The organism is Citrobacter sp. W9 (genome assembly GCF_026719375.1).
GTDB lineage: Bacteria > Pseudomonadota > Gammaproteobacteria > Enterobacterales > Enterobacteriaceae > Citrobacter > Citrobacter werkmanii.
Genome location: NZ_JAPPTE010000022.1, coordinates 1 through 54,355, shown reverse-complemented (window position 1 = coordinate 54,355; position 54,355 = coordinate 1). Strand labels below are relative to the sequence as shown.

The window sequence follows — 54,355 nt, the reverse complement described above, 5'->3', positions numbered from 1 at the left end:
TTGCTTGCACTGATGGGCCTTCGTAGCTTCGGTGAAGAAGCTGCTGAGTTAATGGTTCGCAATGCGTCAATGGTTTTTGCGAGTGGACAGGCTAATGCAAAGAACCTGATTCGCATGGAAGTCACTAAATCACACCTTACTTCTGATAAGCAGGTCATTGTCAGTACTGAAACCCTTGAGCGGCGTATGTACGTCATGAACAGCAACGGTATCTGCTTCGTCGTTGAGCCTGAGATCTGCCTTGATGCCGAGAAACTGCCGGGCGCGGATTTCTTTATCACTGAAGACGAAATGGATGCTGCGGGCGTGAGCCGCTGGGGTGAAAACGGCAGTCAGCACTGGCGATGCATGGTTACCTGGTTCAATGGCAGTAGCACCATCATGAACGAAATGGGACACATGTACGAGCTCGGTGATGAACCTGAAATTCGGCTCAATAGCTTCGGTGGATAAAGCCCACCAGCGAGGAAATACGATGAGACACGATAACGTCAAGCCCTGCCCTTTCTGCGGTTGTTCATCTATCCGGGTTCGGGAGATTTCGAATAATTTTCGCGCCTGCTGCAATTCCTGTGAGGCCACGGTGGCGTTTCAGGACTCCGAACAAGCCGCTGTGACGCGCTGGAATACCCGCGCTGAAGAGAAACAATCTGGCGGACTCCAGTCAGCATAAATTAAGCCCCGGGCTGCTCTGGGCCTGAATACCGATAAGAGGAAACACCGACATGAAATTTTACATCAGCGACGTTTTATGGAAATCCGGGCAGGCATTCATTTTCTCGTTTGTCACTGCTCCGGCAGTTGCGTTACTGCTCATTCTGTTCTGCACAGTTCTTACCAGTTCACCATCCAAGGTCTTCCTCGATCAGGCCCGTAGTCTGGTTGGAAATGCCACCAGCACCTCGGTCATGGTTTGCCCTGAAGAGAAAGCAGTGTTTGCCGCGTTCCGCTCCTCAGAATGCCAGCGACACGTGGTGAATGCCGATGATGCCATTAAACAATGGGACTCGCTGTTGCTCAAAGGCTACCTGATAGTGGCGGGTATCGCTCTTATCTGCTGGATGGTAAGCGAGGCAGTTAACTACCGCAGAAAGCCGTGGCGCTATGGGATCCGTCCCTCTGATATGACATTTAGCTATACAAAACTCGTGCCGAAAGAATCCGATGATGACGCGGATAAATAACCACTCATTTAGCACGGCAGACAGCCGGTCAATGCCAGCAGCACAGGGGGCAGTATGGGTAGACCTACAGGCAATATCGTCAGACTCACAAAATCAACAGGCCGCAGCAGCGACTTTTTCGGGCCATGTGAGTTGTGTGGAAAACATATGTCAGAAGCATTCCGTACCCGAAAAGCGCGTGAGTGGCAGCGTGAAAATGGCGAACTCTATTACGGCCATGATTCCGCCGTCATGTATGCACATGAAAAATGCATTCTGAATCTGGAAAGCAAATTTACCTCAAATTAACGACTGGTGAGATTTATGAAAATACCTCTGGGTAAGACGTTCCCAATTTTTTTTATCTTATTGGTGGTGGTGCTGGGGGGCGCTATCGCCGAGAAACTGCTATGGGAGGGACACCTCTATCCCGATTTTCTTATCAGTGATGCCTATGTGGCGAAAGATACTCAATTGCAGGCCAGTAACGACACAACACTGTTGAAGCAGTGCTACGCTCAGCACTTAACTGGATGTGAAAAGTATTATAGAAGCTTCAGCCAACTGGAGGTCAGGGGTAACGATCTCAAGTCGCTGTGTAAAGTCCTGACAAATAACACTGATCTGGACGTCTTTCAGAGTGATGCTCAATTGCTGGTTCGTTGCTCACGATGGAATGTTTTCCGTGTAATTCCATTTAAACCTACAGATAACGCAACTGATAAATTTAAGCCAATGGTCGATATGGTTGGGAGCTGGATGGCCTACAACCGGCTCTCAAAAGAGCTACTTCATGAAGATCCGGTCGATATCTTTTTTGTTGGACTGGATGAGGGAAAAAAGCAACTATCCCTGAAATATTGCTTTACCGGGGTTGATCAAATTCCTCCTCAAGTAGCTTTCCAGCGATGTGACACCGAGTCGGATACGACTAAAACCCAGAGTGACAAATCATGATGACATTTCTCGCTAATTTGCATCGCCATACTACGGCCTGCCGCAGCTTCGCATTCTTCACTCTGGTCTCCGGCCCGGCGATTGCTTTATTTATCACGTTCATCTGCATGAACTATTCAGGTTCACCTTCAGCGCATCTGGTTAGTGCAGCCAGGGCTGTCATTGATGGTGCTCCGGTCGGCAAACTAATGGTATGTACCGAAGAGCCACAATCCACGACTCCCCCGACACTTATCGAATCTCCCTGCGTTCGCGAGGCGGTCGATGAATCAATAGTAACCGCGAAGTGGGATTCAAACTTCCGAATGGTTTACGCAATGCTTGCTCTGCTTTCTTCTGTTATCTGGTGTCTAGTGAGCGCCACACGAGCGAACATATTCAAGGACGCTAAACCCCCTACTCGATAAGCCTGTCAATTCTCAAATAAAATGATGAAAAGTTGTGAAATTAAGGAGTGATGATGAACATAAATTACAGTATTAATAACAGTGTGCTCATGATGATGAGTGAGTTTATGATTACAGCTTTTGTAATCGTAATACTTTTTGTGATTGTATTAGTATATAACAAAGCGTTTAAGTCTGAATTAAGCATAAAAATATTTTGTTTTAGTCAGTTAACAGCCATTTTCATTTCCGTATTAGAAATAACAACAAAAAGAACAAATGCTGGAAGTATCAGTATTACATGGAGTGACGGCATCCATCAGTTTTATACTCACGTTTTTCTGGGGTTTGCTTTTTCTTTCTTACTTTTTTTGCTTGGTCTTTATGACTACAAAATGAAAGGCAACAAAGATGGTTTAAAGGATTGCAAAAAACATGTTTTACCGTGTTTCATAGGGAGTTGGTTCGTATTAATAATATTCTTTTTCTCCGCTTCGCCTTTGCGCTATGAGGAGAATTTGATTACGGATGCTCGCGTCGTAGCTTCGGATCCCAATCGAACCACAATTATCTATGCTGATGGGTTCTACTGGCTATTTGATATGGATAGAAATGAATTTGATAAGTCTATATCCAGAGAGATAGTCAGAGGCAACTACAAGATGTTATGTACTTCAGATACACCAGCTACCTGCTGGGCGGGCAGAAAATTCCCCAAAAACACATCACTGGATAAAGTTTTATGAAAGATTGTAACGCTGAGAAATATAGCTATTCATGTCTTTTCGCAGCGGTATTTAGACCAGGTGAAATGCCTGTCATTTCCGCGTTCCGGGCGCGGTATTGGGCTCTAATCATTCGATGGGCATTGCGTTTCGGTTACACCGTTTGCCTGATTGGCAGCACTGGAACCGGAAAAAGTTACCTCATCGAAAGAACGCTACCAGGACGGATCATTGATGCCCGACTGTTACTGGTAAAGAATGATTGGCATGGCCCTGTGCCATTCAGTTTGCGCGGTGCAAAGCCCGGCCCAGTTGGCATTGATGAGTCGTCCAGCTTTTCAGAGGAAACGCTGCGTCAGAACGCGGAGAACCTGAAAGAAAGAGGGGTAGTGTATACAGCACAAAGCATTGATAAAGCAGCTAAAGTTGCAGCCAACCTGCCAAACAGGCGTGTGTTGCTTATCATGATTGGAAAAACGTAGCCTCTGCGGTCTAGGCCATCTGACCTGCTGAACTGACGCAGTAGACTCTCTCGGAGGCAAACAAATTTGCTGGTGGGATAAAATGGGCGCATACTTAAAGCACGTGTAATCGACACGTGCTTTTTTATTGGAGGACACATGCAGGCTACAGCTGCTCGCCAGAAAAAAACCGTCAGTGTCACCCTTGAGCCAATGCTCGTACAGCAGGCAAAAGACGCTGGGATTAACTTGTCCGCCACGCTGGCAGAAGCGCTTCAGAGCAAACTGAAGGCCAGTGCAGCGGAAGAATGGAAACGACAGAATCGTGCTGGTATTCAGGAGTTGAACCGCATCACTGAAGAGCATGGGTTACTGTCTGACGAATACAGGACGTTCTGATAATGCAATATACCGTTTACCGCAATCCCGGCAACAGCCAGGCATACCCTTACCTGCTGGATATACAGAGCGACATCATTGGCGAGTTAAATACCCGCCTGGTGATCCCCCTTCATCGGCTTAAAAAAGGAGCCTCGGCCCCGGTTGCGCGATTAACTCCGGTCATACAGGTGGAAGGGAATGACGTTATCCTGATGACGCATGAAATGGCTTCAGTCCGCGTGAAGCAGCTCGGTCAGGCGGTCATGGACGCATCTCCGTTCCGGCACACTATCAAAAGTGCGGTGGACTTCCTGCTGGATGGTTTCTGACAGAGATAATGAGCGAGAAAATGATGAAGCAAAATGAACTGCTGGAAGTGGCAAAAGCCATGCGCGATTATATTGATGCCCTCCCTACCGATGTCGTTGCAGCATTACCGGTGATGCCGGGATTTGATCGAGACTGGGCCGACGAAGTCATTTACGAAGCCGAATCCGCCAGCAAATAACCCCCCGTCTGCGCCCGTTTCATCTGAATTCGGGCCGTCACAATCTTTCTGATTTTATTGAGAAAACAGCCTCTTTTTGTCCCCTTTTTTCCTTCGTCAGCAGACTCAGTCGTTCGATAATAAAAACAGACCAACACAACCACTGAGGTGTTTCATGTTAGCGATTATCCCGGCAGCAGGCACTGACAAGGTTTTTAAAACCTCCCTCAAACACGTGCTCGATGAGGACTTCCTGTTTGCAATGGCTTCAAAAGCAAGCGCGACGTACATTTCATCCCATATCAGCGATGACGGTGAGGGCACAGTGTTTTTCAGTCTGAGCGACTGGGATAACCTCAAGCCTTCCTTATCGGCTGATGGCTGGGATGGCGATACGATGCCCGGCTTCATTGATTTGCTGGATGCAATCGCAGCGCAGGGCTATAACACCGTCGAATTCCACATTTCTCACCCACTGGTGGTTGGCGCGGTCTGGTTCACCGATGAGTATTACTTCACGGTTACCCCGCTGGCGTATGACCTTGCCACGCTGGATGGTCAGTTTGTTCTGCCGGATGGCTCTTCCTACCGGCTGGATGACCTTGATGAAGTCAGCTATGACGAAATGACCGACTACTTTGACGGCATTATCGAAGTCGATGGCGATACCATGCTGGGTGTAAAGCGTAACGACGATGACACCGTAAACGTCAGCAAAATCGAAAGCTAACCCCTCCTCCCCGGTGTCGGTATCCGCCGCGCCGGGCTATTTTCCTGCCATCATCCTCTGGAGTGTTTCATGAAAGACCGTTTTTATCTGGTCAGCTTGCGTGACACCGTTGGTAGCAATACCGCTTTTCATAGCCATCACGGCAGAGGTTACAGCACCGATCAGCGTAATGCCCGGGTTTACACCCGCGAGGAAGCACAACGCGCATGGAATACGGGACGGGAGTTTGACCTGCCGGTTGATGCCGATGCAGTCGACCGCCATCTCGTGTTTCATGTTGATCATCAGTTTGTACCGGGAAAAACCATTCTCTCCGAAAGCGCCACCAAATATGTCGGCTTCGTTAATGGCCAATGGGACGGAAACGATCTGTTCTGGCTGGCTGATGCGGGTACTACCACGGATTTTTCCCTTGCCAGAGTTTTTGACTCACCACAGGCAGATAGACCTGATGTCGTCTGGTTACCCCATCACATCCCTGACGCTGCAAAGCGCCCTACCTTCAGTGTTGAGCGGATAGACCGCCGTAAAATGACGCAGGGGGCCGGTCTGCTGATGCCTGCCTGGCTGAAACGCCAAAATCGCCGACAGTCAAAGGGGCTGACTCGCTGGAATTGCCCCGGGTGTGGCCGTATTTCATGGCAACAGAATCCGTATGATTTTGATGGTTGCCGGTTCTGCATATAGTCAACTACCGCGAGAGGCCTCTATGTTCCGATTATTACAGAAGTGGTTAGTCAGGTTTACCTGTCAGGACGATATAGATTGTATGTCGACCCGGCGCTCTGCGGGCGAGTTCTGGCTGGAAATAGATGCCCGTCGTCACTGGATTTTCCTGGACATCGACGGTGTACTCCACCGGGCGGAAAACGGGTCACTGGAGTTTATGCCTGTGCTGGATCACGTGCTGACGCAATGCCCGCAGACGGGAATTATCCTTTCCACAAACTGGCGTACCGGCGTACCCCGGGAGATGGTGCTGAGTCATTTCCCTGCGGGTATACGCGATCGGATTGCTGGACTCAATCCCGATCTGGATGGGCTGGTGAATAACCACGTGCGTTATCACGAATGCATGGCGGTCGTTAAACGGTTCGGCCTACAGCATTACACCTTCGTGGACGATACCGCTCGACTCTTTCCAACTGACTGCCCTGCCCTGTTCCTGACTCACCGGCACGAGGGGCTGAATGCAACGCAGGGTAGCGCTTTGATAGACCGGATTCGGTTAATGAAATGACCGGTTTAAGGCTGAATACAAATTATTAATGAGGATGCGTTATGAATGAAATCCCACAATACGTCTATGACCTGATCGGTATTTGCCTCTTTGTTGGAATGTGGGTCGGAGGCGTTCTGCTTATTTGGTTTATTTTCTCTAATGGAGAGAGCGACGAATAGCCAGGCAACTGGCGCAACTGATGTTGCAGGATGGCCCCAACAATATCTTACCTGCTTACGCTCTGATTACCCGCGCAACGCTTCGTCAGAAGCGGAAAGCTGGGATAATGAATATATCCCGTATACACCAGGCTATCCCAATGAAAATTACTGTGTTTACTGCCCCTGATTGTCCGAAATGTCGCATGACGCTTACCCGCTTTTCTCTGGCTGGGGTGGACGTGAATGAGATCCCGCTGGTGGACAACGCAGATCTCGTTCGCCTGACACAAAATACCGGTGCGCCGCTGGTGGTGGTGGTCAACGATTCGGGCCGTGTGACGGGTTGGGGTGGGTTCCGGCCAGATCTTATTGCGACAACTGCCAATGGCTGGAGTGTCGGGTCACTCGATATCCCCCCGTCGCTGGTTAATCACGTCCTTCACTGAGGTAAACGCCATGCACAATATCTCTGTCGAAATCCCTGCGGCCCTCGGCGTACATCCTCCTTCAGGAGCGGATGTCGTGCTTATAGACGATCTGAATAACGCCCTCGCCGGTGCTGGCTTACCGCAACTGAAGATAGAGCCGATAACGTGGACACCGCCATCAGGCCGACCGGTGATCTACCGGTCTGAGGTTCCCGATATCCTGCGCATTGCAGGTATAAACCCTGACACCTCTGACATGGTGAAAACCTTCTGTTCCGGGCCACTGCCGATTGACGATAACGAGCTGGATGCCCTTCTGGAGATGCGCGAACGGGACGGTCATAGCGAAAGCTTCAGGATCGCGCTCTGTGGGGCGCTGGACGCGATTCTCATTCGACTCTACTCAGCAGAGCGTCAGCTTCGTTGAAACGCCAGTAAAGACGCTGGTGGCCTCATATGAGGTATCAATCGGCTCGGTTCCGTCTCAATAATTTAAAGAGAGCACGGTATATGAGTCCTGAAGAAGAAAAAGTGCTGCATCAGCGGCTGATACAGCTTGGCGATATGATGGGGGATGGCCTGCACTATGAGCGCGACGGTCAATGGATCACCCGGGAGTACAAAGCCACGTTGCGGGCGCTGGGGCTTTTGAAGGCTCCCAAGCGTAAGCATAACCCGACCAAAACACTCGCTGTGGATGAGCGAATGGCACAACGTGTGAAGGACGTAGCCTGTACCCAGTGCGCCGGGAAACTGAAACAGGTGCGCTCCGGGTCTCTGAAAGCGCAATGCACCCGGTGCAAAACCAAGTTCACCCTCCTGAAAACCATTAAGTAACTATACCCGCAGCTGGTGGTCACCCCACCAGCATAAAATATACCCGAAACTGTGACACCTGCGCTTGCCTGCCTCAATGTCGTGATAGCTGACAACCCCCACGAAGAAAACAAACCTCACACCTGCGATCGTCGTGATGCAACGATTTTGTCGAGCCAATTATATGAAGAGACTGTTATGAAAGACTTCCATTTCCTGTATGTCGAACTCCTGGTCGAATTGCTTCGACTGGTCAATTTTCTTCTGCCGTTGTGGTTTGGTAGTTGAAAATAGCAGGTAATACCCGGGCAAGACCTTCCCGTTTTTTTAAAATAAAAGGGCGCACATAGCGCCCTGTCAGAAAGGTATTTTGAAGCAGCAGACTACTTACGAAACTCCCATTGTTTAATCAGCTTTTTGACAAACGTCTCGCCATAGATCTCATGTGACTCCATGTATGCACAAAGCTGTATCAGGGTCATCATGCCATCGCGAAGGGTATCGCATGACTCGTTACGGCAATAGGCCGTGAGTTTGTACATATTCGCCCCGCAAACGTCCGGGTTGTAGAGATTAACAATCAGGCTTGCCGCGAATTTCTTTCTCTCTGCGATAGCGCCCAGATAAGCCAGCTCCCTTTTCAGGTCTTCCGGGATAGGTGTGACAGCACACGCTCGCGGGTTCAGGTTTATCTGGATATGGTCAAAGTCGAGTTCCTGCATTGTCCTGGTTCCTTCTGCTGATATTCGGTATCCGTCTGCCGGGCCACACGATTCTGCATGTAATGCCCTTCATATCACCATTGTACCGGATACCTGCAATTTGCCCCGTAACTACCGGTGCTGATGATAAAAAATATCTTTATTTTGCGAACGATATACACCAGTCCGTCCTGATTTCGTCAGCTGAATTGTGCCGGGTAAGCTGGTTGCCATGTGAGTGACCTAATGGAGAACACCATGCAGCACACTGCAACCACACACCCGCAACCGGCTAACACCGTGAGTATCGTCAGTACGACCTACGGTCAGACGCTGGTGGTACTGAACGGGAAATGTCTCTACTGCGCACCACCAGAGCGAGGAGACGAAGCCCGGCAGCTGGCATCAACCACTGCCGGGGCACTCAACGTGCCGGTCGATGTCGTCCACCTCGATACATTTGCTACCGATACAACCGAAAGCCAGCTGATGGCCCGCTTTGAAAACCAGAATGCCGGGCCGTGGTATAGCCATGCGTTTACCATCGCGTTCAGTGTTGAATACCCGGCGAAGAGTAGCGATGACATTCCACCAGCGGAATTACACCGTGCATTGATGAAGCGGGCCAGAGAGTTTACCGGTGATCTGGATGCGCTGGTGGAAGCCTGCGGGGCATCTTATGACAGTTATCAGATGGGGTAACTCCTGCTGGAAATGACCGCATTCTGCTGGCGTTTTCAATGAGATATCGCCAGCCGCTTTGGTAGAGTTTTCCAGATAGCAAGCGAACATCATAGCCAGTGGCAAGAGGTAAACCTATATGAATTCTGTCTGTCTTGATTACGAGAAAGTGGATTTTCTGGCGAATCTCCTGATCCCCACCCTCGCCAGACACCCCATCAGTAACAGTTTCCCGGAGCGCGGCCTCGCACTTAAGGAAAAGCACCCTGAGCTGGTGGGCTGGCCCGAGCGCAAACTGGGTGAAGTGGAAAATTACCAGAATGCACTGTCCAGACAGCTACCGAGCCTGAACAGCATGTCCTTGCCGGAGTTTATCGACTTCATTCTCACCCCGCATGTCGCGGAGTATGTTCTTGAGCAGGTTGGCACTCCGCTTGCTGAAGAAACCATGCAGCTGTTTATGGCGAAAGTGAAGGCATAACGCGGTTTTCAGCCCCATATACTCCAGATCATAACCGGCCTTAATGGTCGGTTTTTTTTGTGAATTTTCTGCCCCGAAAGCCTTCGTCACCTGCGGGGAGCGTGGTTAACTGGTTATGTAAACAAAACGAACAACACACATAACTACAGGGGTCTACCATGTTAAATCCAGCTATCTGCGCCATGTTCATGTTTCAGGGCTTCCAGCATGAAGTCTCCCGTCTGACCGCATTATCAGTGGCTAATCCTATCCCCCTCACCTTCAACTGTGACAGCGTACAGACAATGATCTGTGAAACGCTGGCTGGTGGCGAAATTGAATGTGCTCACTGGATGTTGGATGCCGCAGAGCAGATCTGTAAAGCCTGCGAACCTGCGTATCAGGCATCTGAAGAACCGGGAGTCTGGTACTACGACATTGCTGAACGTCTGGGCGCTGAAGTGGCCTGCCGTTGCGTAAAAGGTGATATCAGCACTGACCAATTGGTCGCTGTTGCAGTTAACCTCACTGAGTCATGGAACACGCTGAGCGAAGACAGCAATCAGGAGCCTGATTGCGGATCATATGAAAATACCGTCAGGACGTTGGTAGAACGTGCTGATACAGCAGAAGCGGCTTGCGTAGAAGCAGTCAGAATCCTTGATGGTGGTGAGCGGCAGGCGTTATCAAAGGCGATAGCAATTCTTCGCCCTGTGGCCGCAACGTTGCAGTAGATAGTGGCAGAACACCAATACACACAACACTCACTACAGGAAAATGACCATGAAACTCACCGTATCGACTCGCCCGGTAAGAATTGAAGGGAATTATGTCTCTGTCGTCTTTAATCGTTCCCATAACTCCATGCCGGAAACAGCAGAGGTTAAAAATGCCGATCAGGCGCGGGCATTCATCAACGATTACATCGCCCGTAATATCAACGAAACGCCGATGCATCTGGTGCTGACAAAAGAGGGCCGGGCATTTGGCGGGTTCGACGCGCTGAATAGTAGCCTTCCGCCCGCGATTGAATCATCAACCCGTTTGTAATGACTGACTGGTGGCGCTCAGTGAGGAGCGTCACCCGGCATCACGGAGGGAGTTGCAAGAGTTCTGATTAGCCTTTCCTGACCCACGCCCAAAGCATCGCACCCGCCAACACCGTCAGCATCAGAGCAAACACGGAACCAACCAGACTCGCATCGCCATTCTTGCCGGAGTAACCGCAGGTTTGAGATGCGTCACCAACTGCCTGACAAATTGAATCGGGATCAAGTCCCCAGTAGACAAAGGCGAACAAGGCAATTACAGAGATAAACGCTTTAGCGACTTTCGCTTTCTGAATCATCAGAGACACCTCAGTTCGTCAATGCCGGGGAGTTGCCTGTGTGTTATTTCAGGCGGGAATCAAACCGGAACGGAATTTTCTTAACCGTAGCCATCAGGTCAAAGAGTTCAGGGTGTGCCGGATTCAGCAAGTAGTTAAATTCAACCGGAGACAACGCACTTGGAATACGCAGCGCGATAGAAGAACCGCTTTCAGCCCAGTTATCACCGTAGAGCGCCAGCTCAGCAGGAGCATCCTCACTCGCCCAGTTATCAGGGAGACGGCTCATGTCGAAGGTCTGGATCTGATCATCCGGTACATCAAGACTCAGCAGTGTAAAGTCGTCCAGTAACTGCGGCGCGTGAATGTGTACCAGCGTTTCAAGCATGGTAAGGCTGGCCGTTTCAGACAGGTAGACCATTGCAGTGCCTACGCTGTTCCAGCGGCCCCCCGTTTCTTTCGCACCCAGACCAGACCACGCAGTCATCAGATAACGGGTCTTGGTCAGTCGGTAAAGGATCACGAGTATACCCCGTGCTCAATACGCGTAATCAGGCGCATCACTTCAAGCGCACCTGTCTCAGAAGAAACAAGCTCTGCCGGTGATTTCCAGCTCAGACCACGGTTCGCTTCGTTCAGCCATTTGTGCGCCGCTTCTTTGTCACCTTCAAACAGCTCTACAGCGCGTTCAATTACGCGGATAATGCGCACCAGACGTTCGCTCTGATCGGCAGTGAAACGGTCTTTGATGCTACGATTAAACGTCGTATTAGGTATACCCGACATTTTGCGCAGCTCAGACGGCGTGATGTTAGCCCATTCAGAAATGTGCTTAGCTACTGTGCCATCGAGACCGTGATTGATTTTATCCATCAGCGCGATACCGTCATTATCCAGCCCAGCAACCTGCCATAAGCAGTGCTGATTCGTTTTGGTAACGTCTGGAGAAAAAACTTTCATCGTCATAACTAGCCCTCCCATTTGGTAATTCAATTATACCATATGGAACACTAACGGCAATCTTTTAACCATCAGACAACCTCAGCGCCCTTCGTCACCAGCCCCACCTGCCAGATAATAGGTCAATAACGACAAAACTATGACAGGGGGCATCATGCCGAATCTCTTACGTTATGACCAACTGGACTCCTCACGTCAGCCAGCAGCGCGGGCATCAGCCGCTAGTGGCGAATTATGGTGTGCCCGCAACAACGTAAAAAAGCAGGCGGCAGCGTCAAAGGCCGCAATTCACCAGGCAATCAATGATCAGCACCGCATTACCCGGCTGCGAAACACCTTTTCGCTCGCGAAGGATATGCGTGAAAAGCCGGTCGTCTGGATTGAAAAGCGCATCCTCGAAAATCTGTGCATGTTCAATGAGCAGGACGATATGTACCTGTTCACGCAGCAGAACTTTGTCAGCAAACTCTGAACCTCCGGCCCGGCTCGTCGGGCCATTAAAAGGAAACCGATATGACAGACTTCATTGATAAACTGGCAGCGAATGGTGTGGCCTTTACCCTTCAGGACGGACGAATCATCGTTGAAGGCGATCTTCGTGTCGGGTTTACGCTTGAGCCAGAAGATCCGGCAATTCCCTGCGACTATATTCCCGCGAATCTGACCGTGACGAACACCCTGACCATTCTGTCGGGCATTCATAGCATCCCTGCCGGGCTGGTGGCCCGCAATCTGTTTATCAGCTACTCTGAGCTGGAATCTCTCCCTGACAACCTGACCATTACCGGTACGCTCATGGCGAATTCTTCACGTCTTAAGTATCTGCCGGAAAATCTGACGGTGGGCCGCGTTCTGGACATCATGTGTACTGATATCGCCTATCTGCCGGATACGCTGAAAGTAGCTGGCAGTATGATGCTGTCAAACACCCGTATTACCACTTTGCCGGATAACCTGCATCTTGAAGAAAATCTGGCCCTCGAAGCCATGCCGTTGCAAGCGTTGCCAAAAAACCTGAAAGTGGGCCACAGCCTGTATCTGGATGCTGTGGCTCTGAAGCGGATCCCTGAGTGTATATCGTGCCCCGTGATTAACCTGGTTAACCCTGGTAATTTTGAAAATGTCGCGTCAGTCACCGGTATCGGCGGAAAGCCTAACCGCCATGTCTATGCGCTACGTACAGCGCTTGGCGTTCGCGTATGCATGTACGATTTGTCTGTAGACCCGGAAATATTTGGTCTGCTGGTACGTGGCATCTATGATGAACCCACGGCTGAACTACTTGATAAGGCCGCACAACAATGTATTCAGCGTCTGGAGGATATGTATGCTTCTGAAAACGCAGTTCGGCACTGACTCGGGTATGATTTATACCCGGAAGGTGTATCTGCATTACACCGACACTGACGGGCATTCACGCAGCAAGCTGATAAAAGGTTACTACTACCCGGGCGAAGTCCCGGTTGAGTCGTTTTCAGAGCGGGCACTTGCTCCTGGTATGCGCCAGCTGTTGAGTTGCCGCTGCGGCGCAATAAACTGGGTCGCAACTGGTGGTATCAACGAATACCAATGCGACTGCTGCGCAAAGGAAATAACCGTTTACTGACGGTCTGCACGGGGATACCGTTCGACCGGCATACCCATGACAATAAGAGCAGGTGCTAAATGACAAAAGAAGAATCACAATTTTATGCTGGTGCAATCTGGGCCGCATCGACCATTTACCGGATGCATTCTGACTCGGTGGTAGCGAAAGATTTTCTCCGTGAAATTAACGATCTGGATGTGGCAGCAAAATGTGGTGCTGAGTACGACGTTCTCCCATTACGCCTGTTTGTTTTGCGCGATTTACCATTGGGCCACGATGCGGATTATGAAGCCATCAGCTTCGGGCCGGTAGACCGTCACGGCAATATCATCTGCGATCACTCTCAGACTTCGGTCACCGATATCTCCGGCCAGCGAGCGTATGGGGTTTATGCCCGCCGTGCGGGTGAGTCGAATCTGACGCTCATCGACAATCTTGATGATGAAGAAGAAGCCGAACCACTGGCGAAGGTGCTGGCTGAACAGCTCCAGCAAATCAAAGAAGGTCGCTACGATATTTAAGCGTTAGACCACGTACTGCTGGTGGCAATACACTGGCGATTAAGGGGGTTAAGTGACTTAAATGATCCACTGACCTGTCTGTGTAAAGCCTGTTTATCCCAAAGCCGTCTGGTTCACCAGGCGGTTTTTTTATGCCCGGAATAGCAAGCACAACACAAAACGAAACCGATATTATCTTTCTGAAAATACAGGGCTTTTTATGCCCTGGTTTTCTTCGTCACCTGAGTCACTCACCAGATACTGGATACAGAAGCCACAACATGTAACCCGTTATCAGGAGCGACCCATGAAAGCACAAGCTGTTCGTAATCACTCTTTTGGCTCACTGAAGCTCAGCGCAAGCAATGCGGCAGCAGCCGCGCTGGCGCACCCGGTAACCCATTTCTTCATGCTGTTCGCCATCGTGATGTACCTGGTCTATGGCGGTGTAGTACTCGGCATTAAGCCGTAGCATTCCCTGTGGCCGGTCGCCCAACCGGCTTTGCCTCCAACCCTTCTGGAGGTAGTTGTTAACTTCCCCGGTAAACCGGGGATTTTTTTACCCGTAGTTCCAGCGTTCGCCACTGGAGCTAAAACCCACCAGAGCGAATTCCGTAACATAAGCGCTTCTTCTACGTCCGATCAGTACCTTACCCTATGAGCAACCCGTCACACTCTGCTAGCCTTCCTCCCGGAATGAACGACACTCTGATGTCCCTATATATCGAACCGGATATGCCTGGTATCGATGATCTCGTTATAACAATTATTCGGCTTCGGCGTGAGGGCTGGACAGCATCTGAACTGACTTTCCGTATACTTTCGTCAGTTGCATATCAGGTGATTCCTCCAGAGGCGTTTACCGACCCTAAGCATCACCTCCTGAAAGAGTATGTCAGTTTGTCCCGTGAGTTCGGCCTAGTAAGCGGGGCAAGACATAATGCTCACCTCCGTGGTGTCATTCGCAGAGGGATAATGTCGGGAATAGATAGAGCAGAGGTAATACGCCGCGTTCTTTTCTCCCCGCACTATTCAGAACATGAGGAAGATAACCAATCTGATTCGTTCCCTCGTTCGTCGTAACAACCGGGTGGCATTAACGCTTTTTCCCCGAATGTTCCGGTACAAAGCCTTTGGCGTGGTTGAAACAGGATCTGGTTATCCGCGACGGCCTGAACATCAGGAATCCAAAGTTTGTCTACTGGCAGGATATCTCAGAGTCCAGGAAGAAATTCGTGCTTCTCAGGCCCGTCTGGCTTTACTAAATACTGAAATCGAAAAGGAGAATGCTCAGGAGTACGCACGTAACAAAATTCCGGCATCACGGTTGGCTCACTTCAGGCTCTGGTTCACTCGCCGATTTGGTAATGACACATCCCGTTTGATTGAGTCCGTGGACACCTACTGCGAGGAGCAGAATCCAGTAATGGATGAGCAACCGGCTGTATTGCCATTACCACGCGGTCACCTCCCCCATGCAGATATCCGTATGCGCTCCCCGAGCTTCCGCCGAGAGGTTAGCGTTCGCGATGTGCATGTCCAGTCTCAGTTCCGTGAGTTGGTGGATAAGAATTTCGGAAGCCTGTGCGCGGTATCGGGCAAACACCTCAACGGTGTGCTGGAGGCAGCACATATTGAACCAACATCCGTAGCAGGCTGCTATAACGCCAGTAACGGCATTTTGCTATCACCAACATTCCACAGGCTGTTTGACACAAACATGATGGGTATTGATCCTGATACACTACAGATTCACTTCGCCAGCGGTATAGAGTTCCCTGAGTATGAAGGGGTCTGTATAAAACCGTTGTTCTACAATCTGGATAAAAACAGGCTCGGGGCAAGATGGCTTGAATTTAAAGTGAAATCACCTGCGGAGTAAGCCCTCTCCCCTCTTCCATCTCCCTGCCCTATCCAATCTATTTATTGGAAAGGCATAGCAGCATGGAGATAAGTAGCACACAAGTAACTCACCGATAATTCACATAAAAACCATATCAAAACAAATCAATCAGTTTATCGCATTTCCTAGCGCACTTTTAATTCACATTTTATGGACTTTTAATCCAATCCTCTCCTGTTCACTTTGAATTTAAGTGATATCAGTGAATGATAAGGTACGAATAATTCACTAAATAACAACTATGTAAATTCAACAGCATAAAAACCAGAGCGCTATCTTCGGACTGGTTCCAGTAATTGATGGTTTGAGTCCGGCCCGCATGTCATACTGATTTATATCTTTCGTGTAGCCCTGCGGTAGGCACGATTTCATCCCAATACATCCAGTGGCATGTGACTATATGATCGACCAAGCAGAGTTAATGAAGAGTGTTTTAGCGGTTCTGCAAGCCAGAAACGTGTCATTATCAGAGAGCCCTACGCGAATTCTGATGATGCTTCCAACACGGTTACGCGTGAATGTCACTGTAATCGATGCTCAAAATGAACCGTTAACCGCGACACTGATGCTGGATCAGGAAGGTCAAGTGACCTGTAAGCTGGCAACAGACCCCGCTGATACCGTCGTTGATATCAGTCGATATAGAGTATGATTTAAATCTTCGCGTTCCAGCCAGCCGTTCCCAGCTTCGTTGTAGAATATTGCAATAAGCCAATCCCCAGCCAGCCCTGTAATGTAACCGAAGAAAATCGTGCGCAATGCGCACGTAAAAATGTCTGCCCGCCACGCGGGCAATCGCCGTCCAAAAGCTTCGCTCTCAAGCGAAGCAGGCACGGCATGTAAATTCGAATAGAGCCCTCACGGGGCGATTAGGCGAATTCGCGGCCCGCTAGGGCAAAGTCTCAAAGCGTATGGGGGTTAACACCCCCAAAACGCTGTGGAGACTGTTGTGGCTTTTCGGAACTACGATCCCGAAGTACTGACTAAGGGTTGCGGCTGCCACCAGCCCGGCTATCAGGCGACCCAACAATTATTTCTCCGTATCACTTCGTCACCTGCTCAAGGTGATTGAAAATAGAATCACAATTAGAAAGCGGGGAACACACAATGAACACTCAGACAAGAATCAAATTGAAAGGCCTCAAAATCTATACTGGCATGAGCCAGGAAACAGTCTGCTTTAACGCTACTGTCCTCTTCGACGGGCTGAGCATAGGTACAGCTGATAATGATGGGCATGGTGGCGAAACTCGCGTACTGTTCGAACCAGGAAAAAAAGAGCTGTTCCGCCAGGCCGAATCATATGCGAAGGGTCTTCTGCCAATCTGCCTTGGCGAACACAATGGCAAGCCATTTCTCATAGACTCAAACCTGATTGAAGTAATCGACCAGCTTGTCAGTGACGAGGAGCGTAACCGGAAAACTAAATCAAGTTTCAAGAAGGTTTACCGCAAGAAAATCTGCGTCTTACGCGAAGGTAGACTTTGGACAGTGGGCTACAAAAGCCAGGCTCAATACGCTTCATACATCGCACAAATCAAAAAAGAACATGGCCCTGATATCGTTATCCTGGACGATTTGGAACATGATGAAGCTTTCGAGCTGTACAGTAAGCACTTATACGCCTGACCATCAAGCGTGGTAGAATTGGATAATTCTAGCGCAGAGGATCACTATGAAAGTTAAAGAGCTTATCGCCCAGCTTCAGCTACACGACCCTGATGCTGTTGTCGTAATTGCCGGATTTGAAACCCAGAGTACTGGACTGGTTGCCGAGGCCGATACTATTAAAGAATGCGTGACAGTTCCTGTCCAAGCGGACAGCATGACGGGTGACCGTTCGTTGGCAAAGGAGGGTTCACCTTCTGTCTGGTTGGGATGGGGGAATGATTACCGCACGGAGTTCTTCGTTAGTGCCATCAACGACCCGGACGAATTAGCCTAACTATATCGAATACCCAAGAGCCTCTACTTCAGAGGCTTTTTTATTTGATGGGTCTTACGGGAAACCTTGTCATTCATTTACCAATAGTTGCAGGGCGTATCCTCCAGCGCTAAGTCACTTAACCCCCTTAATCGCCAGCCAGCATCTCCGGGTTCTGCCCGACCCGTGGATTACTTAACACCCTTAATCGCCAGTCAGCCTCTCCGGGTTCTGCCCGTACCGTGGGTCACTTAACCCCCTTAATCGCCAGCCAGCCTCTCCGGTTTCTGCCCGTACAGTGGGTCACTTAACCCCCTTAATCGCCAGCCAGCCTCTCCGGTTTCTGCCCGTACCGTGGGTCACTTAACCCCCTTAATCGCCAGCCAGCATCTCCGGGTTCTGCCCGACCCGTGGGTTACTTAACCCCCTTAATCGCCAGTCAGTCTCTCCGGGTTCTGCCCGCCCCGTGGATTACTTAACCCCCTTAATCGCCAGAAGAGAAAGATGATGTGTCATTGAACTGCATTTCGAGATCGCAAAATGAAGAAAAAACAAAATAGAATGTTAGCGTCTCAATCTGATTGCCGTTACAATTATACGCATAGAGCGTCATTTTACGCATTATACGTAAAGTATACGCATATGCGTTTAAATTCATAATTCAGGTTTGAGGGTATGACGAGAATGAATCTAATAGATAAAATTGCCCTTGTCGGGCAACGCATGAAGTCCGAACAAATTTCATTGAAAGAATCGTTACTGGCTTCTTCCCGGGTATCTGTATCAGATGACAGTGTGGAGGGGGTAGATCGCCTTATCTATAACCACTGCCTGAATAAAAAAAATCTCTCCGACTTCTTTGGAAAATCTCGAGTTACCTTCAATAAAATTCTCGCTGATCTCGAAGAAAAAAGGCTGGTGGGTCAACCTATTTATCAGAACAAAAACCACCTTTATACCCGCTGGGATGTCCAGAATATTATGGATGCCCTGGGTTATCCGCGCTATAGAGATTACTACCAGAGCCGAACAATCATTGTTCAGAATCATAAAGGTGGGACAGGAAAAAGCACGACCTCAGTGGCTCTGGCTGTAGCAGCAGCACTTGATCTCCAGTTGAATGCCAGAGTTTTAGTAATTGAATGGGATCCGCAAGGCTCTATTGGTAGCGGTATGATTCAAAGCGTATCTGAAGACGACGTATTCCTGACTGCAATCGACGCAATCCTGGGCGTGTATGAAGAAGGTTCTGAATATAAAAAATACCTCGACATGGGTTACTCTGAGGCTGAAATCATTGAGAATATGCCGTTCTCAACCCATCTGCCAAATCTTGATGTAATTACTGCGTTCCCAACCGATGCGAGATTCAAAGATAAATACTGGCAGTGCAGTAAAGAAGAGCGCACTCAGTTGTTGCTACGATTCAAAGAAGTGATAATGCCAGTCCTGAAAGCTAAGTATGACCTTATTATCTTCGATACCCCTCCAGAAGACTCGCCAATTATCTGGGCCGCTGATGAGGCCGCTGACGGTATTCTTGTCGCAGTTTCTCCGCGAGAATACGACTATGCATCCACAACTGATTTTATGCTGACGATCAGTGAGCGATTCCGTCAGTCTCCCAATAAAGGTGAAAATATTAAATGGTTTAAAGTACTGGCCGTTAACGTCGATGATAAAAGCCCATACGAAAAAATAGTCCTCGATAAGTTAATTCGAACCGTTCAAGACCTGTTTATGGCAACCAATATCAAAAACTCTGAAGCATTCAAAGCAGCTGCGTCACGGGGTAGGTCGGTTCTCGATATTAAGAAATCTGAAGAGTTATGTTCACCAAAGCAGCTGGATATTGCCGAAGAATCCGTAATGTCCGTATATCAACAGTTTATTAATGAGATAAAGAGTTTTTCAGCGAAGGAAGGAGTTAACGCATGAGTGATGAACAGCATATCGGAAACGATAAATCGCGTTATCTAAATACGCCAAAGCGAACCGATGTAGGCCACCGTTCCGGGTTAGCTAACCTTAAGAGTCCCCCTCGCATTAAGAAACTCTTTACCCTTCATAACGGGCGAAAACTTGAAGCTGAGCACGTCACTGTAGCAGCTGAAAATGTCGCTACTGAGACCGCCGTTCACCCAATGAACCCGCGAAATCAGGAAGCGCTTACCACAAACGCAGTACGAGATATCCTGCAACAAATTGAGTCAAGGGGTGTTGATACTGAAGGTGTTGCCGTTAAACGTGATGGCGTGTACCTGCTTATTGAAGGTAGCCGCAGACGTTTTTGCTGTATTGCGGCTCAAAAAGATCTGCCTTTATGGGTGCTACCAGATGATCTATCAGCTGAGGACATCAAGGCGATTATTACCGCTGCACAAACATCACGCCGATTCTCATACCGAGAGGTTGGGCTTCAGTATCTGGAACTAATGCAGGAAAAAGGATTCACCAAAAATGAAGAGCTTGCCCTCTTTCTTGGCATAAGCCATGTGTCAGTCTTTAAACGTATTCAGGCGGCGCGTATTGACGGTTCGTTGATAGCTCTGTTCCCGGATTATGAAGGTATACCAAACTCCTTCTACAGCCGGTTGTCCAAACTTCAGAAATACGTAGAGAGCAACCTTTTCATTCTTGCAGATGTAGTTGATAGGGTGAAAGAAGAAATTGCTAATCTGGACATCAGTGACATCCCGGAAGCGCAGAAAATTGTCATGGCGCAGATCACAAAGGCGGTTGAATTACTCGATCAAAAGCCACCTGCAAAAAGTTGGGAAACCCGTGATCTGGCTAATTTTGCTAATAAGGACAAATACGCCCGTATCAGCAAAAATGCATCGGGCCGTAAAGTTCGCTTTGAATTTAACCGAATGAGTACCGAGCTCATGGCAGAAATTGAAGCATTTATTACGGATAAACTGAGTAGCGAAAAATAACAATTCGCCATTGCTTGATTATCGAAACTGCACCTCCTGGTGCAGTTTTTTTTTGGCCGCAAACCTATTCGTCAGGAGGAGACACCGGTTGATAATAGGAAAAAAACAGCTCATGAGGTGGCTATGCTTTCGGAAAAAATTGTAACCCTGTTTTCAAATGACGCATTAAAGCGTTTCACGATTCTTGAGGCTTACGCCGAGCTAAAACGTCAGGGTACTTTTAGCGTTTTCCTTTCGTTCATCGATCCTCGTACTGATTGTCTCGTAGAGGGTAACTTTCAATTCTACCCGAACCCCGTTAAGACCTACTCAAACATGGGAGTATGCTATCTCACTGAACATCTTGGGCTAACGTTAAAAATCCCAAGCTCTATGGAATGGTGGGCTACACATGAAAAGTCAACATTTCATAACCAAGACATCACCTATCTGAAGGAGGGTGAATACGTAAAGGCAACCATTAAACTGGAAATAGGCTCGCGGATCAGAGTTCCTAATGCGTTCGAAGTTGCCCCTTCCATGTGAACTTAAGGCATATCAAAGTAAATTACTGACGAGGACGGCTATGGCACTCACGATAAAAACAGAAACACTAAAAGCTACCACAAGCCCAACATTTGAGGCTTTACGTAATCGTTATAGCCACCGTAGTTCTGACGATGAGATTGCCGTCGATCCGCTATGTTTATCTCGGGATGATCTGAATGAACTTTTACAGGCATGTCGTGGTGATGGAGAGTCAAAAAATCGACGAGCTCTTGAATCGATCATCACTGCACTGGAAGGTGATTTCGATAAGCCTGTGAGCAGTTTTCCGGCATTCGGTCGTGTGTTACTACAGTATCTGAAGTCAAATCGAATTGATGGCTGGATATACCGACGCGGTCATGACGGCAACCTGTACCCCGGTCTTGTTACAGCAATAAAAGAAGTAAAATCAGAAAAAAACTCTGACCGTCCCCCATCACTATTGTTACAAATCAGCTGGTATGGGTTCGGCGAATATTCGCACTCCAAAAAGGTTTACGGAACCCAGCTTACCGCCCTGAATTTCGAGCCTAATGAGGTGGCGCGGCGCAGTGTCGCTAAGACACTGGCCGACCGTGATATCTACCATGAAACGCATGAGCTGAAACAAGAGTACCTGGAACAACTAACGCGGTTTAAGGAAGTGGTCGACGGGCAATTTGGCAATCAGTTTAAAGCAACCGGCAGGGCTGTCAGAATGGAATCGTATAGCTACAGCGACCGGAATCTGGAAATAGCAGGGCATAAACTGATACACGATTTGCCTGATAGTGAGTGCGATGCCTACGGTGCAGAAGTGGAGTCGCCTCTTTTTGAAGATGACCAGTTTGGCCTTTTACCCGAAATTCCTGTGCAGCGTTATTTTGATCTCTCGCTGCAAGACTTTATCTGGATACATGCCAATAACGTAGAACCATACAAGTATGATAAAGAACTGCCAAAAAAGATGGTTTTGCCGGAAGACCACCGTGATTTACTCGATATACTGACCACGGATATCAGCGCTTTCACCAGCGATATTGTTGAAGGGAAAAGCGCGGGTAACATCATCATGTGCGTGGGCTCACCCGGACTTGGGAAGACATTAACTGCTGAAGTGTATGCAGAGGTCATTGAACGGCCCCTGTACTCAATTCATGCTGGCGCACTGGGAACCAACGCCGATGACATTGAGAAAAATCTGCGGACGATTCTGACCCGGGCTAAACGCTGGAACTGTGTCCTGCTTCTGGACGAAGCCGATGTGTTTGTCATGCAGCGTGGAGCATCACTGACTCAAAATGCCATCGTTGCGGAGTTCCTCCGTACACTGGAGTATTTCGATGGGTTGATGTTCATGACAAGCAACCGGGGTAGTGACATCGATGAGGCTATCATACCAAGATGCGCTGCAATCATTCACTATGATGTGCCGGAGAAATCAGATGCCCAAAAGATCTGGAAGATTATGGGTGAGAACTTTGGCGTGAACATTCCTGATGAACTGGTCAGATCACTTGTAAACACTTACCCAGAACTTCCACCACGTGACATCAAGATGTTGCTACGGCTCACGTTGCGAATGAGCGTGAAAGAGCAGGGGAGTGGTAGCATCCCGACACTGGATATTGTGCGGAAATGCGCGATGTTTCGTGGGATAGAACGAAAGAGAAAAGAAAAAGCCCTGTGATAACGATGCCGGGTTCGCCCGGCATACAACCTGCTGGCCCAGCCCAAAGCAATCCGAGTTCTTCAGCAAAAGCAGCAGCGTGTCGGAAATAACTGTGTTATAACAATTCAGGTGATCATGATGAGAAGTTGATAACAATGTTTAAGCTAAGTCCCATAAGAAAAAAAACAAACAAGCTGCATAAACTCCTTAATAACGGCTATCGTTTCGTAATCATGCATGAAGATGAAATTATTGAACCCTTCCGCTACGAAATAGAAGCCAGACGAAAACTATTCTTTGGCAGAAAACTCCTTTCTATTTCCGACCTCATCGACTCAATAAACGATAGTGTAAAAACCCAAGCAAAACGCGCCCCTTAACTATTCGTCACCTGAATAACTCCAGCTATGATAAACATTATTATCAAGCTTAAAGGTGATACTTATGAAACCGTTTGGGATTTTCTATTCAGTAGAAGGCTGCACTTGTTCACTGTGCCGCTCGCGTGGCTATCGTAAAAACAATGCATACGATAGATCTCTTCGTGTAAGCAAACACCGCGCCCGTCAGCAGGCCAAGCGTGAAATCCGCTCCGCCGTATTCAGCATCGACAATTAAGAAAGGTTGATGATAAATAAGAAGAATAACGAGGATAACAAATGACTGATGAAAACCAAATAAAGGTGCTGTTTTGCATTCTGCGTCGTCGATTCGTGGATTATGTCCCTGAGTTTGAAAACTGTGTAGAAGAACGGGAAGTCATCAATGAAACGCCGAAGGGTTACCGTATGTCCGTCTCCTACGGCACATCAGTTTACCTGCACGCGGATTATGAGTTTTTCGAATCACGTCAGGCAGCGTATCAATGGTGCGCCCGCCGTGTGACCGCTAGCATTGAGAAGATGAAACAAAAAATGCAGGCGGCAGAAGCAACAAAAATAAAACTGATAGAAGCATCCGGGAACTGTGGCGAATAAGATGACACCACGTCAAATTATCCTCTCACATATTACAGCTGAGAAAGCACTCCCACGAGGAACGCTGATCTGGTTATTCTACGAGAATGCCGATGATTTAATCAGCCTGAATGAAGTGGACGATAATCTTGAAAGGTGGCATCAACGAGTTGGGTCGCCTGAAGAAATTCAGGTGATACTGGATATGCCTGATGACGATTCAGAAGTCTGGCTATTCAGCCCAACAAAATTATTCTCCCCACGGGTAAAAACCCCCGTTCTGACAGCCAGAGATAGGGCAGTTGCTCGCTATGGCGTTTCTCGCGTTATGACGGCGGAGAAAGTTGTTTTTCTGTATTCAGGGTATCTTCTGCACCTCTATAGACAGGCATATGGTTTCACCGGCCCTGCGCCTGAAGTTCGGGTCAACTGGAGTGCCAAACATTCATGGGGCGGCAGGAGCTCAATCACTATTTCACCATCGTCCATTTATCCTGACAGTGATACACCGCGCTATCGCTACCATGAGTACGCACATATAGAGCAGCGTAAGGACATCGGAGCATTTTATTCAATCAATCAACTGGATCATATCAAAGGCGTAGTGGCACATGAGCTTGCGCACTTTTGCCAGCGCCACACTGGAAAAGATAATTTTAAATTTGGTTTTCCGGTACTCCCTGAAAAAGATTTCAGAACGGCTCATGGTGATGGGTGGCAGTTCTTGTATGCATTTTTCAGAACAGAATTAAATAAAAGAATTCAGCGATAACCCAAAAAAAGGCATAACCAATGTACCTTCTTTCCATTTTATTATTTACATTTGTTTATCTGTTATCCTTTAATTCTGTTATAGAGGAAAATAGAGACCGCTATTCCATACAGACTTTTGCAATAGTGATGATCACGATATTCCTGATATCAATGCCAGTAACAACAACTTTTGTGTCGTTGATGCTTGAAGAAAACCAGAGAGAGCATCGTGATTTGATTTCCTTCCTGCAAATCAATTCCGTTTGGTTCGCAGGAGCCGGGGGGCTGGTGGCTATCTTCTTGTCAGCCCTGACAATGGTTCGCCTGAAGCAAAAACGTATCCGTCACAAAACATCGAACCTTAACCTCATCGTTGTGGGCCTTTTCGCGGGCGTAGTCTCTTTTGCCAGCGCGTATAAGCATCTAGCTTTCTTCAGTGGGGATGATGCGGGAGTGTTTTTATATGAGGCTATACCAGCCATCGATGACATCGACTGTAACGCGCCAATACTCCTGGTGAAATGGGAACCTGACTCAAAGAAGCCAACTGCATGGCGATGCCCTACGGGCGTTGCATTCAATATCAATAGTCCTACTCCATTCCTACCTTGGGGTTCATATGAGGAAGGGGAGAGTTCAAAACTAAATGAAGTGATGACAATTTTGATGAAAAATGCGGTCAAAATCGAAAAACGTCGCCATCTTGATGTCATCATTACGAGCTAAGGCCTTGTAATCACTGGATTACAGGGCTTTTTTATGTACCCGAAAAAAAAGAGACATTTTGTCCCCAAATACGCTTCGTCACCTGTTTGGTGTGTGTTTAACTGGATTTACAGCAAGCAACGAACCTCGCGACACAATAACTAAAGCGGAGAAACACCATGAACACCGACGTTAAAGCTATCTTCGAACAAAGCCGTACCCTGGAAAATCTGGAAGGCGCTGCGGTACTGATGCGCAGCTTAGACAAAGCGCCATCATCACTCCGAGCACTGAGCGATTTCGTAACCAAAGCGCGTAAAAGCGGCAATACGGAACAGTTCGAAGAAGCCGATATCGGGCGTAACAACGTCTTTGCGGTGAGCCCGTACTGGTTGTTTGTGGAAGAGGGACTGAACCTCCGCGACGTAAATTATGACCGTGCGGTAATGTTCAAACACGCTTATCTGGAACGTCCTCAGTCAGTGCCTGTCATCCGCGTTAAACCAGTAGTAGTGGAAGGCGTAACCCGCCTGAAAATCATTGATGGCCACCACCGTTTTGCTGGCCTGATGATGGCGATTGCTGAGGGCGCGAGCTTCCAGAAAATCACCGTCGAGGAATTTGAAGGCGGCAAGGACGAAGAAGTCTACAACATGATCGAGAGCGCCAACTCCCTTCAGTTGAAGATGGTGGAACGCGCTGAAGGCTTCAAGCGCCTGATTGGCTGGGGTCACACCATTGAGTCGATTGCTCAGCGTCTGGGTGTCTCTCTGGTCACCGTTCGCCGCAGTATCGTGCTGGCAAACGCTGACTTCAGCATCAAGATGCTGGTGAAAGAAGATAAGGTATCTGGTGACGTTGCCGTTGACGTTATTAACGAATGTCAGGGTACTGACCGCGACCCGTATGAAGTCCTGATGGAATCCCTGAAAAAGGCAGAAGGAGCTGGGAAAACCCGCGTCACTGCCAAATTCGTGAGTTCCAAGAAAAAGACTGGCCTGAAACCGAAAGTTATCCGTAAAACCTTCGACAGCCTGTTGCCAACCCTGAGCCAGCTGCGCGACCAGATCCCGCCGCAGCCGGAAGGTGAGCATGAAAATCAGATCGAAATTACGGAAACCGTGCCGGAAGAAGTCGTCTTACGCCTGACTCCTGAAATGGCCCGTACTCTGATGGCTACCCTGGCTGAACTGGAATCAGCAAAACAGGCAGAAGATGCTGAAGCTAATGGTGACAACGACGGTGATAGTGCTGAAAACAACGGCGGTGCTGACGATGCGACTGATGCCGATACCGATGGCGCTAACCAGCAGAATGGTGAAACTGAAGAGACTCAGCTGCACCCGGTGTACTAACCTCCCAGCAGGTCTTTAACAGACCTGCATAAAATTCCTTTTCATTCTGATGGGCCGGATAAACCGGCTCATATTTTTGCACATATAAATGGCCGCATTTTGCTGCCTTAAATTTTTCGATGATAGACAGGAGCGCATTAAAATATCAGGGTTATAGACTTTTTTGGATAGCAATGGGGGTCGCGTTGAATATTCAGACTAATTATATCGAGCTGCAAAATTGGCTCGAAAAGGCAAAAAGTATTTATTCCTCCGCAGGATGCCCGCACGAAAGAGTTGATGATGGCATTTTAAAAATTGCAATGCAGGTAGCGGCTATTAGAAAAACAAAACCAGATATGCTGCATGTATTCCTTCAGGAGTTAATTACTGAGTTCAAGGGTTATAAACTCATTCAGTGCCGATTCAATAAATCCAATTATGAGCATTTTGTTATGACCCCGGAAATTCAGATTCTGATCGGTGGTCTTATGGATAAAGCGTCAGAGGGAATAATGCTGGCTTCTATCTGCCACATGCTACAGGTAGATACGTTATCCGAACTTCTAAGCCTAATCCCAACGGGAATGCCAGACACCGATGTACTGGATGCGCTATGGCGTGATCAGAAGACGCCCGCAGGACTGAACCTGCTTGATGACTTCGTACTTCTGGATACCGTTGCGCTGGCTAATAAGCGGGGGATTGCTGCATGAATGTATCGGCGTTGATTAGTAGCCTCTATGTGACCGTTATCGCCGGGCAGGAGCTGGAAGCAAAAGCTCTGGAGCATCACGAACGCCGTACAGCTGGTCGATTTTGCCGAAAAACACTTTCTGTCCACGCGGTGAAGCGCAAGCCCGGGGTGGAATTTCTGGCGCGGCTGAAAGTCAATTACGCCCGCGCCAACCTGACAAACTGCGACCCCGGTACAGTAGCCGAGCTGAGGCTGGTGGGCCGCTCTGATGAAGCGAATGAGCTCTCTGAAGCAATTCTAAAGGCAATAGCATCCAGTTACCCGGAGTTGGTATCGGAATGCGCACGACAATTACAAAAACAAAAGCTATTCCAGAACCTCTGAGGCCACTTATGACTATGGCGGACATCTCGTTTACCGAAACAGGTGAGACAAAGCAAACAGCTGAATACAGCTTAAAAACCCCTCCGCAATCGATAGAAGCGGAACAGTCCGTGCTGGGCGGGTTAATGCTTGAAAACCAGAGATGGGATGATGTGGCAGAAATCGTTAGTGAGCAGGATTTTAGTTCTCGACCGCATCGCTCAATTTTCTCTGCAATGAGATCGCTCGTTGCGAATCAATTCCCGATTGATTTGATAACCCTCGCTGAGCACATCGAAAACGAGGGAGAAGGTAAGCTGGATAGTCTCGGCGGTTTCGCCTATCTGGCAGAACTGTCAAAAAATACGCCCAGTGCGGCAAATATAATTGCCTACGCGCAGATCGTCAGGGAACGTGCCGTAATCAGGGAAATGATAAAAGTTGCCAACGAAATAACCGAGGCCGGTTACAACCCGGAAGGTAGGACAAGTGACGAATTGCTTGATCTTGCAGAAAGCCGGATTTTCCAGATTGCAGAGCAAAGGGGAAATAAAAGCGGTGGGCCGGAAAATATCAGCAGCATTCTGGACAGAACCGTTACCAAGATTGAAGCCTTGTTCCAGCGTCCCCATGACGGGGTCACTGGAGTTGATACCGGCTACGTGGACGTGAACAAGAAGACAGCCGGTCTACAGCCCTCGGATTTGATTATTATCGCTGCCAGACCCTCAATGGGGAAAACTACGTTTGCAATGAACATCTGCGAGAATGTATCGCTGACAAACGATAAGCCCGTCATGATTTTCAGCCTGGAAATGCCTACGGAACAGCTCATGATGCGCTCACTGGCATCGCTATCACGCGTCAACCAGACCAGCATCCGAACCGGACAGCTCGATGACGAGGACTGGGCCCGGTTATCCGGCACAATGGGACTGCTGCTGGAAAAAAAGAACATTTACATTGATGACAGCTCTGGCCTAACACCTATGGACGTTCGCTCCCGGGCGCGTCGATTGTCCCGCGAACACGGTGGGCTTAGCCTCATTATGATCGACTACCTTCAGTTGATGCGTGTACCGTCGTTATCTGACAACAGAACTCTGGAAATTGCTGAAATCTCCCGATCTCTGAAAGCACTGGCAAAAGAGCTGAATGTACCGGTAATCGCTTTATCGCAACTAAACCGCTCGCTTGAACAACGTGCCGATAAACGTCCGGTAAACTCAGATTTGCGAGAGTCAGGCTCCATTGAGCAGGATGCTGACCTGATCATGTTTATTTACCGTGATGAGGTCTATCACGAAAATAGCGATATGAAAGGTATAGCCGAAATTATCATAGGTAAACAGCGCAACGGGCCTATAGGGACAGTACGTCTCACATTTAATGGTCAATGGTCTCGATTTGATAATTATGGTGGCCCTGAGTATCATGATGACGACTGACCATAAAAGCTACTGACCTTATCCTGATATTTAATTAAAGGTTTTCGACTGTTTAATTTCGCCAGCTGATTGGCCCGATAGATAATGGTTCTACGGACAGCAATCTTTTATATAGGTGTAAAATGAAAACGATACTCTCAGCTTTATTATTCGTTGTTTCATGGAATGCACTGGCACAGGATGAGGGAAATAGTGGTGATAAAAAGCAACAGGCAACGGCAACTATTCAAATTTCGATTACAATTTTACCCGAACCGGTAAAACCAAAGATCACCAAAGAACAGGTGAGTGATACGCTAACCGTCATTTCTTATGAATGGTAGCATCCAGACAACCAACGGTTAAGCCTGCTCCAGCAAAGAAAAGTATCTTTCTGAACATCACTTCGTCACCCGAATGCCTCGTGATTTAATAAGTAAACAAACCGGACAATATTCACGAGGTGTTTTATGACAAATGAAACTCAGAACAACGCATCCGCACCTGAAGAGTTAATCACGCGTATATCGCAGGTCATTAAACGCAAGGATGGATCTGAAGTGAAAATTACTGCTCAGGCTGCGTTCGGTGCAGGGTTAACTCGCTCTATCGATGTATATGTTCTTCGTCGGGATAATGCTGATTCAAACTGGCAAGGTTGCAGTAATCGACCAAAAGCAGGATGGCGGAATATGTCTGTAGATGAATATATCCGTGAAGGGCGCTCTGAAATGCTTAAGGCAGTTACGCCGGGAGAAATTCTAAAGCTCACAAATGCCATTGGCAAACCAATGAGTTGTCTTGATCAATTATTTCCATCCCCGATTACTAAATAAATCATTAAATAATACCGCTGGCCTTATTCGTCAGCTGGTACGCCCGTGTTTAAATAAATATACAAAACGAATAAATAAACAGGTGAACCATGCAACAGGTAATCGACTTTGGCACATCAGAACCGACCCTTGCCCCAATCCTTACCGGGGATAAATGGGATACGGTTTGGCAAACACTGGCTAATGACGAAGACCTGAATTATGTCGATGCCAGCACTGGCACGAGCATGGCCAATCTTATCACCACCGGCACAAACGCCATTTATAAAGCGCTTACTGACGGCTGGACTATGAGCCTGGCGTATTCATCAGGAAAGGACTCTGAGTGCGTTCTGCACCTCTTCCTGATGGCGCTGGTAAGGGCTACCCGCAATGGCACAAACATCAGCCAGCATCACTATGTGATCCACACCGACACGGGCATCGAGAATCCAGCCGTCCGCTGGCTGGCAGACACAAAACTCGCCGAACTTGAGGCATTCGTTGAAAAGCACCAGTTACCGCTGAGCATTGTAATTGGTAAGCCTGGACTGACATCTGGGTGGACTGGCCGCATCCTTTCAGGGCGAGGATTGCCAACATTTTCAAATAGTTCCGCCAGACAGTGCTCGATCGACTTGAAGGTCGATCCTGCACGTCGGGCCCGTGCCGAGTACATGCGAGGACTGCCTAAAGCCGTTCGTCAGCGCGTTTGTCTGCTGCTGGGTTCCCGTGATGCAGAGAGCACAACCCGTGCCATGAACATCGAAAAAAAAGGCGGGAGCGCTGAAGACGTTAAACAGACAAAAGAGGGCGGTGAGCTCTATCCGATCCGTCACTGGCATCAGGGGAACGTATGGGAATTCCTGCTATCGTCCGGGGATGAGGCTCGTTTTGCGTTACCCAGTTACCTGCCTAACAATAATGAAACTGCTGAGCTCTACAAAGAGGCTACGGGCGAATGTGTCTGGACGGGTTCTGAAAAAGCAAAAAGCGCCTGTGGTTCACGATTTGGCTGTTACCTTTGCCAGGCTGTAGGGCTCGACCGCTCTATGGAAAACCTGCTGAATGCCGACCCGGAGAAATATGGCTATATGGCTATCCTGAACCGGCTTCAGCGTTTCATTGCCAAACGCCGTTATGCCTGGGAAGACCGCCATCCAGTGGGCCGCACGGTATACGAAGGTGGGTATATTAAGATCCAGCCAGATGTATACTCGCCGAAATTCCTGGAACGTCTGTTACACATCTGCTGTAGCGCCGACTACGTAGAGCAGCAACGCGCCGATGACGTTGCCGAGAAACTCGCTTACGGCTTGCTGGAAGACAATGCGCATAACCGTCGCATGTCCCGGCCTCAGTTCCGCATCGTCAGCGAAGAAGCCGTTGTGCATGTCGATTTCATGTGGGCTTTCCATCATTTCAATGACAAGCCTTTTAGGGCACTGGAGATCTACCACCGCGTCTGGGCCCACGGCGAGCTGGATCTGTTGACTGATGAACCGACGATGCCTGTAGTCCCTCAGTCCCCAATCCCTAAAGCAGTCTGGCTGAAGGTGGGGAAATTTGGCGATGACTCACTATTTGATGGGCTGGCTGATCCTGTTGCGGAAATGACCTATTTCGACGGCGGAGATGACGAACGCGCCGCACGTGTCATCAAGACAAGAGACGGCCACCGTCGTGTTGTCAGTTTCAGCGAAGATAACGAAGTTACCGTAGATGAAGAGTCTGCAAGCTTTGTGTTATGGGTGGAATACCCACGCCTTAAATCTGCTATTGAGAGCGGGGCGTACACCGCTGGGAGCGCGGCGCAGTTCTACCTGCGTTTCGGCACGGTATCTCTGTGCAAAGGTAAGTCAGCCTTGTATCACAAAATGATGCAGCGTGGTCAAACCTACCATCGACTCGGCCTGACCGGATTCCAGTCGATGGAAGGGATCACAGCTCGAAAAGACCTTCGCATCCTCTCGACCGAGAAATACCAGCATGTTCTGAAAAGAACGCTGGAGGCCCGGATCATTCGTTTTAAATGGTGGGCTAACCTCGCTTTCACCATCCAGTACCACATGACCCGCATGACAGAATTTGGGTTCTGGCTGCATCGCGTCTTACGCCAGGAAAGCCATAACGAGCTTATGGACGAGAAAACGCTGTGCAAAAACAGCCTGGAAACTGTCCTGATCAACCAGACCAATGCCTGGTGTCTTGTGATGAGTGACGTGGGCAACAAACCTGATACATCAAATGCGCTGCGCCGCTACTGGAGACAGGAGCGGGCCCGAGCTTTCGCGCACTGTGCTTCAGTACCGGAAGTCCTTAAATCGCTGGTGGCTCGTGAGATGTTCAATATTTATCGACGTGCGCTTTATGAACTCAATAGCCATAAAGAGTTGAGCCTTGGCCTGATACACATACAGGAACTGGCAACTCAGAACGCGGACGCGTTACGGATCCATATCAAAATAATGATGCGGTTAATCAGGCTGTGGCAATTGTCAGGTTTAACAAGCATTGGTCAGAGTGAATTTTGTGAGGCGGCTTAACTGCCTGGAATAAAGGGAAAATAATGAAAATCATGCTTTCACTAGGCTCTGTTGCTATTACGACAGTAGCATCTATGTTGTTGCTGTGCAGCCAGGCTAATGGCAGCAACGGGAACAGGCCTTTACGGATCAACGAACCTGTTCAGATTACTATCGAACAAGTGATGTATCGCATTGCAAATGGTAACCAGAATATCGGCATGAAAATGCGTGAAAACCCAGTGCTGTTTTCGGGTCATGCCGGAATCAGTGTAGAGCTAAGTGATTTTCCGCCCGGGTCAAAATCCGCGCCCGTACCCGGAACTACCGTAATGCTGCGTACCGCTTTGTCTGGTCAGACAGAGGCCTGTTATCAGCAGCACTGCTACTCAGCCGAAGTGACCACGTACAACGAATAGAGGTCTTGCTATGGCAGACAGAACTGATGGAATGAAAGGAAGAGCACTGATTAGGCAGTTGTCCGGTATGCCACCCGGCGTTAACCCATTAAACGTTCCTCAGCCGCTTAAGCGAACCGTGTGCCTGGCAAAAGGCATAGTGGATACATGGGATAGTTTTCCATCCGAAAACAACCTTGCAATCGCCCTGGAAAACGCCGCTGCAATATCACGGCTGGCGATAAGCCTCCTGCAAGAACGGGAAGTACTGTACCGGCAGCTGGCATCTCTTGGAGTAGAACCAGAGAAAATGAAACAATCCGTCGAAGCCATCCCGATGGAAACGCTTTTAAAAAGCCTTCCAATGAGGAAAAAGTAACTTTCTAGCGTTTTTTGTTTCCGCTGTAAGAAGACACCTTTTTTGGTGCTCAATAGCAGTATTTTTTTAACAGATAAACTAAACGAATTCAATATTTCTTAAATTCAAGCACATTTTGTCTTCTTTTAAATTTCGTCGTAGGTTTAATGCAGTTAATAATGTTACTCACGGATTAATTTTTAAAAAATACAGAGCCTAATCAGGCTATACGGGTTTTGTAATTGCTATCATTAAAGTCACGAGGAAAACCATGAGTGCATACGTCGAGCAGGTATTTAATGATGTTGAAAAAATGCGTGGCAAAGTTCTGGCCGACCGATTCCGCATGGTATTCAAAAAAATCCAGCTTGTGAAGAACGACGACTCAGACGAGGCCTACAACCTGAAGCAACAGGAAAACCTAGCCGCTGTCACTGAACTTCAGAATGCTGGTGGTTTCATTGATTGGGACATCAAGGTCACTAAGTATAGCAACACATCCACTCAGGTTGAGTTGCGGCATAAGGTAGATGGTGTGCTGGTATGGCGCGATTTTACCTTCGTAAGCGATTTTGTATTCGAACTCGCTAAAAACGTTGTCTATTCAAAAGAGACGGTCTGAATTCAATTTTTGCATTAATAACCGGTGGAAAAATGGAGCAACTGACACCTGCAAAACTCGACTCGATGATTACTGAGACTACAACTGAACTGCTATATGCGCAGAGGGCACTTATCAGCCCAAGCCGAGCTGATGCGATGGAAAAGAAAGCGTCTCAATTACTCAGCATATTATTGGAGTTAAAGGAACTAAGAAATAAAAGCCCACAAAAAATCATACTGCCACCCCCTGCATGTTGCTTTGCAGATCATAGTTATCCTGCATATTCCAGAGACCAAGTTATTGCAATACTTGATTCTCTTGGACATAAAATTATTGAAAAGGAAAATTAATGCGCCAGACAAAAATCGTAAATATATTCTATGCCAGTGCTGAAGAGCTTCAGCTAGGCATTAACGAGATAGATACTGAGATTACGACCGCTTTGCAGAACGGCAATATGGAAGCCGTCAAAAAAGCAACGTTACTTAAAAACACCATGATTAGTCTGCTGGACAACAAACAGAAGGGCGAGCTGGTTCAAGAAACGTGTACGTCAGGCGAAAAGGCTGATTCATCGGTAGAAATAACGGACGCAATGGCCTACGCGTTCCACGCGGCATCTGGTGAGGGTGCAATTGGTTCCGATGATGTTGAAGAGATAAAGCGTGGTCTGCGGGTAGTTATCAATGAGTGTGGCCTCACAAATCACCTCGTAAAGATCCCTGCTGGTTTACACGATGCAACAGCTCAGCTTGTAGTTAACTTCGCCTCTGAGATGGCGGGTAAGCTTTACCGGGCCCAGGAGAAGTATGGTCGTGGGGCTGAATGGGCAAAATCTGACTGGAAGGATGAATGCCTCAAAGAGCTCCACCGACACCTTTCAAAAGGTGATCCACGTGATGTAGCAGCCTACTGCATGTTTTCGTGGCATCACGGTTGGCTGACCCACAGCGAACAACCTGCTATAGCGGGGCTCAGCGAAAGAGTTCTGTTCGATAGCTTTATGAAAGATGATTACTCACCTGATTCAAGTGGTTCAGTATCAGAGGAAGAAGAAAGGGTCTTTCTTGAGGTGCTCTTTCACATATGGCAAGGCCGGGCCGCAGTTCAGAATGGATTAACTCAACAGGAAATGGATATCGTAATGAAGTACCGGGAACAAAATCAGAAATAACATTACTGCGTTCTGACAACCAGTAAATTAACTCGATGCGGTATTTCAGAAAGGAAAAATTATGATCGTTCTCAAATACCCTCCTTACCCATCGCCCTTCTGGTTCCGGGGGGAAAAAGATAAAACGGGTGTGGTTACCGAGGTTGGAACAGTTTATGTGGAAGCAACAAAGGATAACCTGCTGCTGGTGGAGGGCACACTCCCTCCGGTAGGTGCGACTTTGTTTCTTACACCTGACCGGTTCGATATTAAAGCTGAAACTGAGATTGATAGCCGGGCCCGACGAGAGGAACAGGCCAGACAACGTCTGACACGGCAAGAAGAAGAACGACAGCAAAAGGCCGCTCTCGATATGAAGCTGATGCAACAGGCGCAAGAGCGAAACGCTCGTTTGTATCTTCCGGTACGATGGACAAGCGGATTCAAATCGGTGATTTCCGGGCTGACGGAAAACAGTAGCGGTAACGGTATAAACCGGCGAACTGTGATTCACGTGCTTTTACTTGAGGACATACGTGATGGGCGCCTGGTCAGAAATGAAGGGGATTTTCTTTGCACCGCCGCAGGTGGAAGTAACGGCAAGCTTTGGGTTAACCCAGCCACCCATAGTGATGGTGAGTACGGGCCTTACGTATGTGAAATAACGTGTAAGCAGTGTATTAAGGCTGCTCTACGTTGGCAGGATAAAAATAAGGCCGTCCCACCGGAATGTGTTCCGTAGGTATCAGGCGAACCGATCACCACGCTATAGAGAGAGGGGACAGTGAACATGCAAGTTGCTAAAAACAAGTACGCCGTTCTGGACAGTGCGATCATGAAAATACTCGGCAAAGAGCCGGTTCCATTTTCACTGATTATGCTTCCAGACGTAGCTGGTGAGTGTTCCCGACTCGCTGATGAGGAGAGGAATAAGCCGATGCCATTCCGCATTCTTGACCGGCGGTTACAGGCGCTAAGAAAGGCTGGCAAAATTCAGTTCGTGACCGGAAAAGGCTGGGTAAACCCTCTTTCCTGACCACCCGCAATTCGTACTGCATCTTCCTTTTCGTAAAAGGCAACTCTTCGTTGCCTTTCATCCCCCAGAGCTATTCGTCACCTGCCCCCCCAACGATAAAATCAAAGTATCACAAACAATATGTCCCCCATTTAAGCCATTAGAAACACCATGTCCTAGTACAATAGCGGCAACATGGCTAAAGCCGGGGGAAGGAGATCATAATGACGGGTATCGTGCGCATTGAACAACCGGTAGAGCGAATTGAACGTTTCCATTCTCTTCAAGGCGGTCAGTACTGGCGGGCAAATGAAGCCATTGCTGAAGAGAACATTGCCGCTTCCGAAGTACTGCTGATTGAATCGCTGCGTTGGGTCGACAACAAACTGCATACGGTCATTCTGCGCACCCACCCATCAAAACATGGCCAACACATTCGGTTTGAATATACCGATGAATCTGGCCGCACTTGTGGCACTACCCGTAGCTTCACTCAGCACCGCTTTTTGTTTGATGACTTCGTTAACAAATTCACCTTTGCTGCTGACTCGAAAGAAGTCCGCGAAAGTGAAGTGCAGGCCTGCCAGCAGTTGGCTCAGAAGCTGACCGTTGAACTTTCCGAGGCGATGACAAACCCTGAACGCATGAAAGAGATCATTGCGGAACGCCTTGAAAAAGAGCAGACAGAAAAAAGCGAGAACAAACTCAATACTCTACCCGCGACGATTGACCAGTACACAAACCTCGCCACCGGCCCGTTAGAAAATGCGCTGACATCCGGTGTCAATGAGGAAAGCATTAAGGGAATGATGGAAGCGGCTCGGCATGGACATAAACTGGCCGTCATACAATCTGAATGGCTACAAGGTAAGAATAACGAAATTACCAGGGCCGTTCAGGCCGTCGTACCCTATTACCAGGAAATGGCTGCGGCGCAGCTGGCCGCATTCGAAGAGAGCAGGGAGAACGTTGAATCGCTGATGAAAGGGATTGCGTCTCTGGATCTTTTCATCGGCAAAGATGTTGTCGTCAACACGATAATCAAAGGCAATTCAGCCCCGAGCGACATTCCTCTGACATTTGTCCAGAAAAAGCTACTGATGGATGAGGAGCTCGCTGTCTATCTGGATCTGGGAGACTGGTTCGATTTCACCAAAGCAGATTTATTCGACCAGGCACTGCAAAAACACCCGGGCCTAATCGAGCAGATTTTCCCGACCCAACGTTGCGTACTGGTTATGGCCGTCACCAGACGGCACGTCAATTATCAGGATCCGTGGGAGGCTGCGGCCAAAGACTTTCAAAACAGATGTGTCTTCCTGCTGGTACGAGACGGCGAAAATATTTACCAGGTATGCAGCCCGGTTGAATCTCATCTGGGCGCTCATACGCTGTTCCCTGAACGTGACGAGCAGGACGCGCTTTTTCGCGGTTTTGACGGTTCTCGCATCACCTTCCGCGATGTAGCTTACACTGACCGGCTGCGGGCGCATGAAAAGATGGCGCTGCACTATAAACGTTTCCTGATCCTTTGCTGCGGGCTCGACCAGCGTGAGCGCCTGTTTGGCGAATTCTATGATCGCAGTAGTAACATTAATTTCATCTCGATGGACTTCCAGGAGAAATATTGCCGCTTTATTCATGACGCAGATGGAACCGGTCTGTTGAGTGACCCGGAGGCCGATACCAGACCATCGCTGGAGTCCTACATTAAGCAGGCGAACCAGCACCTGCGTTCTGGTTCACGCGTCTTTTGTGAGTGGAGACAGGTCGTTAATCCGGTTACCGCACCCGGGGCAGCTAAGGATGATTCAGGTAACGGCTACCGGGGACATTCATTCACGGTTGATTTCGTTAAAAGCCGTAGTACCAGCGTGGCATACCAGAAGAATGAAGAGATCTACGTTGATGTGCCAGTCGTTCAGCACACCTACAGCCGTAATGCGAAGTCAGACAAACGAGAATTCAATGCCAAGGTATGCCTCTCAAAATTCAGAACCTCTGATAGCCTTGGCTATCTTTGCCTGGACACGGTGAAATCCGCCGATCTCGAATATTACATTCACAACCGGCGTATCCGGGCTAACCATCTTTATTACATCCGGCTCTTCAAAGAACTTGCGGCACTGCTGAAGCTGGAAGAAACGCATGAAGAACAATACCGAAGCAAAATGCTGGCGGCTTTAAACGCCGGGAACATCGGTGACGAAAATGACCGGGTTGCGGCTGTAGATAAAACGATTCAGACGTGGCGCTGCGCAAACCGAGGTGCATCCCTCCAAAGTGGTCTGGAAGATGAGAAGCAATGGAAAGCGCTCCTTGCCATGATGGATTTAATTGCATGGCGAGGTCATGCAAGCATCCCGCAAATTGAATGCTACTGTGAGCAACTTGGAAACTCTCCTCTACGGCTTGTGGTAATGCCAAACGGCAAACTGGGCCTGTATGTAGCCCCACGAGCTGAAGAACGAAACGATGCAGCTGAGAAACACAAATGGGCTATACGTGTGGTATTGAGTCTGACGCGTACCGGTGTGAAAGAGGTATCTCGCTCATGGGCTCTGGTTAACGAACTGAGCGTATCTGAATGCACCCTCAAAGAATGGCCGCTGGTGGATGAGTGGAAAGGGTTAAAGTCTGTATTTGAAAGCTACGACCGGAAACTTAAAGCTCTGGCAGACATTGAACTGGGCCGTGAGACTCTCAAGCGTCTGAATCCCAGCAACCAGGAAGGTCTGAGCGAGCTGGCAGAATTGTGGATTAATGCTTTTGAAGAAATGAACTTCTACCGACCGACTGGCGGGATCGTTCAAAAGCCAGTAATGATGATCCCGATTGGTCTTATTGTCGACCGTGAGGAGTGGTCATACTTATATCTTGGTACACGCGGCTCTGCGGTCGAGTATATCTATCAGAATCTGAATGATAAGGCACTCAAGGCCCGGGTAGCCCACCGTCTGATTTCAAATTACGAGGTCAAAGAGGGTAAGCTCGATAATCTTGCCAATAAGAAAACAAGTCTGGGTCTCTTTTGCACAAAACAGCGCCCGGACATGGCCCCTTTTAGCGCAGACCGAAACATAGAGACATATGGGCCTGATTTCGGCGTTAACCATGCTGTGCTTACGCATATGGTATCGTTTAAATCGCAGATAGCGCTGATTCAGCAAGAGGCAGATCGCGGCTTACACCGTCTCTTCACGATAGCCAGCAACCTGGTCAGTTCAGCCGGGGAGTTGCTTATCGATCAACTGCTCGGCGATGCGGCGCGAGATGCAGATGAGCCGGTAGATATTCTTGAGGTGGTTATTAACCCAGCGCCAACCGGTGAACCAGGGGCGAAGCTGAAGAAGAATGGTGAGACATTCTGGCATAAGCACTGGTGTGATTTGTGTAAGCCAGGAACCGAAGAAAGCCTGGCACTCTCCCACATTCACGCGCCGGATCACGTCATTACGCGGACTTCGTTCAGTTCCAAGGAGGATGCCATCCTCTTCGTACTCAAGACGATGCCGCAGGCCAGAAAATACGAAAAGGATTTCTTCCGCGACAATGATTTCGATGTACCTGATGGGATTATTGAACGGTGGATAGACCGTTAATCATATGCAGTATGAATAAAAAAAAGCCCGCTTTAGTCGTTGCAAGCGGGCTTTTTATTTCTTCGCGTTACAGCTGTGGCATCAATTACAAAACGGAACGGCTTGGTGCCGGGGCGAAGAACGGAGAAAGGGATAGGCACGAGGTGGTGATAATGTTGCTATTCATATGGGGTATGAATAAGAAACAGCCCACTTGCGAGTACTAAGTGGGCCATTGAGGGTCAGGCATAAGACTCAGACAGAGCAGTAGCGGCTTCAAGCGCCGGTTCAAGCGACAGGCTGTTATCGCTGATAACATTCCATCCCTCATTGCCGTAAACAAAATGGACGTAACCTGCACGTTCAGTTTCTTCAGGGCGATAAGCATAGAAGTAGTCTTCATCAGTAGAGAACATGGCTTCAACAATACGTTCTACGTTCGTAGAGCGCTTCAGCACAATCTCTTCTGAGTCGAATACCGAGATGCTATATCCTGCTTCAATCAACCCGGTTGCTGCTGCCCGGGCAATTTCCTGCTCAATACGTTGCCGCTGATCTACGTTCATGCCTGCTGCTCCTCGATGGGAAGTGAAGTCGAACACACGAGAAAGCATGAACTATAGTTCACATTTAATCAATAAAAAAGGGAACTATACTTCACTTATTCTTGGTTTTTTTTAATACTGGTAGTCCTGCAAGCGCATCGTTCCAATGCTGCTCGCGTTCCTCATTACCTGAAATATTACTTATCCATCTTTCGGACTTGCCCCAGCGCTGTGCCAGCGCCTGCCGCGTCCAGCCTTTGCGTTTCATCTCTGCTTTAAATTCATCGCTGGTGGGTTTGTACATAGGTTAATCCACGTGAACTATAATTCACCTGATAGTACGGTAAGGCTGGTTAAGTAACAACGGGATATCGACGGTCATCTTCCGTTCCCGCACACGGGCCAGTGCTCCTGGCTATACTGAGTCAAAAATGCGGAGGACACATTATGTTTGAACGTATAAGCAGGTTTTTCGCTGGCGCAACAAAACAGGAGAGGGCGGAACCGTCAGTCTCTATACCTGAACCTGTTACTCTTGAGGGTGATAACGCGCCATCAGCTATCGAACATGACAGAAAAATAGTCCATGACAGCAGGGTATTTATACATAGGTCTTTAGGCTTTATACTTATGGTATATTCTCCCGAATTATTCAGAAAAGCCATTAATCATGACATATGTCTTGGCTATATATATGGTTATATCATAGCGGCAATAGGTGACGACGAAGAGTTATGTAAAGCATCGGAAAATCGTCGATGGGATGTTGTCGCTGCCTATTATCGAAGTTTATTGGATTATTCAGCTGAAGCTTACTATGAGAAAACTGTAAACGCGATGGATAATTACCACTTCAAACAAGCAAGAAATGTAAGCGTAATGGATTATCACAAAAACAAAATCAATCCTGATGGCGATAATCATCATTTGCGTTTTCTAATGACCGAAATAATTGAAGATAGGGTTGAATAAATACACGTTTCGTCACATGAACGACCTATGGTTTACTGAATATAACGACAACGAACCATAGGCCAGAAAAAATGACACTTCAAAAAGCCAACGAAAAACGTATTGAAAACTTCCTAGCCAAACAAATTCGTCATAACGGTAAGATTTTATCAATGCGTGAATTTATGGATTCACTCATTGCTGACGGCTATAGCCCACGTGCAAAAGCGGAACAGAAAGTAGGACACCCCAGCAGCCGTCAAACCTTTCGCTGGAACAACGAGCAGCAAAGGGAGCACCAGATTAAGCGAGCTCTGGGGGGTACTGTTCTGAAATATTCAATGGTGTCATCTGACGGCTCATTTTATGACATTGAAAAAATTGCCTATGATTACGTCATTGAAAAAATGGGCGGGGTTAACGTTAAGCCGGAAACGATGTGTTTTGCGATTTTCAACAGCCCTTCATCATTGCGGGGCGGGAAGAGAGAGCGCTGTGTAGCTGTCTATAGCCGCACTGTGGCAACAGAGGAACAACGGGTCAGGAGCATGTTATCTACTGACTTCACGCATTATGATCTGGTCTGGTTCGGTGAAGCCACTTCCCAGAAGGAAGCGCTGGAACTAGCCGAGGGATAATATCAATTAGCCACCAAGGAAATAACCGGGGTGGCTTTTTTGTTTTAAACGATTAAAAATAAGCCAAATCACTTCGTCACAAGCATGTGGGTGGTAATATAGACATATAGGCAATCACATTCAACTGGAGGCTAATATGTCAGATTTAATTGCAGCAAGATATGATGAAGTATCAGCTTCCGAGTTTGAAGATGATATGGTTGTCATTGTCATTACCGATGAACAGAGTGAAGATATTGAGGTTATTTCAGACCTTGATGATCTTTTCGTTAATACTGAGGTTGTGGTTATTGATGGTGACGCTTTAGAAGTCGACTATGATAACGCTGGATATTTTTCATCAGAGAATAGCTATGAAGTTTCAGTAGACGATATGTTATTCGACAATACCGTTGGTGAGCAACTTATGGATTGTGGTTTTTTCGGCACTCAAAGCTAATAGATACTCGTTATTTATTATCGCGTCCCAATCGTCATGCAGGTGTGGTTATTTATTTACTGAAAAGCCATGTTTTAAATAACAGGCAACGATAATCTAACAGGAGCGGCTATGAAACTCGAAAACATTAACAAAGAGCAGCAGCTCTATGTTCTTAAATGTGGCTCTATTCTATCAAGCTACGGATTTGATCTCCTGCATACAAAAGCAACCGCCGTAGCTGACTGGATGGACGTTGAAGCACCAGTAGCTGCACTGGGTACAGAAGAACATTTTGAACAATGTGCAGAACTCATGCGGCGCGGGCAGGTATATGCTAACGCTTCCCGGAAATGCTGCCCCGGTAATCTTTCCCCCCAACTAATTGGGCTTGAAGGTTGTCGTGTTAGAGTCACTACCGATGACGGTGAGGAACGCTGTTTCTGGGTTGCAAAAACGACCGGATGGATGCCGGGTCACCTCGAAGTTCCACGCTCGAATACGGCTTATGGCCACCCTGCACAAGCGCATTACAAGTCAGTTCAGACTATTCGATAAGTCACCGGTGCTCCGATTTCGACATGATGCATACCAACCAGACTCACTACTGTTGTCATCGACAAGAATGACAACAGTAGTGAGTATCTATGGCTTATCCTCGGAAAACAGCCCATTATTCATGCCTCCCTCTTCCGGTATGGCATAGCTCACATGGCTTCAGATAAAAATCAAACCGATAAACTCGCCCGCGATATTAAAGACAAGGTTCTCGCCAGGCCTGCTGGCTCATCAGGAGAACCAGTGGAGTACCGGAGTGTCCATGAATTTATGACACTAACCCGCACGGGAACCCCTGCTGATGCCCGCCAGTTCCGGCTGGCTGTTAAAGCTAAGGGAATAGCTATCTGGCCTGATGATGACCCACGCGTAGGGCAGCAATTTGCACGTGACGGCATTCGCTGGGAAGTTCGTCTGAAGACCTTCCGGCCTGAGAGTCAGGATTCATTTGACGATGACCTGGATGAGAAAGTCTCACCAAAACGCTTTGGATATCGCCGGTACGGTGCGATGTCCCGTCCTGATCAGAAGAAATTCAGCGACAGGGTATACTTCAACTGCATGGAGCGGTGTGTCGTCACCGGTGTGAAGACAAAATGCAGGGGAGAAGCAGCACATCTGATTGAGCATCATAAAGCGGGCTCTGACCACTGGAGTAATGGCCTGTGGCTTCGGGCAGACATACATCGGTTATACGACAACGGCCTGTGTGTGATTAATCCCAGCACCCTGACAATCCATTTCCACCCCACTATCCTGGCTAAGGATGACGATCTCATCGCGTATGAAGCTCGGCCAATATTACCGACAAGAAAACCTGTAAACCCTGCCTGGTTAAAATCCCGGTGGGATGAACTTACCTGGCCGAAGTAAGCATCGTGTCTGACAACGGTAGTGAGGCCTAATCATTACCGTTGTCGTAGCAAACGGGCTTCAATGCTTGGCTCATTATCGTTGTCACCAGTCTGGTCAGCTCATAACTATTGCCATCGGCACTGAGATGCCGTCCTGCGCATCGAACTCACATCCATTGTCACTCGATTTTTGAATCTGCCGGGAGTGTAACCAGTGACAATGGTAATGATCACCTTCACATAATTAACGAACCGTTACTACTGGTAAGAGGGTGCATGGTCGACAACGGTAATGACAATTAAGGAAAGTACCTTTCTGTAATGACAACGGTAGTGACTTAATGGTTAACCCTTGTCTGGTTACCGGCAATCAAGTACAGGAACTATGACAATGGTAGTGAGTCATTACCATTGTTATGGCTCATCATACTATCCCTATATACAGCAAGTAGACGGCGTTGCTCACTACCATCGTCATTGGTTGCATGGGTAGCAGAATGTTAGATGACAACAGTAGTGATTCTGGTGCTTCACCATCCGCCTGGTGACAACGGTAATGAGTGATCGAGATCACTATCGTTGTCGCAGCGTTCGGTATGGCTACAACCGGCAAGTTGTGCCTCGACAATGGTTGTGATCCCGCACTCACTTGATTCGTCATCGCCGGAACGACCCCACTGAAATGTACTTGGAAACGATGACAATGGTAGAGACTTGAAAAAATCACATCCATTGTCATTGACCAATCAGGTTAGCTACGACAGCGGTTGGACTCATTTCCATTGTCACCGACAGGCCATGTATTCATACAACGACAACGGCAGGGAGTGACGCGGTCACTACCACGGTCATTCATCCCGCCCCTCAAGTACGAGCAGACAGTACGGCGAGTGAATCCTTACCATAGCTACCTGAAAGGCCTGATTAACCTGGAATGCATATGACAACGGTAATGACCAACAGAACTCATTTCCGTTGTCATTGTGCTGGTGGAGCAGTAAGAACTTGGTCTGAATCATGAATGACAACGGTAGTGAGTATTCTTAGTCAATACAGTGGTCATTCAAATGCGCCGGGAGCAAATGACAGCGGTAGTGAGTCAAATCACTCATTACCGTTGTCATTGTGTCATGGGAATCAGCGATAAATCCGTACTGACGATGCCGACAATGGTAGTGAGCGGTATGAGGTCTTCTTCGAGAAGCTGCTCTGGAGAGTTGTCGATGATGACAACAGCAGTGAGCTGCCAAGACTCATTGCCGATGTCATGGTGTCATGGGTATCAGCGATTTGTCTGTACCGGCGATTCCGACAATGGTAGTGAGCGGTGTAAGACCTTCCCTGAGAAGCTGGTCTGGAGAGATGTCGATGATGACAACAGTAGTGAGCTATCTAGTCTCATTACCATTGTCATGAGTGGTCACCCCGCAATGACAACAGTAGTGACCGCGTCACTCAATACCGTTGTCATTAAGCTAAACAGGATTCTCTGACGATGTGCAGGGAGGGAGGGTTCCAGGCCGTCATCTGACAGCCCGGAGGGAATGCTAGCTGGCGGGATTGTTCTTTTTCTGGCTTCTAAGGCTGCGAATGTAGTGAAGTTCTTCAGCTGTTAAGTCATGGATGGTTAACGTTTCATCCCCATCAATGGGCTCATCTGGTGGGCACAATTCACCTTCCAGTGGCTCACCATTATTTTTACCCGACGTGCCATTGTTCTCCTCATCAGCATCACCCTCGCCATCACCATCAGGTGGTGGTTGGATATTGTTCAGATTCAAATCAGGATCGCGTTTGTGGATCTGGAAATAAACCTTCCCATCTTTTTTTACTTCGGTGTACTGAAGGTAACCAATGGATGCCAGCTCCTCCAATGCCTTACGTACTGTGGCGTTCTGGCTGTTGGCACGGGTCTTAAGATTTAATCGGTTCTTAAGTCTCGTTAAGGAGATCGGGATTGGATTTGGTGGAAGTGACTCAATGAACGTGTAAAGCGCCTGTGCGCTCTCTTTTTTCGCCAGTTCCTTGATAGCCTTCAGCTGCATCAAAACCTTGTGGTCGTACTGATACAACTCGAATATCTTAGGGTCTATCTGTAGCTCTACCTGATCAGAGTCCGGGTCAAGCAAGGCAGACTGCACCAGGTGCGTCGTATACACCTTTGACGAGTGGGTGCTGGTGAAGGACAACATCACGGATGCCAGCCTGCGTAACGACGCGTCGATACGCTTACGGGATGCGGTAGAGGAACGATAATTTTCAGGGTTACAGAGCTTCAGAAACTCAGTAAATTTGAGGCTGATCTTATCGTTATCAATCGGATGGTTAGCTAGCGTTCGGATGATTCCCATCCACGTTTTGAAGTCAACAGACATATCGAGGCGCTGACCCACGATCGAGATATTGGTGAAACCCTCGCTCTCCATCAAAGAAAGTGTCTGTAGTTCTTTCGTGGCATCAAAGCCAACAGTTTTGTATTCACGACTCTGACGGCCAACGCTTTTTGGTGATGGCACAAACAACCCAAGGCGCATGAGCGCGATAGACTGAACCGTCCTGCTGCTATTAGGACGTAAAATAATTTCTTTACCTGTCTCTCTCTCTGTTACAGAGAAAGCCCTGGTAACCATCTGGCCTTGCTGCTCAGAATCTTTCTCATTGGTCATAGTGGTTTATCGACTGTATTAATCAACAGATTATTGAATACTATCGCCCAAAGCCCTCAGTGTCACTTAAGGGATCTCTGCGACGATCTCAGATTGTGCATAAGTCCAGGCTAAAAAAACGCCACGACTAAATATAAAACTCTGAAATTCACATAAAAACAAATACATACGTAGTTTATCAACAAAGGATCAATTCCGGTGAAAAAGATCCTTTAAAAAATCACTACCATTGTCGCCGCAATCACTACCGTTGTCAAAAAACTCACTACTACCGTTAAAAAACTCACTACCAATGTCAAAATAATCACTACCGTTGTCACCGATTGGCTTCCAGGCCTTGTGCCGTCTGGCTTCCGAGCTGCGGGGATCTCTTGTGATCTATGGGAACTCGTAAGGTACTAATTATTGGAACTACCTTGTGGAAAATGGGGATAAATTCTCTCTTCGAGTTAAATCAACATCGAATAGCTAAATTGTCGAAAATATGTACGGGCATGAAAGGAAAATGCGTATAGAAAACAGTGGATAAGATTTTAATAATTTTGTTTCATCATACAGGTGATAGATGGTATCTATATGAATTATAATAGAAATATACTCAAAACTCTTTAAGAGTTATACCTTCAGATCACACAATAAAACTCACTACCATTGTCACAAATACTCACTACTAACGTCGAAATAGTCACTACCAATGTCATTTTAATCATTACCAATGTCAAAAAAGTCATTACCATTGTCATAAAATGCCCTTGAGCCCAGTAACCATGCGGCTTGCAGCGTACAGGGATCTCTTTTGTACTCCGTTGCACCTTTGGGATCTCTTTATTGGAACTGTCCTGTGGAAAAGTATCTTTTTTGCCTTCGTCAGCTACTGACTCGGTGCTTTACTGATTGTGTAAACAAAACGATAAGAGGCACTCACATGTACGCAACTGCAAAAGAAATTATCGCAAAGCTGCAAAAAATGAACCCTGACGAAAAGGTGCTAGTCCGTGTCTGGTACAAGTCTGATGTTCAGGAGTTAGCAATAGACCGAAACATGCCGCAGGTTTCAGCTAGCGAAGCTGAGTCGACCTTAGCGTTGATAGACCGAACTCACGATGGTGATATCGGTATCAACTGGGATGTTGTTCAGAGTGGTATTGAGACAGTTCGTAGTGGCCAAATTTAAGCAACCGAGTAACAAGGACGTGACTCAACTAATCCACATATCCACCGGGTAGATCAACAGATCGATCCAGATTAAGACCAAATAGAACCAAAAAGATCCCCGCTCCCGCAAACCCGCAGCTGGTAAGCTCTGAAGACCTGCCCCGGTGGGGTTGAGAGGGAAAAAAGTGAGCTCTGAAGGGCTGTCGGTGGGGTTAGCCTGGTAGCTGGTGGTGTTCAAAGGGAATAACGGTGGGATTGGAAGGGGAAAGGAACTTAATTATCAACATCTGCTGTGCTAATGAAAACATCAAATAAAAACATAATCATACGTAACAAATCTCAAAAATAGGTGATCGGTATTCATTTTTTGTCCACACTGGCAGCAGATCAAAAATTTGATGTCAACGACATTTATCCGATTCATCTCTGAAATAACGTATTGATTTAGTACAAATAAAAACCAATACCCGATAAATGGGGACTAAATGACCCCTATTTCTCATGATCAATAAAAATCACCGTGATACATTCGCCCGGACTGGGCATTCCAAGATACCCGGAAAATAACAATAAAACTGGGGGATCCACACGATGAACTCGAATGAAGTTCTTCTTTTCAAGGACGCTATTCCCGACTTCAATCAGCCGTCGACTGGAAAGCTGACGGTGACAAAAAATTCATCAGTACAACCTGTATCACTGCTCCGCCTGGGCGTTTTTACTCCCAGTTGCCGAACAGAGGCAACGGTCACGCTAAACGTGACGGAAGCGCTATCCAGTCTGGAAATTGCAAAACAGGAAGGGTACACGGACATAAAGATCACCGGCCCGATGCTGAATTATTTCCAGGACTTCCGGTGCTGGACAGCAATCGTCCATTCCTTCAGCGTATCGCCTGATGCGCTGAAAGGTAACCGGATTAAAATGCCCTTTAGTGAATTTGCCAAACTCTGCGGCTACCCATCAAAACGCTACAGCACGAAACTGCGCAATGAGATAGCCGATTCGTTGACGAAGATTCGCTCAAAAAGCATTCGGTTTGAGAAGAACCCGGGGATCACCAAGTTCAAAGTAGCCGGGTTGCTGAAAGAGGCGGAATTTGATGGTGAAAGTGATTACATCATCCTGGAAGCCGACGAACGACTCTGGGATTTGTACCGTTCAGATCATCTTACTCTGTTGCGGAAGAAACCCCTGGAGCTACTTACCAGGAATGAAACGGCTCAGGCGCTCTATACATTTTTTGAAGCGCTACCTCAACATCCAGCCCCGATCACCTTTGACAGACTTCGACAGCGTTTACTGCTCAATGGGCGCATTGCCGAACAGAACCGGAAAATGCGAACTGCTCTCGATGTGCTTGCCAGCATCGGTTACCTGAAATTTTACTACCTGGTGGACACCAGCGTACCCACCATTCAGATCACGGATCGGAATCCCAAACTAACAGGTTCCTGATGTTTGAAACGTCTTTTTGCCCGGTTCCGGGAATGTGCTGTCTCATTCCCACCGGTCAAAAACACTAAGTTGACGTTTCCCTCTCAAACCCACCCGTGATTTTGTAGTCGCTAAAGGATAAATAGTCCCATTTACATCTGAAAAGCTGATGGGGCGCGTCAGGCCTCTATTGAATACAACTTGTATTACCATGAAAAATAAAGAAAATAACACTCCTCTTTATAATTACTGCTGTTCGCCTAATCCCAAAAAGATACTTTTTTAATCTGCACAGTTTTTATCGCCGGTGGGAACGAGAGGGAAGGGGAAAATATACCCGGTGGGATTGAGAGGGAAGGCCTGTAGAAAACAACCCGACAATCTTTTGTCGGCTGGAATGACCAGGGTAAATTAAGTTCTGGAGGATAGTTATGACTTCGACATTTGGTAAGCAGCTGAAGCTTTATGCAGACCGGCAAACGGGCGCAAAACGTACTGCTCTTGATTTTCAATATGTGGTTTCGCCTGGTAAGGATGCGTTTCCCACGGTGAACATCACTATGGCTCCGATTGCTGATGGCGCAAAAGAAGCCCAATGGGAGCTTAAGCGCGTCATCCAGCTGAATCGCTATGAATTAACTCAATGTTGCGCGGTATTGTTCGGGCTGGAAAAGGAGATGAGGGCAAACTTTCACGGAACCGATAAAAACAAAGGTTTTACGCTCATCAACAATGGTGCATCCGGCTGCGGGATAAACTTTTCTCATGGTGGGGATATGCTGACGCATATGTTGAACCATGCCCAAAGAATGGAAGTAGGGGCATTTATTCTGAAACGGCAGGCGGATGCGTGGGATATGAGTGTCAGTGACGTTCTTGCACTTTTGCGTCAGTCCGTGGCCATCAAACGGGCATAAGATCACGAAGCAGGTTCAAGAACAGGCTTACCGTACAACAATTTTCAAATCCAAACTGACCCTACTTAACTTCAACTGGAAGGCGCTATGACAGAACATCAGCAGAATAGAAATGTTTGTGAAGTCGGGTTAGCCTGTGAAGCCATGACGATTGATCCCAAAACCATTCAGTCAGCAGTAATGCGTAAAGAAGCCACGCAAGTTGTTATTCCTCACTTTAAGGGGGTTTGTCCTGCTTTTGTCGAATGGGCTGAACAATGCTTACCTGGCGATAAACTTCCTCGTGGGAAATTTTTTAGGTCACGAGAATGGATGCGTCAGTTCACCACTTGCCAGATAAACTACAAGACAGATCATCCAGATGAAGGAAAGTATGGATGGCTTTTTGAAGGAACCAAATATTGAAAAGTTAAGGAGATATGATTAATGCTAATTTATGCCGCAGATCTGATTTTACCCTTAAAAATTCTGCTGGTGGTATTTGTCGTGACTATCATAGGCGCTACCATCGGGTTGAAATTTGTACGCTCCGAAAACAAGATCGTTTGCATGTGGCTCGTGCCAATAGGCTGTCTTGGGGGAATTTTTGCATTGATGATGTTTCCATCAATTACCACAAATGATTTGTTGCTCGGCAAGAGATGGTCGGAAGATTGTCGCGTGGTCGAAAAATACGAACGCCACGCTTTTGAAGCACCGACGAACCGGCTGATTTGTTCGGGGGTTGATGAGCATGTTAATTCAGAAAGTTATGCGGTATTAACCAAAGCTTACCGGGAGCGGGGGGGAGAACTTATTTCGGGATCCCATAGTGTTGAAAACTAGCCTTCAAATCTAATGCTACGGAGTTTTCATGAATAATAATCACAATGTTTTTCCTTGCAATGAATTGGGTATGGGTGATTCCAAATCGGAATTGGAAAGACTCCTTGAATTATGTGAATCCACTCCGCAAACAGGCGAGCCTAACCCCCAGATAGCTAATATGCAAGCATTTTGGAATCGATAACTGGTGGCTCATCTCATATCACTGGCTTCAATTTTTGCTCTCATATTCTTAATGGCCGTAAATTTTCCACACTCAACGATGCAGAGATAAAACAGCTAACATCTCTTCGCAATGAGGGGCGAAAAGACGGTTTTGTGGTCAGAATTCAACCTGTTGATGTAACCCCTGAACTTCAGCTTGAAAGGTATCTTGCGTCAAGTTGGGAAAGCGAAATCGAGATTTATAAACGCGTACCGTCGATTGTCGTGATCTGTAAAATCTCAGGTCTGTCTGCATTGGCAGGCTCGGGGAACAAAATGTTTTTAAATATGGATTACTTAAGTTGCGGAACTGAAACTGATGATCAGGATTGCCAGGATTAAGTCACTGATTGGCGGTTGCAACGAGCTTTGGGTTTGTTAGACTGGCCTGACATACCTTCCCCCATCGCGGGGTGCGTTGTCGGAGTATCAAAATATTGTTTTCCCCTATGCGGGGTTTAATTAGTGAGTAGCGACTGCCCGGGTTAGCGCCTGACCCGTGTCAGACTTCTGAAGGATATTTTGATATTAACCGTCCAGCTGGACGGTTTTTTTTCGTCTGTTTTTAATTTGGATAGTGGTATGGGTAGAAAAAAACAATCAAACCGCAGTGTATCAGCGCCAGCTGTTGATGCTGAAAAAGAAATTATCGACCCGAGATGGAACATCTTTTTCTTTGCGGCAATTGACCGACCGTGGGTGCTTAACCCGCATCTTTTTTACGCTGAACAAGCGCAGGAACGTTTGCTGTCGCAGTTCAGTGATGTGGAGATCAGGAGTGAAGCGACAAAGAAAGGCGAGTCATTTATAGAGTCAGCTGGAGACTGGTTCAATCCTGATTACCACGACGAAAGTGACGTATACGAGAATATTGAACAGATTGAAGCTTGCCACTGGGTTGCGTTGCGGGAAATGAAGGTCACGGTCACGCTTTCCCTGACCGCTGGGATGTACCACCAGTTTGACAAGGCATTACGAGATCTGCTTATCCGGGAGGCCAGAAGCTGGCGGTGGCTCGACATGGTTGTGATATCAGATTTGATCTGGAACCTCAGTTTTCCGAGGCTTATGGATTTGATGGAATGGCTGGGTATTGAAGTACGAAACATGCCATGTTTCCCGTTAATCAGTGCATGTCATCAGGTTGTCAACGTTTATAAACATGGAGATGGTGATGCCCACCAGAAACTGGTTAATGCTCACCCGGAGTACTACTCAGTATGGCAATGCGAAGGTTATCCGCAAGAGAGACCAGCTCGCCACGAAGAACTTGAAGTTTCCGAGGAACAGTTTAGAGAATTTGCCGAGGCGATAACGGTGTTCTGGAAGAGTCTGCCGGAAGGACTATCTTATTCGGGGATGGGAAAAGAGCCTAAGTGGTTTGGCAAGGCTTATGAAAAAGTGAAGTGCGACAAAGAAAAACGCGAGCGTAAAGCGGAAGAATAGTGGGGCACTCTAGCCCCACCGAAACAAAAGGAGAGTCAGACAGCCGGTGACGGTTGCCAGCCTGATTGAGTCTGGATCCATTTGCCTACGGAAATCATGTCGTAACCACCGTTCCCGTAGGACGACTTCACTTCTTCTATTTCGACTGGAACCGCCAGCTCGATGGGGCGGAACCAGCCATCATCACCGACTGTATACCGGCCTTCATGTTCCTTGCTCATTTCGCAGACCCGGCTGGGTGGAAGCCAGAAACCTTCATTTGCTCTTTCGGATGCGATACGAATAGCTTCATCCACGGAAGCGACTTCCCGGATGTGTTCGTTATGCGCGTTTGACATTTTGATCAGAAATGACTTCATAGAACCATTTTCCTCAGCTTAGGCCGGTAACGTTAATCGTCGGGGCGGTCGGTAATATTCCGGCGATAGTGTCCTCATATTGTACTCTGGCATGATGCATAACAGAAATTTGAGAGCGCGGGATTGAGAGGCGAAGTAGTTTGATGATAATCGCTGCGGGTGTACTATCAGCCTGATTCCTGGACTGAAGCCGAACGTCCAGCCGTGGTAAAACTGGTGAACGATGTTAACCTGGCATCGAGATATCGAGACCGTAACCATCTGACTGAATAAGGAGCTTTTATGCCGAATGGGAGAGTGATTTTTAACAAAAGAGGCCGATGGGACTGGCTTGATAGCGGTTGTGATATAGATGAGGATGAATTAAAGCAGGAAGAGTGGTTTGTTGGCGATATGTATTATCCGCCAGACTTTGAATACGATACGTCAATGCATGATCACCAGATTACAGAGTGGTTGTCTAAACCTGAAGAGCTGGTGCGGTATGAGCGAGGGCGTTAACTCAATTTGCTTATCTGAACTGGCTACATGATCTTTCAGCGTGGCCATTTCGGTTCTTCACATTTCCCTGACTCCCTCCTGACAGAACCGACTATTTCATCCATGAACCGCAAGAGCGGTAACTAAATGCCATATCGTGTGGCAGAGTGGTTTGCTCCAGTACCCGTCAAAATAGTCCAACATACAAAAACAGGGTAGCCTGCCCCGGGCTTCACCCGGGCCAGGCTACCCGGAGTCGAACCGTTAACCCGGAGTCGTGGGTGAGTAACGTCGAGTGCCCGCCTGAATTCCGTGCGGCCACCAGCATTGGCTTCACCTTTTTCCGACCGACACTTTCGTGCTGGTTTGCGGCCGCATCTTCGCCGGGCCGGAACACCCTGCATTTTGTGCCGGTGGCCATCACCGGTATTAGGATAAAGGGAAGAATATCGGTGATGGATTCCGGGATAATCGCCGGGAAAACCCGGGCAGAATTCACGTACATCACCCTCTATTAGTCCAACATACAAATAAACTTCCCCTTTCTGCCCCTGCGCTTCGCTTGGGGCAGAAAGGGGAGCCGTACCTGAAACCTCCGTGTCGTTTTCAGGATCGGGCCCGTGCCCGGGGTAACCATTCTGCCCGGGCCCACCATTTTAAAAAGAAACCGCCGTGCCCGGTCTGGCCATTTCCCCCGCCTGCGGCAACCGGGCCGTGCCGGTCTTTCCGTCCGGTTCCTGCAAACCCCACATAGGGACTCCGGTCGCTGGATGAGCCATGCGAGAAAATATGAGAAAAAGAGAGAAAAAAAGAGAAAAAAAAGAGGGGCCGGGGGCGCGAGGGTTTCAGTGGGTATAAAGGTCAAGGGCGCTTTGCAGGGTGGACGCGGGGGTGTTGACCCTGATCGCATTTGTATGTTGGACTAATTTTGCATATATGAAGACAAGAAAAGACGCGCTGCCGACAGAGCAGGTATACTCTCGCCATCAAATGTGCGGCCAGCGGCGGGGGAGGCACTGTTGCAAAGTTAGCGATGAGGCAGCCTTTTGTCTTATTCAAAGGCCTTACATTTCAAAAACTCTGCTTACCAGGCGCATTTCGCCCAGGGGATCACCATAATAAAATGCTGAGGCCTGGCC

73 protein-coding genes and 1 pseudogene (1 of these 74 cut by a window edge) are annotated in these 54,355 nt (G+C 47.9%); 65 read left to right on the top strand and 9 right to left on the bottom strand.

Features of this window, described 5'->3' with window-relative positions; all coding sequences use genetic code 11:
- The 16 genes from OOJ59_RS23220 to OOJ59_RS23145 form a co-directional block, all read left to right on the top strand.
- On the top strand, window positions 1-453 hold the 3' portion of the coding sequence (locus OOJ59_RS23220) for a hypothetical protein (RefSeq protein WP_007372278.1). It extends 243 nt beyond the left edge of the window; the window shows 453 of its 696 coding nt (coding positions 244-696); its start codon lies off the left edge, out of view; the stop codon is at window positions 451-453.
- Window positions 416-673, top strand: a complete 258-nt coding sequence (locus OOJ59_RS23215; RefSeq protein ID WP_306083951.1) for a Lar family restriction alleviation protein — start codon at window positions 416-418, stop codon at window positions 671-673. Before OOJ59_RS23220 ends, OOJ59_RS23215 begins: the two co-directional genes overlap by 38 nt.
- Window positions 674-725: 52 nt before the next feature.
- On the top strand, window positions 726-1,184 hold the full coding sequence (locus OOJ59_RS23210) for a hypothetical protein (RefSeq protein ID WP_008786599.1): 459 nt from the start codon (window positions 726-728) through the stop codon (window positions 1,182-1,184).
- Between the two features lie 147 nt (window positions 1,185-1,331).
- Window positions 1,332-1,472, top strand: coding sequence for a hypothetical protein (locus OOJ59_RS23205; protein WP_007372281.1), 141 nt, complete (start codon window positions 1,332-1,334; stop codon window positions 1,470-1,472).
- Window positions 1,473-1,487: 15 nt separating this feature from the next.
- Window positions 1,488-2,120 carry a hypothetical protein gene (locus OOJ59_RS23200; RefSeq protein ID WP_007372282.1) on the top strand — a complete coding sequence of 211 codons (633 nt, stop codon included), beginning with the start codon at window positions 1,488-1,490 and terminating at the stop codon, window positions 2,118-2,120.
- Window positions 2,121-2,577: 457 nt separating this feature from the next.
- The gene (locus tag OOJ59_RS23195; protein WP_008786597.1) at window positions 2,578-3,252 is read left to right on the top strand and encodes a hypothetical protein; all 675 of its coding nucleotides are present in this window, start codon (window positions 2,578-2,580) and stop codon (window positions 3,250-3,252) included.
- Window positions 3,249-3,713 carry a hypothetical protein gene (locus tag OOJ59_RS23190; RefSeq protein WP_008786596.1) on the top strand — a complete coding sequence of 155 codons (465 nt, stop codon included), beginning with the start codon at window positions 3,249-3,251 and terminating at the stop codon, window positions 3,711-3,713. The genes OOJ59_RS23195 and OOJ59_RS23190 overlap by 4 nt, the downstream gene beginning before the upstream one ends.
- 138 nt (window positions 3,714-3,851) lie before the next feature.
- The gene (locus OOJ59_RS23185; protein WP_007372285.1) at window positions 3,852-4,091 is read left to right on the top strand and encodes a type II toxin-antitoxin system CcdA family antitoxin; all 240 of its coding nucleotides are present in this window, start codon (window positions 3,852-3,854) and stop codon (window positions 4,089-4,091) included.
- Between the two features lie 2 nt (window positions 4,092-4,093).
- Window positions 4,094-4,402, top strand: a complete 309-nt coding sequence (locus OOJ59_RS23180) for a CcdB family protein (protein WP_007372286.1) — start codon at window positions 4,094-4,096, stop codon at window positions 4,400-4,402.
- A 20-nt stretch (window positions 4,403-4,422) separates the two neighbouring features.
- Complete coding sequence (locus OOJ59_RS23175; RefSeq protein WP_016241558.1) at window positions 4,423-4,581, top strand: hypothetical protein; 159 nt, start codon at window positions 4,423-4,425, stop codon at window positions 4,579-4,581.
- Between the two features lie 154 nt (window positions 4,582-4,735).
- Window positions 4,736-5,290, top strand: a complete 555-nt coding sequence (locus OOJ59_RS23170; protein ID WP_007372288.1) for a hypothetical protein — start codon at window positions 4,736-4,738, stop codon at window positions 5,288-5,290.
- A 69-nt stretch (window positions 5,291-5,359) separates the two neighbouring features.
- The gene (locus tag OOJ59_RS23165; RefSeq protein ID WP_007372289.1) at window positions 5,360-5,977 is read left to right on the top strand and encodes a hypothetical protein; all 618 of its coding nucleotides are present in this window, start codon (window positions 5,360-5,362) and stop codon (window positions 5,975-5,977) included.
- A gap of 22 nt (window positions 5,978-5,999) precedes the next feature.
- Window positions 6,000-6,530 (top strand): HAD domain-containing protein, encoded by a 531-nt coding sequence (locus tag OOJ59_RS23160; RefSeq protein ID WP_016241557.1) that lies wholly within the window; start codon window positions 6,000-6,002, stop codon window positions 6,528-6,530.
- Window positions 6,531-6,831: 301 nt separating this feature from the next.
- Window positions 6,832-7,119: a glutaredoxin family protein gene (locus tag OOJ59_RS23155; RefSeq protein WP_016241556.1), complete on the top strand. Its 288-nt coding sequence runs from the start codon at window positions 6,832-6,834 to the stop codon at window positions 7,117-7,119.
- A 10-nt stretch (window positions 7,120-7,129) separates the two neighbouring features.
- Window positions 7,130-7,528, top strand: coding sequence for a hypothetical protein (locus OOJ59_RS23150; RefSeq protein ID WP_007372292.1), 399 nt, complete (start codon window positions 7,130-7,132; stop codon window positions 7,526-7,528).
- A gap of 83 nt (window positions 7,529-7,611) precedes the next feature.
- The gene (locus OOJ59_RS23145; protein ID WP_007372293.1) at window positions 7,612-7,938 is read left to right on the top strand and encodes a hypothetical protein; all 327 of its coding nucleotides are present in this window, start codon (window positions 7,612-7,614) and stop codon (window positions 7,936-7,938) included.
- A gap of 362 nt (window positions 7,939-8,300) precedes the next feature.
- Here the strand turns inward: OOJ59_RS23145 and OOJ59_RS23140 are convergent, their stop codons facing one another.
- Window positions 8,301-8,639: a hypothetical protein gene (locus OOJ59_RS23140; protein WP_007372294.1), complete on the bottom strand. Its 339-nt coding sequence runs from the start codon at window positions 8,637-8,639 to the stop codon at window positions 8,301-8,303.
- A gap of 237 nt (window positions 8,640-8,876) precedes the next feature.
- On the opposite strand from OOJ59_RS23140, the gene OOJ59_RS23135 reads away from it, so the two are divergent.
- From OOJ59_RS23135 to OOJ59_RS23120, 4 genes are all read left to right on the top strand, one after another.
- Window positions 8,877-9,320 (top strand): hypothetical protein, encoded by a 444-nt coding sequence (locus tag OOJ59_RS23135; RefSeq protein WP_007372295.1) that lies wholly within the window; start codon window positions 8,877-8,879, stop codon window positions 9,318-9,320.
- 118 nt (window positions 9,321-9,438) lie between these two features.
- Complete coding sequence (locus tag OOJ59_RS23130) at window positions 9,439-9,780, top strand: hypothetical protein (RefSeq protein ID WP_007372296.1); 342 nt, start codon at window positions 9,439-9,441, stop codon at window positions 9,778-9,780.
- 158 nt (window positions 9,781-9,938) lie between these two features.
- Window positions 9,939-10,493: a hypothetical protein gene (locus OOJ59_RS23125; RefSeq protein WP_007372297.1), complete on the top strand. Its 555-nt coding sequence runs from the start codon at window positions 9,939-9,941 to the stop codon at window positions 10,491-10,493.
- A 49-nt stretch (window positions 10,494-10,542) separates the two neighbouring features.
- A complete protein-coding gene (locus tag OOJ59_RS23120; protein ID WP_007372298.1) occupies window positions 10,543-10,809 on the top strand; it encodes a hypothetical protein in 267 nt (88 codons plus the stop codon).
- 67 nt (window positions 10,810-10,876) lie between these two features.
- On the opposite strand, the gene OOJ59_RS23115 is transcribed toward OOJ59_RS23120, so the two are convergent.
- From OOJ59_RS23115 to parS, 3 genes are read right to left on the bottom strand one after another with little or no spacing between them, the layout of a single operon-like run.
- Window positions 10,877-11,107 carry a hypothetical protein gene (locus OOJ59_RS23115; RefSeq protein ID WP_007372299.1) on the bottom strand — a complete coding sequence of 77 codons (231 nt, stop codon included), beginning with the start codon at window positions 11,105-11,107 and terminating at the stop codon, window positions 10,877-10,879.
- A 43-nt stretch (window positions 11,108-11,150) separates the two neighbouring features.
- Window positions 11,151-11,609 (bottom strand): RES family NAD+ phosphorylase, encoded by a 459-nt coding sequence (locus OOJ59_RS23110; protein WP_008786589.1) that lies wholly within the window; start codon window positions 11,607-11,609, stop codon window positions 11,151-11,153.
- Window positions 11,606-12,046, bottom strand: a complete 441-nt coding sequence (gene parS / locus OOJ59_RS23105; RefSeq protein ID WP_007372301.1) for a type II RES/Xre toxin-antitoxin system antitoxin — start codon at window positions 12,044-12,046, stop codon at window positions 11,606-11,608. The genes OOJ59_RS23110 and parS overlap by 4 nt, the downstream gene beginning before the upstream one ends.
- A gap of 154 nt (window positions 12,047-12,200) precedes the next feature.
- On the opposite strand from parS, the gene OOJ59_RS23100 reads away from it, so the two are divergent.
- The 31 genes from OOJ59_RS23100 to OOJ59_RS22950 all read left to right on the top strand — a co-directional run bounded on the left by OOJ59_RS23100 (window position 12,201) and on the right by OOJ59_RS22950 (window position 39,784).
- Window positions 12,201-12,518, top strand: coding sequence for a hypothetical protein (locus tag OOJ59_RS23100; RefSeq protein ID WP_016241555.1), 318 nt, complete (start codon window positions 12,201-12,203; stop codon window positions 12,516-12,518).
- A 41-nt stretch (window positions 12,519-12,559) separates the two neighbouring features.
- Window positions 12,560-13,402, top strand: coding sequence for a hypothetical protein (locus tag OOJ59_RS23095; protein WP_007372303.1), 843 nt, complete (start codon window positions 12,560-12,562; stop codon window positions 13,400-13,402).
- Window positions 13,374-13,652 carry a hypothetical protein gene (locus OOJ59_RS23090; RefSeq protein WP_007372304.1) on the top strand — a complete coding sequence of 93 codons (279 nt, stop codon included), beginning with the start codon at window positions 13,374-13,376 and terminating at the stop codon, window positions 13,650-13,652. Before OOJ59_RS23095 ends, OOJ59_RS23090 begins: the two co-directional genes overlap by 29 nt.
- Window positions 13,653-13,711: 59 nt before the next feature.
- Complete coding sequence (locus OOJ59_RS23085; RefSeq protein ID WP_007372305.1) at window positions 13,712-14,155, top strand: hypothetical protein; 444 nt, start codon at window positions 13,712-13,714, stop codon at window positions 14,153-14,155.
- 286 nt (window positions 14,156-14,441) lie between these two features.
- Window positions 14,442-14,606: a hypothetical protein gene (locus OOJ59_RS23080; protein ID WP_007372306.1), complete on the top strand. Its 165-nt coding sequence runs from the start codon at window positions 14,442-14,444 to the stop codon at window positions 14,604-14,606.
- A 567-nt stretch (window positions 14,607-15,173) separates the two neighbouring features.
- Window positions 15,174-16,016 carry an HNH endonuclease signature motif containing protein gene (locus OOJ59_RS23075; protein ID WP_007372307.1) on the top strand — a complete coding sequence of 281 codons (843 nt, stop codon included), beginning with the start codon at window positions 15,174-15,176 and terminating at the stop codon, window positions 16,014-16,016.
- 1,128 nt (window positions 16,017-17,144) lie between these two features.
- Complete coding sequence (locus OOJ59_RS23070) at window positions 17,145-17,666, top strand: hypothetical protein (protein ID WP_007372310.1); 522 nt, start codon at window positions 17,145-17,147, stop codon at window positions 17,664-17,666.
- A 46-nt stretch (window positions 17,667-17,712) separates the two neighbouring features.
- Entirely contained in the window at window positions 17,713-17,982 is a 270-nt protein-coding gene (locus OOJ59_RS23065; protein WP_008786584.1) for a hypothetical protein, read from the top strand.
- Window positions 17,983-18,645: 663 nt separating this feature from the next.
- The gene (locus OOJ59_RS23060) at window positions 18,646-19,899 is read left to right on the top strand and encodes a ParA family protein (protein ID WP_007372312.1); all 1,254 of its coding nucleotides are present in this window, start codon (window positions 18,646-18,648) and stop codon (window positions 19,897-19,899) included.
- Entirely contained in the window at window positions 19,896-20,900 is a 1,005-nt protein-coding gene (locus OOJ59_RS23055) for a ParB family protein (protein WP_007372313.1), read from the top strand. The genes OOJ59_RS23060 and OOJ59_RS23055 overlap by 4 nt, the downstream gene beginning before the upstream one ends.
- A gap of 39 nt (window positions 20,901-20,939) precedes the next feature.
- On the top strand, window positions 20,940-21,425 hold the full coding sequence (locus OOJ59_RS23050; protein WP_172745723.1) for a hypothetical protein: 486 nt from the start codon (window positions 20,940-20,942) through the stop codon (window positions 21,423-21,425).
- A gap of 40 nt (window positions 21,426-21,465) precedes the next feature.
- Window positions 21,466-23,097 (top strand): AAA family ATPase, encoded by a 1,632-nt coding sequence (locus OOJ59_RS23045; RefSeq protein ID WP_224771500.1) that lies wholly within the window; start codon window positions 21,466-21,468, stop codon window positions 23,095-23,097.
- Between the two features lie 426 nt (window positions 23,098-23,523).
- The gene (locus OOJ59_RS23040; RefSeq protein WP_009653096.1) at window positions 23,524-23,697 is read left to right on the top strand and encodes a hypothetical protein; all 174 of its coding nucleotides are present in this window, start codon (window positions 23,524-23,526) and stop codon (window positions 23,695-23,697) included.
- Window positions 23,698-23,738: 41 nt separating this feature from the next.
- Window positions 23,739-24,056 carry a hypothetical protein gene (locus OOJ59_RS23035; protein ID WP_007372316.1) on the top strand — a complete coding sequence of 106 codons (318 nt, stop codon included), beginning with the start codon at window positions 23,739-23,741 and terminating at the stop codon, window positions 24,054-24,056.
- A gap of 1 nt (window position 24,057) precedes the next feature.
- Window positions 24,058-24,807, top strand: coding sequence for a hypothetical protein (locus OOJ59_RS23030; protein WP_045269635.1), 750 nt, complete (start codon window positions 24,058-24,060; stop codon window positions 24,805-24,807).
- 20 nt (window positions 24,808-24,827) lie between these two features.
- Window positions 24,828-25,514, top strand: coding sequence for a hypothetical protein (locus tag OOJ59_RS23025; RefSeq protein WP_016241554.1), 687 nt, complete (start codon window positions 24,828-24,830; stop codon window positions 25,512-25,514).
- Window positions 25,515-25,672: 158 nt separating this feature from the next.
- The gene (locus tag OOJ59_RS23020; protein ID WP_007372318.1) at window positions 25,673-26,848 is read left to right on the top strand and encodes a ParB/RepB/Spo0J family partition protein; all 1,176 of its coding nucleotides are present in this window, start codon (window positions 25,673-25,675) and stop codon (window positions 26,846-26,848) included.
- Between the two features lie 185 nt (window positions 26,849-27,033).
- Window positions 27,034-27,543, top strand: a complete 510-nt coding sequence (locus OOJ59_RS23015; protein WP_223307977.1) for a hypothetical protein — start codon at window positions 27,034-27,036, stop codon at window positions 27,541-27,543.
- The gene (locus tag OOJ59_RS23010) at window positions 27,540-27,908 is read left to right on the top strand and encodes a hypothetical protein (RefSeq protein ID WP_007372320.1); all 369 of its coding nucleotides are present in this window, start codon (window positions 27,540-27,542) and stop codon (window positions 27,906-27,908) included. Before OOJ59_RS23015 ends, OOJ59_RS23010 begins: the two co-directional genes overlap by 4 nt.
- Window positions 27,909-27,922: 14 nt before the next feature.
- Window positions 27,923-29,335, top strand: a complete 1,413-nt coding sequence (gene dnaB, locus OOJ59_RS23005) for a replicative DNA helicase (RefSeq protein ID WP_007372321.1) — start codon at window positions 27,923-27,925, stop codon at window positions 29,333-29,335.
- A 122-nt stretch (window positions 29,336-29,457) separates the two neighbouring features.
- Window positions 29,458-29,658, top strand: coding sequence for a hypothetical protein (locus OOJ59_RS23000; protein WP_007372322.1), 201 nt, complete (start codon window positions 29,458-29,460; stop codon window positions 29,656-29,658).
- Window positions 29,659-29,784: 126 nt separating this feature from the next.
- Complete coding sequence (locus OOJ59_RS22995) at window positions 29,785-30,150, top strand: hypothetical protein (protein WP_008786579.1); 366 nt, start codon at window positions 29,785-29,787, stop codon at window positions 30,148-30,150.
- 89 nt (window positions 30,151-30,239) lie between these two features.
- On the top strand, window positions 30,240-32,675 hold the full coding sequence (locus OOJ59_RS22990; protein ID WP_007372324.1) for a phosphoadenosine phosphosulfate reductase domain-containing protein: 2,436 nt from the start codon (window positions 30,240-30,242) through the stop codon (window positions 32,673-32,675).
- A gap of 23 nt (window positions 32,676-32,698) precedes the next feature.
- On the top strand, window positions 32,699-33,073 hold the full coding sequence (locus tag OOJ59_RS22985) for a hypothetical protein (protein WP_008786576.1): 375 nt from the start codon (window positions 32,699-32,701) through the stop codon (window positions 33,071-33,073).
- A gap of 10 nt (window positions 33,074-33,083) precedes the next feature.
- Window positions 33,084-33,431 (top strand): hypothetical protein, encoded by a 348-nt coding sequence (locus tag OOJ59_RS22980; RefSeq protein WP_008786575.1) that lies wholly within the window; start codon window positions 33,084-33,086, stop codon window positions 33,429-33,431.
- Window positions 33,432-33,681: 250 nt separating this feature from the next.
- Entirely contained in the window at window positions 33,682-34,032 is a 351-nt protein-coding gene (locus tag OOJ59_RS22975) for a hypothetical protein (RefSeq protein ID WP_007372327.1), read from the top strand.
- Between the two features lie 32 nt (window positions 34,033-34,064).
- Complete coding sequence (locus OOJ59_RS22970) at window positions 34,065-34,364, top strand: hypothetical protein (RefSeq protein WP_016241553.1); 300 nt, start codon at window positions 34,065-34,067, stop codon at window positions 34,362-34,364.
- Window positions 34,364-35,188, top strand: coding sequence for a hypothetical protein (locus OOJ59_RS22965; protein WP_007372328.1), 825 nt, complete (start codon window positions 34,364-34,366; stop codon window positions 35,186-35,188). The genes OOJ59_RS22970 and OOJ59_RS22965 overlap by 1 nt, the downstream gene beginning before the upstream one ends.
- Before the next feature lie 61 nt (window positions 35,189-35,249).
- On the top strand, window positions 35,250-35,909 hold the full coding sequence (locus OOJ59_RS22960) for a hypothetical protein (protein ID WP_008786574.1): 660 nt from the start codon (window positions 35,250-35,252) through the stop codon (window positions 35,907-35,909).
- Between the two features lie 48 nt (window positions 35,910-35,957).
- Window positions 35,958-36,203: a hypothetical protein gene (locus OOJ59_RS22955; RefSeq protein WP_007372330.1), complete on the top strand. Its 246-nt coding sequence runs from the start codon at window positions 35,958-35,960 to the stop codon at window positions 36,201-36,203.
- Window positions 36,204-36,406: 203 nt separating this feature from the next.
- Window positions 36,407-39,784, top strand: coding sequence for a hypothetical protein (locus OOJ59_RS22950; protein ID WP_048242079.1), 3,378 nt, complete (start codon window positions 36,407-36,409; stop codon window positions 39,782-39,784).
- A gap of 221 nt (window positions 39,785-40,005) precedes the next feature.
- On the opposite strand, the gene OOJ59_RS22945 is transcribed toward OOJ59_RS22950, so the two are convergent.
- Together OOJ59_RS22945 and OOJ59_RS22940 are read right to left on the bottom strand one after the other, a co-directional pair.
- The gene (locus OOJ59_RS22945) at window positions 40,006-40,329 is read right to left on the bottom strand and encodes a hypothetical protein (protein ID WP_007372332.1); all 324 of its coding nucleotides are present in this window, start codon (window positions 40,327-40,329) and stop codon (window positions 40,006-40,008) included.
- Between the two features lie 91 nt (window positions 40,330-40,420).
- The gene (locus OOJ59_RS22940; protein WP_007372333.1) at window positions 40,421-40,612 is read right to left on the bottom strand and encodes a hypothetical protein; all 192 of its coding nucleotides are present in this window, start codon (window positions 40,610-40,612) and stop codon (window positions 40,421-40,423) included.
- A 143-nt stretch (window positions 40,613-40,755) separates the two neighbouring features.
- Between OOJ59_RS22940 and OOJ59_RS22935 the strand changes: the two genes are divergently transcribed.
- The 5 genes from OOJ59_RS22935 (at window position 40,756) to OOJ59_RS22915 (ending at window position 43,746) form a co-directional block, all read left to right on the top strand.
- Entirely contained in the window at window positions 40,756-41,280 is a 525-nt protein-coding gene (locus tag OOJ59_RS22935) for a hypothetical protein (protein WP_016241551.1), read from the top strand.
- Window positions 41,281-41,351: 71 nt separating this feature from the next.
- Window positions 41,352-41,897, top strand: coding sequence for a hypothetical protein (locus OOJ59_RS22930; protein ID WP_007372335.1), 546 nt, complete (start codon window positions 41,352-41,354; stop codon window positions 41,895-41,897).
- Window positions 41,898-42,033: 136 nt separating this feature from the next.
- Window positions 42,034-42,336 carry a hypothetical protein gene (locus tag OOJ59_RS22925; protein WP_007372336.1) on the top strand — a complete coding sequence of 101 codons (303 nt, stop codon included), beginning with the start codon at window positions 42,034-42,036 and terminating at the stop codon, window positions 42,334-42,336.
- A 111-nt stretch (window positions 42,337-42,447) separates the two neighbouring features.
- Window positions 42,448-42,873 (top strand): hypothetical protein, encoded by a 426-nt coding sequence (locus tag OOJ59_RS22920; protein ID WP_016241550.1) that lies wholly within the window; start codon window positions 42,448-42,450, stop codon window positions 42,871-42,873.
- 153 nt (window positions 42,874-43,026) lie between these two features.
- Window positions 43,027-43,746 (top strand): HNH endonuclease signature motif containing protein, encoded by a 720-nt coding sequence (locus OOJ59_RS22915; protein ID WP_007372337.1) that lies wholly within the window; start codon window positions 43,027-43,029, stop codon window positions 43,744-43,746.
- A gap of 1,528 nt (window positions 43,747-45,274) precedes the next feature.
- Here the strand turns inward: OOJ59_RS22915 and OOJ59_RS22910 are convergent.
- Window positions 45,275-46,393 (bottom strand): RepB family plasmid replication initiator protein, encoded by a 1,119-nt coding sequence (locus OOJ59_RS22910; protein ID WP_016241547.1) that lies wholly within the window; start codon window positions 46,391-46,393, stop codon window positions 45,275-45,277.
- 925 nt (window positions 46,394-47,318) lie between these two features.
- Between OOJ59_RS22910 and OOJ59_RS22905 the strand changes: the two genes are divergently transcribed.
- The 7 genes from OOJ59_RS22905 to OOJ59_RS22875 all read left to right on the top strand — a co-directional run bounded on the left by OOJ59_RS22905 (window position 47,319) and on the right by OOJ59_RS22875 (window position 52,377).
- Window positions 47,319-47,567 carry a hypothetical protein gene (locus OOJ59_RS22905; protein WP_016241546.1) on the top strand — a complete coding sequence of 83 codons (249 nt, stop codon included), beginning with the start codon at window positions 47,319-47,321 and terminating at the stop codon, window positions 47,565-47,567.
- Window positions 47,568-48,139: 572 nt separating this feature from the next.
- Window positions 48,140-49,006, top strand: coding sequence for a RepB family plasmid replication initiator protein (locus tag OOJ59_RS22900; RefSeq protein WP_008786567.1), 867 nt, complete (start codon window positions 48,140-48,142; stop codon window positions 49,004-49,006).
- 410 nt (window positions 49,007-49,416) lie between these two features.
- A complete protein-coding gene (locus OOJ59_RS22895; RefSeq protein WP_007372340.1) occupies window positions 49,417-49,902 on the top strand; it encodes a hypothetical protein in 486 nt (161 codons plus the stop codon).
- A gap of 87 nt (window positions 49,903-49,989) precedes the next feature.
- Window positions 49,990-50,307 (top strand): hypothetical protein, encoded by a 318-nt coding sequence (locus OOJ59_RS22890; RefSeq protein ID WP_009651680.1) that lies wholly within the window; start codon window positions 49,990-49,992, stop codon window positions 50,305-50,307.
- A gap of 21 nt (window positions 50,308-50,328) precedes the next feature.
- On the top strand, window positions 50,329-50,727 hold the full coding sequence (locus OOJ59_RS22885; RefSeq protein ID WP_016241545.1) for a hypothetical protein: 399 nt from the start codon (window positions 50,329-50,331) through the stop codon (window positions 50,725-50,727).
- 171 nt (window positions 50,728-50,898) lie between these two features.
- Window positions 50,899-51,273: a hypothetical protein gene (locus OOJ59_RS22880; RefSeq protein ID WP_223226822.1), complete on the top strand. Its 375-nt coding sequence runs from the start codon at window positions 50,899-50,901 to the stop codon at window positions 51,271-51,273.
- Window positions 51,274-51,453: 180 nt separating this feature from the next.
- A complete protein-coding gene (locus tag OOJ59_RS22875) occupies window positions 51,454-52,377 on the top strand; it encodes a hypothetical protein (protein ID WP_007372342.1) in 924 nt (307 codons plus the stop codon).
- Window positions 52,378-52,412: 35 nt separating this feature from the next.
- Here OOJ59_RS22875 and OOJ59_RS22870 read toward each other — a convergent pair whose 3' ends face one another.
- Window positions 52,413-52,736, bottom strand: a complete 324-nt coding sequence (locus OOJ59_RS22870; protein WP_007372343.1) for a hypothetical protein — start codon at window positions 52,734-52,736, stop codon at window positions 52,413-52,415.
- A 282-nt stretch (window positions 52,737-53,018) separates the two neighbouring features.
- Here OOJ59_RS22870 and OOJ59_RS22865 point away from each other — a divergent pair, with 282 nt between their 5' ends.
- Window positions 53,019-53,237, top strand: a complete 219-nt coding sequence (locus tag OOJ59_RS22865; protein WP_007372345.1) for a hypothetical protein — start codon at window positions 53,019-53,021, stop codon at window positions 53,235-53,237.
- Window positions 53,238-53,497: 260 nt separating this feature from the next.
- On the top strand, window positions 53,498-53,734 hold the full coding sequence (locus OOJ59_RS22860; RefSeq protein ID WP_071602877.1) for a hypothetical protein: 237 nt from the start codon (window positions 53,498-53,500) through the stop codon (window positions 53,732-53,734).
- A 546-nt stretch (window positions 53,735-54,280) separates the two neighbouring features.
- On the opposite strand, the pseudogene OOJ59_RS22855 reads toward OOJ59_RS22860, so the two are convergent.
- Window positions 54,281-54,355, bottom strand: a pseudogene (locus tag OOJ59_RS22855) (IS6 family transposase); the annotation flags it as partial.

Bases quoted from the DNA above. Each gene is read 5' to 3' on its own strand.
- OOJ59_RS23040 (WP_009653096.1), top strand. From the start codon at position 23,524: ATGAAACCGTTTGGGATTTTCTATTCAGTAGAAGGCTGCACTTGTTCA.
- OOJ59_RS22970 (WP_016241553.1), top strand. From the start codon at position 34,065: ATGGAGCAACTGACACCTGCAAAACTCGACTCGATGATTACTGAGACT.
- OOJ59_RS23200 (WP_007372282.1), top strand. From the start codon at position 1,488: ATGAAAATACCTCTGGGTAAGACGTTCCCAATTTTTTTTATCTTATTG.
- OOJ59_RS22945 (WP_007372332.1), bottom strand. From the start codon at position 40,329: ATGAACGTAGATCAGCGGCAACGTATTGAGCAGGAAATTGCCCGGGCA.
- OOJ59_RS22905 (WP_016241546.1), top strand. From the start codon at position 47,319: ATGTACGCAACTGCAAAAGAAATTATCGCAAAGCTGCAAAAAATGAAC.
- OOJ59_RS23070 (WP_007372310.1), top strand. From the start codon at position 17,145: ATGAACACTCAGACAAGAATCAAATTGAAAGGCCTCAAAATCTATACT.
- OOJ59_RS23000 (WP_007372322.1), top strand. From the start codon at position 29,458: ATGAAAACGATACTCTCAGCTTTATTATTCGTTGTTTCATGGAATGCA.
- OOJ59_RS23155 (WP_016241556.1), top strand. From the start codon at position 6,832: ATGAAAATTACTGTGTTTACTGCCCCTGATTGTCCGAAATGTCGCATG.
- OOJ59_RS23030 (WP_045269635.1), top strand. From the start codon at position 24,058: ATGACACCACGTCAAATTATCCTCTCACATATTACAGCTGAGAAAGCA.
- OOJ59_RS22975 (WP_007372327.1), top strand. From the start codon at position 33,682: ATGAGTGCATACGTCGAGCAGGTATTTAATGATGTTGAAAAAATGCGT.
- OOJ59_RS22910 (WP_016241547.1), bottom strand. From the start codon at position 46,393: ATGACCAATGAGAAAGATTCTGAGCAGCAAGGCCAGATGGTTACCAGG.
- OOJ59_RS22990 (WP_007372324.1), top strand. From the start codon at position 30,240: ATGCAACAGGTAATCGACTTTGGCACATCAGAACCGACCCTTGCCCCA.
- OOJ59_RS22985 (WP_008786576.1), top strand. From the start codon at position 32,699: ATGAAAATCATGCTTTCACTAGGCTCTGTTGCTATTACGACAGTAGCA.
- OOJ59_RS23175 (WP_016241558.1), top strand. From the start codon at position 4,423: ATGATGAAGCAAAATGAACTGCTGGAAGTGGCAAAAGCCATGCGCGAT.
- OOJ59_RS23185 (WP_007372285.1), top strand. From the start codon at position 3,852: ATGCAGGCTACAGCTGCTCGCCAGAAAAAAACCGTCAGTGTCACCCTT.
- OOJ59_RS22935 (WP_016241551.1), top strand. From the start codon at position 40,756: ATGTTTGAACGTATAAGCAGGTTTTTCGCTGGCGCAACAAAACAGGAG.
- OOJ59_RS23095 (WP_007372303.1), top strand. From the start codon at position 12,560: ATGACAGACTTCATTGATAAACTGGCAGCGAATGGTGTGGCCTTTACC.
- OOJ59_RS22870 (WP_007372343.1), bottom strand. From the start codon at position 52,736: ATGAAGTCATTTCTGATCAAAATGTCAAACGCGCATAACGAACACATC.
- OOJ59_RS23035 (WP_007372316.1), top strand. From the start codon at position 23,739: ATGACTGATGAAAACCAAATAAAGGTGCTGTTTTGCATTCTGCGTCGT.
- OOJ59_RS23210 (WP_008786599.1), top strand. From the start codon at position 726: ATGAAATTTTACATCAGCGACGTTTTATGGAAATCCGGGCAGGCATTC.
- OOJ59_RS23020 (WP_007372318.1), top strand. From the start codon at position 25,673: ATGAACACCGACGTTAAAGCTATCTTCGAACAAAGCCGTACCCTGGAA.
- OOJ59_RS22955 (WP_007372330.1), top strand. From the start codon at position 35,958: ATGCAAGTTGCTAAAAACAAGTACGCCGTTCTGGACAGTGCGATCATG.
- OOJ59_RS23215 (WP_306083951.1), top strand. From the start codon at position 416: ATGAACCTGAAATTCGGCTCAATAGCTTCGGTGGATAAAGCCCACCAG.
- OOJ59_RS22915 (WP_007372337.1), top strand. From the start codon at position 43,027: ATGGCTTCAGATAAAAATCAAACCGATAAACTCGCCCGCGATATTAAA.
- OOJ59_RS22950 (WP_048242079.1), top strand. From the start codon at position 36,407: ATGACGGGTATCGTGCGCATTGAACAACCGGTAGAGCGAATTGAACGT.
- OOJ59_RS23025 (WP_016241554.1), top strand. From the start codon at position 24,828: ATGTACCTTCTTTCCATTTTATTATTTACATTTGTTTATCTGTTATCC.
- OOJ59_RS22995 (WP_008786579.1), top strand. From the start codon at position 29,785: ATGACAAATGAAACTCAGAACAACGCATCCGCACCTGAAGAGTTAATC.
- OOJ59_RS22960 (WP_008786574.1), top strand. From the start codon at position 35,250: ATGATCGTTCTCAAATACCCTCCTTACCCATCGCCCTTCTGGTTCCGG.
- OOJ59_RS22895 (WP_007372340.1), top strand. From the start codon at position 49,417: ATGACTTCGACATTTGGTAAGCAGCTGAAGCTTTATGCAGACCGGCAA.
- OOJ59_RS23165 (WP_007372289.1), top strand. From the start codon at position 5,360: ATGAAAGACCGTTTTTATCTGGTCAGCTTGCGTGACACCGTTGGTAGC.
- OOJ59_RS23060 (WP_007372312.1), top strand. From the start codon at position 18,646: ATGAATCTAATAGATAAAATTGCCCTTGTCGGGCAACGCATGAAGTCC.
- OOJ59_RS23150 (WP_007372292.1), top strand. From the start codon at position 7,130: ATGCACAATATCTCTGTCGAAATCCCTGCGGCCCTCGGCGTACATCCT.
- OOJ59_RS22885 (WP_016241545.1), top strand. From the start codon at position 50,329: ATGCTAATTTATGCCGCAGATCTGATTTTACCCTTAAAAATTCTGCTG.
- dnaB (WP_007372321.1), top strand. From the start codon at position 27,923: ATGGCGGACATCTCGTTTACCGAAACAGGTGAGACAAAGCAAACAGCT.
- OOJ59_RS23170 (WP_007372288.1), top strand. From the start codon at position 4,736: ATGTTAGCGATTATCCCGGCAGCAGGCACTGACAAGGTTTTTAAAACC.
- OOJ59_RS23085 (WP_007372305.1), top strand. From the start codon at position 13,712: ATGACAAAAGAAGAATCACAATTTTATGCTGGTGCAATCTGGGCCGCA.
- OOJ59_RS23130 (WP_007372296.1), top strand. From the start codon at position 9,439: ATGAATTCTGTCTGTCTTGATTACGAGAAAGTGGATTTTCTGGCGAAT.
- OOJ59_RS23045 (WP_224771500.1), top strand. From the start codon at position 21,466: ATGGCACTCACGATAAAAACAGAAACACTAAAAGCTACCACAAGCCCA.
- OOJ59_RS23125 (WP_007372297.1), top strand. From the start codon at position 9,939: ATGTTAAATCCAGCTATCTGCGCCATGTTCATGTTTCAGGGCTTCCAG.
- OOJ59_RS22925 (WP_007372336.1), top strand. From the start codon at position 42,034: ATGTCAGATTTAATTGCAGCAAGATATGATGAAGTATCAGCTTCCGAG.
- OOJ59_RS23120 (WP_007372298.1), top strand. From the start codon at position 10,543: ATGAAACTCACCGTATCGACTCGCCCGGTAAGAATTGAAGGGAATTAT.
- OOJ59_RS23140 (WP_007372294.1), bottom strand. From the start codon at position 8,639: ATGCAGGAACTCGACTTTGACCATATCCAGATAAACCTGAACCCGCGA.
- OOJ59_RS23135 (WP_007372295.1), top strand. From the start codon at position 8,877: ATGCAGCACACTGCAACCACACACCCGCAACCGGCTAACACCGTGAGT.
- OOJ59_RS22865 (WP_007372345.1), top strand. From the start codon at position 53,019: ATGCCGAATGGGAGAGTGATTTTTAACAAAAGAGGCCGATGGGACTGG.
- OOJ59_RS23115 (WP_007372299.1), bottom strand. From the start codon at position 11,107: ATGATTCAGAAAGCGAAAGTCGCTAAAGCGTTTATCTCTGTAATTGCC.
- OOJ59_RS22980 (WP_008786575.1), top strand. From the start codon at position 33,084: ATGGCAGACAGAACTGATGGAATGAAAGGAAGAGCACTGATTAGGCAG.
- OOJ59_RS23180 (WP_007372286.1), top strand. From the start codon at position 4,094: ATGCAATATACCGTTTACCGCAATCCCGGCAACAGCCAGGCATACCCT.
- OOJ59_RS23195 (WP_008786597.1), top strand. From the start codon at position 2,578: ATGATGAACATAAATTACAGTATTAATAACAGTGTGCTCATGATGATG.
- OOJ59_RS22900 (WP_008786567.1), top strand. From the start codon at position 48,140: ATGAACTCGAATGAAGTTCTTCTTTTCAAGGACGCTATTCCCGACTTC.
- OOJ59_RS22920 (WP_016241550.1), top strand. From the start codon at position 42,448: ATGAAACTCGAAAACATTAACAAAGAGCAGCAGCTCTATGTTCTTAAA.
- OOJ59_RS23010 (WP_007372320.1), top strand. From the start codon at position 27,540: ATGAATGTATCGGCGTTGATTAGTAGCCTCTATGTGACCGTTATCGCC.
- OOJ59_RS23090 (WP_007372304.1), top strand. From the start codon at position 13,374: ATGCTTCTGAAAACGCAGTTCGGCACTGACTCGGGTATGATTTATACC.
- OOJ59_RS22930 (WP_007372335.1), top strand. From the start codon at position 41,352: ATGACACTTCAAAAAGCCAACGAAAAACGTATTGAAAACTTCCTAGCC.
- OOJ59_RS22890 (WP_009651680.1), top strand. From the start codon at position 49,990: ATGACAGAACATCAGCAGAATAGAAATGTTTGTGAAGTCGGGTTAGCC.
- OOJ59_RS23160 (WP_016241557.1), top strand. From the start codon at position 6,000: ATGTTCCGATTATTACAGAAGTGGTTAGTCAGGTTTACCTGTCAGGAC.
- OOJ59_RS22965 (WP_007372328.1), top strand. From the start codon at position 34,364: ATGCGCCAGACAAAAATCGTAAATATATTCTATGCCAGTGCTGAAGAG.
- OOJ59_RS23065 (WP_008786584.1), top strand. From the start codon at position 17,713: ATGAAAGTTAAAGAGCTTATCGCCCAGCTTCAGCTACACGACCCTGAT.
- parS (WP_007372301.1), bottom strand. From the start codon at position 12,046: ATGAAAGTTTTTTCTCCAGACGTTACCAAAACGAATCAGCACTGCTTA.
- OOJ59_RS23055 (WP_007372313.1), top strand. From the start codon at position 19,896: ATGAGTGATGAACAGCATATCGGAAACGATAAATCGCGTTATCTAAAT.
- OOJ59_RS23145 (WP_007372293.1), top strand. From the start codon at position 7,612: ATGAGTCCTGAAGAAGAAAAAGTGCTGCATCAGCGGCTGATACAGCTT.
- OOJ59_RS23205 (WP_007372281.1), top strand. From the start codon at position 1,332: ATGTCAGAAGCATTCCGTACCCGAAAAGCGCGTGAGTGGCAGCGTGAA.
- OOJ59_RS23190 (WP_008786596.1), top strand. From the start codon at position 3,249: ATGAAAGATTGTAACGCTGAGAAATATAGCTATTCATGTCTTTTCGCA.
- OOJ59_RS23100 (WP_016241555.1), top strand. From the start codon at position 12,201: ATGCCGAATCTCTTACGTTATGACCAACTGGACTCCTCACGTCAGCCA.
- OOJ59_RS23075 (WP_007372307.1), top strand. From the start codon at position 15,174: ATGAGGAAGATAACCAATCTGATTCGTTCCCTCGTTCGTCGTAACAAC.
- OOJ59_RS22940 (WP_007372333.1), bottom strand. From the start codon at position 40,612: ATGTACAAACCCACCAGCGATGAATTTAAAGCAGAGATGAAACGCAAA.
- OOJ59_RS23080 (WP_007372306.1), top strand. From the start codon at position 14,442: ATGAAAGCACAAGCTGTTCGTAATCACTCTTTTGGCTCACTGAAGCTC.